Source organism: Pseudomonas sp. H3(2019), assembly GCF_007713465.1.
Lineage (GTDB): Bacteria > Pseudomonadota > Gammaproteobacteria > Pseudomonadales > Pseudomonadaceae > Aquipseudomonas.
On the sequence record NZ_VMSG01000037.1, the window covers coordinates 1 to 49,334 of the forward strand.

39 protein-coding genes and 1 pseudogene are annotated in these 49,334 nt (G+C 58.5%); 19 read left to right on the forward strand and 21 right to left on the reverse strand.

Features of this window, described 5'->3' with window-relative positions; genetic code table 11:
- The coding region (locus tag FPT12_RS27775; protein WP_178098911.1) for a hypothetical protein at positions 1 to 983 on the forward strand (983 nt) is incomplete at its 5' end.
- A gap of 213 nt (positions 984 to 1,196) precedes the next feature.
- Here the strand turns inward: FPT12_RS27775 and cysZ are convergent.
- Positions 1,197 to 1,952, reverse strand: a complete 756-nt coding sequence (cysZ, locus tag FPT12_RS26330; RefSeq protein WP_145022181.1) for a sulfate transporter CysZ — start codon at positions 1,950 to 1,952, stop codon at positions 1,197 to 1,199.
- Positions 1,953 to 2,267: 315 nt separating this feature from the next.
- Here cysZ and trxB point away from each other — a divergent pair, with 315 nt between their 5' ends.
- Positions 2,268 to 3,230, forward strand: coding sequence for a thioredoxin-disulfide reductase (gene trxB, locus FPT12_RS26335; protein ID WP_145022184.1), 963 nt, complete (start codon positions 2,268 to 2,270; stop codon positions 3,228 to 3,230).
- Between the two features lie 164 nt (positions 3,231 to 3,394).
- On the opposite strand, the gene FPT12_RS26340 is transcribed toward trxB, so the two are convergent.
- The 6 genes from FPT12_RS26340 to FPT12_RS26365 form a co-directional block, all read right to left on the reverse strand.
- Entirely contained in the window at positions 3,395 to 3,733 is a 339-nt protein-coding gene (locus FPT12_RS26340; protein WP_145022187.1) for a HopJ type III effector protein, read from the reverse strand.
- Positions 3,726 to 4,022, reverse strand: coding sequence for a DUF1244 domain-containing protein (locus FPT12_RS26345; RefSeq protein WP_145022190.1), 297 nt, complete (start codon positions 4,020 to 4,022; stop codon positions 3,726 to 3,728). The genes FPT12_RS26340 and FPT12_RS26345 overlap by 8 nt, the downstream gene beginning before the upstream one ends.
- Before the next feature lie 68 nt (positions 4,023 to 4,090).
- Positions 4,091 to 4,462 carry a dihydroneopterin triphosphate 2'-epimerase gene (folX, locus tag FPT12_RS26350; RefSeq protein ID WP_054593958.1) on the reverse strand — a complete coding sequence of 124 codons (372 nt, stop codon included), beginning with the start codon at positions 4,460 to 4,462 and terminating at the stop codon, positions 4,091 to 4,093.
- Between the two features lie 2 nt (positions 4,463 to 4,464).
- Positions 4,465 to 5,025 (reverse strand): GTP cyclohydrolase I FolE, encoded by a 561-nt coding sequence (gene folE / locus FPT12_RS26355; protein ID WP_145022192.1) that lies wholly within the window; start codon positions 5,023 to 5,025, stop codon positions 4,465 to 4,467.
- A 23-nt stretch (positions 5,026 to 5,048) separates the two neighbouring features.
- A complete protein-coding gene (gene folM / locus FPT12_RS26360) occupies positions 5,049 to 5,759 on the reverse strand; it encodes a dihydromonapterin reductase (protein ID WP_145022195.1) in 711 nt (236 codons plus the stop codon).
- Positions 5,760 to 5,843: 84 nt separating this feature from the next.
- On the reverse strand, positions 5,844 to 6,413 hold the full coding sequence (locus FPT12_RS26365) for an antibiotic biosynthesis monooxygenase (protein WP_145022198.1): 570 nt from the start codon (positions 6,411 to 6,413) through the stop codon (positions 5,844 to 5,846).
- Positions 6,414 to 6,624: 211 nt separating this feature from the next.
- On the opposite strand from FPT12_RS26365, the gene FPT12_RS26370 reads away from it, so the two are divergent.
- Positions 6,625 to 7,584 (forward strand): MerR family transcriptional regulator, encoded by a 960-nt coding sequence (locus tag FPT12_RS26370; RefSeq protein WP_145022201.1) that lies wholly within the window; start codon positions 6,625 to 6,627, stop codon positions 7,582 to 7,584.
- A gap of 3 nt (positions 7,585 to 7,587) precedes the next feature.
- Here the strand turns inward: FPT12_RS26370 and FPT12_RS26375 are convergent, their stop codons facing one another.
- Together FPT12_RS26375 and FPT12_RS26380 are read right to left on the reverse strand one after the other, a co-directional pair.
- Positions 7,588 to 8,193, reverse strand: a complete 606-nt coding sequence (locus FPT12_RS26375) for a hypothetical protein (protein ID WP_145022204.1) — start codon at positions 8,191 to 8,193, stop codon at positions 7,588 to 7,590.
- Between the two features lie 54 nt (positions 8,194 to 8,247).
- Positions 8,248 to 8,721 carry a PAS domain-containing protein gene (locus FPT12_RS26380; RefSeq protein WP_145022280.1) on the reverse strand — a complete coding sequence of 158 codons (474 nt, stop codon included), beginning with the start codon at positions 8,719 to 8,721 and terminating at the stop codon, positions 8,248 to 8,250.
- A gap of 153 nt (positions 8,722 to 8,874) precedes the next feature.
- Here FPT12_RS26380 and FPT12_RS26385 point away from each other — a divergent pair, with 153 nt between their 5' ends.
- The 8 genes and pseudogenes from FPT12_RS26385 to FPT12_RS26415 all read left to right on the forward strand — a co-directional run bounded on the left by FPT12_RS26385 (position 8,875) and on the right by FPT12_RS26415 (position 16,879).
- Positions 8,875 to 9,330 (forward strand): flavodoxin, encoded by a 456-nt coding sequence (locus FPT12_RS26385; RefSeq protein WP_123582653.1) that lies wholly within the window; start codon positions 8,875 to 8,877, stop codon positions 9,328 to 9,330.
- A gap of 191 nt (positions 9,331 to 9,521) precedes the next feature.
- Positions 9,522 to 9,668: pseudogene (locus FPT12_RS26390) on the forward strand (class II aldolase); the annotation flags it as partial.
- A gap of 80 nt (positions 9,669 to 9,748) precedes the next feature.
- Entirely contained in the window at positions 9,749 to 10,651 is a 903-nt protein-coding gene (locus tag FPT12_RS26395; protein ID WP_145022208.1) for an alpha/beta fold hydrolase, read from the forward strand.
- A gap of 199 nt (positions 10,652 to 10,850) precedes the next feature.
- The gene (locus tag FPT12_RS26400) at positions 10,851 to 11,426 is read left to right on the forward strand and encodes an RNA polymerase sigma factor (RefSeq protein ID WP_178098913.1); all 576 of its coding nucleotides are present in this window, start codon (positions 10,851 to 10,853) and stop codon (positions 11,424 to 11,426) included.
- Positions 11,423 to 12,412, forward strand: coding sequence for a FecR family protein (locus tag FPT12_RS26405; protein WP_145022214.1), 990 nt, complete (start codon positions 11,423 to 11,425; stop codon positions 12,410 to 12,412). The genes FPT12_RS26400 and FPT12_RS26405 overlap by 4 nt, the downstream gene beginning before the upstream one ends.
- 11 nt (positions 12,413 to 12,423) lie before the next feature.
- Positions 12,424 to 12,549 carry a hypothetical protein gene (locus FPT12_RS28165; protein ID WP_256676867.1) on the forward strand — a complete coding sequence of 42 codons (126 nt, stop codon included), beginning with the start codon at positions 12,424 to 12,426 and terminating at the stop codon, positions 12,547 to 12,549.
- 24 nt (positions 12,550 to 12,573) lie between these two features.
- Positions 12,574 to 14,274 carry a bifunctional UDP-sugar hydrolase/5'-nucleotidase gene (locus tag FPT12_RS26410; protein WP_145022217.1) on the forward strand — a complete coding sequence of 567 codons (1,701 nt, stop codon included), beginning with the start codon at positions 12,574 to 12,576 and terminating at the stop codon, positions 14,272 to 14,274.
- A gap of 163 nt (positions 14,275 to 14,437) precedes the next feature.
- A complete protein-coding gene (locus FPT12_RS26415; protein ID WP_145022220.1) occupies positions 14,438 to 16,879 on the forward strand; it encodes a TonB-dependent receptor in 2,442 nt (813 codons plus the stop codon).
- A 60-nt stretch (positions 16,880 to 16,939) separates the two neighbouring features.
- On the opposite strand, the gene FPT12_RS26420 is transcribed toward FPT12_RS26415, so the two are convergent.
- Positions 16,940 to 17,815 carry a helix-turn-helix domain-containing protein gene (locus FPT12_RS26420; RefSeq protein ID WP_145022225.1) on the reverse strand — a complete coding sequence of 292 codons (876 nt, stop codon included), beginning with the start codon at positions 17,813 to 17,815 and terminating at the stop codon, positions 16,940 to 16,942.
- A gap of 139 nt (positions 17,816 to 17,954) precedes the next feature.
- On the opposite strand from FPT12_RS26420, the gene FPT12_RS26425 reads away from it, so the two are divergent.
- On the forward strand, positions 17,955 to 18,857 hold the full coding sequence (locus FPT12_RS26425) for a DMT family transporter (protein ID WP_123582662.1): 903 nt from the start codon (positions 17,955 to 17,957) through the stop codon (positions 18,855 to 18,857).
- Positions 18,858 to 18,905: 48 nt separating this feature from the next.
- On the opposite strand, the gene FPT12_RS26430 is transcribed toward FPT12_RS26425, so the two are convergent.
- The gene (locus FPT12_RS26430; protein WP_145022228.1) at positions 18,906 to 19,415 is read right to left on the reverse strand and encodes a DUF2165 family protein; all 510 of its coding nucleotides are present in this window, start codon (positions 19,413 to 19,415) and stop codon (positions 18,906 to 18,908) included.
- Between the two features lie 246 nt (positions 19,416 to 19,661).
- On the opposite strand from FPT12_RS26430, the gene FPT12_RS26435 reads away from it, so the two are divergent.
- Complete coding sequence (locus tag FPT12_RS26435) at positions 19,662 to 20,063, forward strand: hypothetical protein (RefSeq protein WP_145022231.1); 402 nt, start codon at positions 19,662 to 19,664, stop codon at positions 20,061 to 20,063.
- Positions 20,064 to 20,111: 48 nt separating this feature from the next.
- Here FPT12_RS26435 and FPT12_RS26440 read toward each other — a convergent pair whose 3' ends face one another.
- Positions 20,112 to 21,086: a D-glycerate dehydrogenase gene (locus FPT12_RS26440; RefSeq protein ID WP_145022234.1), complete on the reverse strand. Its 975-nt coding sequence runs from the start codon at positions 21,084 to 21,086 to the stop codon at positions 20,112 to 20,114.
- A gap of 188 nt (positions 21,087 to 21,274) precedes the next feature.
- Positions 21,275 to 22,243 carry a LysR family transcriptional regulator gene (locus FPT12_RS26450; RefSeq protein WP_145022240.1) on the reverse strand — a complete coding sequence of 323 codons (969 nt, stop codon included), beginning with the start codon at positions 22,241 to 22,243 and terminating at the stop codon, positions 21,275 to 21,277.
- Between the two features lie 200 nt (positions 22,244 to 22,443).
- Here FPT12_RS26450 and FPT12_RS26455 point away from each other — a divergent pair, with 200 nt between their 5' ends.
- From FPT12_RS26455 to FPT12_RS26470, 4 genes are read left to right on the forward strand one after another with little or no spacing between them, the layout of a single operon-like run.
- Positions 22,444 to 23,955, forward strand: coding sequence for an efflux transporter outer membrane subunit (locus FPT12_RS26455; RefSeq protein WP_145022243.1), 1,512 nt, complete (start codon positions 22,444 to 22,446; stop codon positions 23,953 to 23,955).
- Between the two features lie 10 nt (positions 23,956 to 23,965).
- A complete protein-coding gene (locus FPT12_RS26460; RefSeq protein WP_145022247.1) occupies positions 23,966 to 26,152 on the forward strand; it encodes an FUSC family protein in 2,187 nt (728 codons plus the stop codon).
- Entirely contained in the window at positions 26,142 to 26,342 is a 201-nt protein-coding gene (locus FPT12_RS26465) for a DUF1656 domain-containing protein (protein WP_019691945.1), read from the forward strand. Before FPT12_RS26460 ends, FPT12_RS26465 begins: the two co-directional genes overlap by 11 nt.
- 10 nt (positions 26,343 to 26,352) lie before the next feature.
- Positions 26,353 to 27,216, forward strand: a complete 864-nt coding sequence (locus FPT12_RS26470) for an HlyD family secretion protein (RefSeq protein WP_145022250.1) — start codon at positions 26,353 to 26,355, stop codon at positions 27,214 to 27,216.
- A gap of 124 nt (positions 27,217 to 27,340) precedes the next feature.
- On the opposite strand, the gene FPT12_RS26475 is transcribed toward FPT12_RS26470, so the two are convergent.
- The 8 genes from FPT12_RS26475 to FPT12_RS26510 all read right to left on the reverse strand — a co-directional run bounded on the left by FPT12_RS26475 (position 27,341) and on the right by FPT12_RS26510 (position 42,053).
- Entirely contained in the window at positions 27,341 to 27,715 is a 375-nt protein-coding gene (locus FPT12_RS26475; RefSeq protein ID WP_145022253.1) for a DUF6124 family protein, read from the reverse strand.
- Positions 27,716 to 28,087: 372 nt separating this feature from the next.
- Positions 28,088 to 28,486 (reverse strand): DUF4440 domain-containing protein, encoded by a 399-nt coding sequence (locus tag FPT12_RS26480; protein WP_145022256.1) that lies wholly within the window; start codon positions 28,484 to 28,486, stop codon positions 28,088 to 28,090.
- Between the two features lie 50 nt (positions 28,487 to 28,536).
- Positions 28,537 to 29,361 carry an SDR family oxidoreductase gene (locus FPT12_RS26485; RefSeq protein ID WP_145022259.1) on the reverse strand — a complete coding sequence of 275 codons (825 nt, stop codon included), beginning with the start codon at positions 29,359 to 29,361 and terminating at the stop codon, positions 28,537 to 28,539.
- A gap of 38 nt (positions 29,362 to 29,399) precedes the next feature.
- The gene (locus FPT12_RS26490; protein ID WP_145022262.1) at positions 29,400 to 29,864 is read right to left on the reverse strand and encodes a multidrug transporter; all 465 of its coding nucleotides are present in this window, start codon (positions 29,862 to 29,864) and stop codon (positions 29,400 to 29,402) included.
- 279 nt (positions 29,865 to 30,143) lie between these two features.
- The gene (locus FPT12_RS26495; protein ID WP_145022265.1) at positions 30,144 to 31,418 is read right to left on the reverse strand and encodes a hypothetical protein; all 1,275 of its coding nucleotides are present in this window, start codon (positions 31,416 to 31,418) and stop codon (positions 30,144 to 30,146) included.
- Between the two features lie 51 nt (positions 31,419 to 31,469).
- A complete protein-coding gene (locus FPT12_RS26500) occupies positions 31,470 to 32,006 on the reverse strand; it encodes a hypothetical protein (RefSeq protein ID WP_145022268.1) in 537 nt (178 codons plus the stop codon).
- Positions 32,007 to 32,106: 100 nt separating this feature from the next.
- Complete coding sequence (locus FPT12_RS26505) at positions 32,107 to 36,723, reverse strand: neuraminidase-like domain-containing protein (protein ID WP_145022271.1); 4,617 nt, start codon at positions 36,721 to 36,723, stop codon at positions 32,107 to 32,109.
- Positions 36,724 to 36,878: 155 nt separating this feature from the next.
- Positions 36,879 to 42,053, reverse strand: a complete 5,175-nt coding sequence (locus tag FPT12_RS26510) for a Tc toxin subunit A (RefSeq protein ID WP_145022274.1) — start codon at positions 42,051 to 42,053, stop codon at positions 36,879 to 36,881.
- Positions 42,054 to 42,363: 310 nt separating this feature from the next.
- Here FPT12_RS26510 and FPT12_RS26515 point away from each other — a divergent pair, with 310 nt between their 5' ends.
- Positions 42,364 to 46,980: a SpvB/TcaC N-terminal domain-containing protein gene (locus FPT12_RS26515; RefSeq protein ID WP_145022277.1), complete on the forward strand. Its 4,617-nt coding sequence runs from the start codon at positions 42,364 to 42,366 to the stop codon at positions 46,978 to 46,980.
- The gene (locus tag FPT12_RS26520; protein ID WP_256676869.1) at positions 46,977 to 49,328 is read left to right on the forward strand and encodes an RHS repeat-associated core domain-containing protein; all 2,352 of its coding nucleotides are present in this window, start codon (positions 46,977 to 46,979) and stop codon (positions 49,326 to 49,328) included. The genes FPT12_RS26515 and FPT12_RS26520 overlap by 4 nt, the downstream gene beginning before the upstream one ends.
- Positions 49,329 to 49,334: the final 6 nt, after the last annotated feature.

Here is a 49,334-nt window from a genome sequence, read left to right on the forward strand (position 1 = left end):
AGTCGACGGGGGCCACCACGTGGGAGTTCGATACGGCGACGTTGCCGCCCGCAGAATATGCGTTCAAGGTCATCGGGCAGCATGACGACTTGCCGGAGTCCGACACCTGGAAAGTTACCGTGGAGGCGGTGGTGAAGCCGACAATTGGCGAAGTGAAGGACTCCGCAGGCGTGCTGGTCGGCAATCCCGGCACGACCACCAAAACCCCGTTGAAACTCACAGGTACGGTGGCGGCGGGGGAAGCGGTCAAGATTTATAACGGCTCGACTCCGCTGGGCGATGGCCAGTCGACGGGGGCCACCACGTGGGAGTTCGATACGGCGACGTTGCCGCCCGCAGAATATGCGTTCAAGGTTATCGGGCAGCATGACGACTTGCCGGAGTCCGACACCTGGAAAGTTACCGTGGAGGCGGTGGTGAAGCCGACAATTGGCGAAGTGAAGGACTCCGCAGGCGTGCTGGTCGGCAATCCCGGCACGACCACCAAAACCCCGTTGAAACTCACAGGTACGGTGGCTGCGGGGGAAAAGGTCAAGATTTACAACGGCGCGACTCTGCTGGGCGATGGCAAGTCGACGGGGGCCACCACGTGGGAGTTCGATACGGCGACGTTGCTTCCCGCAGAATATTTGCTCAAGGTCATAGGTCAGCATGACGACTTGCCGGAGTCCGGTACCTGGAAGGTTACCGTACAGGCAAGCAATGTAATTCCGCAAATCACCAAAATGGCCTACACCAATGGAGGAGGCCCTATCTACGATGGCGACATCATCACGGATGGCCGTGTGAACGTGACCGTGAAGATTACACCTGGAAAACAGGGCAGGATTGCTAGCGCTGTAGTCTCGAACGGTCCCTTCCCTGTGAATGGAGCGGGCGAAGCTACTGTGTCCATGACCTTTGGCAAGGGAGACCATTACATCCGCGTTTACGAAGTCCCTGCCGGGAAAGACTCTCCCGTTTTTACCCTCCATGTGAGATAGATACAGTCGTCCTGAGCGGCGGTTTCCAGCCCGTACTTGACCCGTCATCGGGCTCTTGCTGCAGATGAAGACAGGCAAGTCACCCGCCACCGATCAATGGCGTCGAGCAGAACCTGCTCAAACAAAAGCCCACGCAAGATCCTTGCGTGGGCTTCTTTTTGAGTGCTGCGTCGCCAGTTACGTAACCGTCCGCGGCTCGGCTGCGGCTCTTGCTCAGACGGAGCTTTTCTTCAGTGCCTGGTCTCCACGCTCACGCACCCAAAACAACGTCGCACCCGCAACCGCCGCCGGCATCATCAGAATGTTAACCACCGGAATCAGCAGTGCCAGATAGACAATCCCACCGAAGCTCATGCAGTGCCAGCGCTTCTCGCGCAGCCACGCGAGCATCTCGTTCCAGCCGAGTTTGTGGTTGTCCGCCGGGTAGTCGATGTACTGGATTGCCATCATCCACACGCCGAACACCAGCCACAGCGGTGCAGCGATCAGGTTGACCACCGGGATGAACGAAAGGATCAGCAGTGCAAGGGCTCTGGGCAGGAAGTAGCCGAGTTTGCGCATCTCCCGGGCGAAGGTGCGCGGGATCATCGCGATCAGCTCGCCCCAACTGAAAGTCGGGAAGTCGTCAGTGCCGCGCACCACCACTTCGACTTTCTCCGCGAGAAAACCATTGAATGGCGCGGCGATCACGTTGGCGATCAGGGTGAAGGTGAAGAACACCATCAGTGCCACCAGCACCACGAACAGAGGCCACAGCACGTAACTGAGAAAACTTAACCAGTTCGGCAGTGACGGCATCAGGGTGTCGACCCACAGGCTGAACTGATGGCCGGCGAAATAGATTAATCCGACGAACAGCACCAGGTTGATGGCCAGTGGCAACAGCACGAACAATCGCAGGCCGGGACTCAAGACCAGCTTCAGGCCTTCGCGCAGGTATTGCGGGCCGGACAGAACGGGGGCGGGCATAGCGTGCTCCGAGCAATGAGAAAACGCGCCGACCTTACCGGCTTTGCCACACAGGCGAAAGTGCGGTAATGACATCGACATTAACTGTAACAAAGGCGTCTTTAAATCAGCCTCCAGGGGATAGAGACCGCCTATGAGCTGGATTGTTATTCCGTATTTCCTTAATCTTCGCCTCCTCGATACGCTGTACCCACTATTTTTCAGGGCTGTCCAACTACGGCGCTTCCCCAAGTGCTTGCACAGTCCTTTTTTAATTCCAGCCGGTCATCCGGCATTCCGCGCCAGGTAGTACCGGCCGGTCGATAGGAGTGAGTCATGTCTGATGTACGTCATTCGCGAGTGATTATTCTCGGTTCCGGCCCTGCCGGTTACAGCGCTGCGGTCTATGCTGCCCGCGCTAACCTCAAGCCGTTGCTGATCACCGGCATGCAGGCTGGCGGTCAACTGACCACCACCACCGAAGTCGACAACTGGCCCGGTGACGTCCACGGTCTGACCGGCCCGGCGCTGATGGAGCGGATGAAAGAGCACGCCGAGCGCTTTGAGACCGAAATCGTTTTCGACCACATCAATGCCGTCGATTTCGCCGCCAAGCCGTACACCCTGACCGGCGACAGTGCCACGTACACCTGCGACGCGCTGATCATCGCGACCGGCGCCAGCGCTCGCTACCTGGGCCTGCCGTCGGAAGAAACCTTCATGGGCAAAGGCGTATCGGCCTGCGCAACCTGCGACGGTTTCTTCTACCGCAACCGTGAAGTGGCCGTGGTCGGCGGCGGCAACACCGCTGTTGAAGAGGCGCTGTACCTGGCCAACATCGCCAGCAAAGTGACCCTGATTCACCGTCGCGAAACCTTCCGCGCCGAGAAAATCCTGATCGACAAGCTGCATGCACGGGTTGCCGAAGGCAAGATCGTCCTCAAGCTGAACTCGACTCTGGACGAAGTGCTGGGCGACAACATGGGCGTGACCGGCGCTCGTTTGAAGAACAACGACGGCAGCTTCGACGAGCTGAAAGTCGACGGCGTGTTCATCGCCATTGGCCACACCCCGAACACTTCGCTGTTCGAAGGCCAGCTGACTTTGAAAGACGGTTATCTGGTGGTGCAGGGCGGTCGTGAAGGCAACGCGACGGCGACCAGCCTTGAAGGCATCTTTGCTGCCGGCGACGTGGCTGATCACGTTTACCGTCAGGCGATCACCTCGGCCGGCGCTGGTTGCATGGCGGCCCTGGACGCAGAACGTTACCTGGACGACCTGCAGAACGCCAAGTTCTGAAATCGTTGAAATGAAAAAACCGGCCTCGGCCGGTTTTTTGTTGATCGTTCCCACGCTCTGCGTGGGAATGCCTCACTGGACGCTCCGCGTCCGCTTCGGCAGGTGACGCAGAGCGTCACGGGCTGCATTCCCACGCAGAGCGTTGGGAACGATCGCTGTCACAGTCAGCGGCGGGTCAGTGGTTGCTGCGAGAACTTCACCCCAGCCAAACCCTGCGCAATCAGCGCGCGGATGTTGCCATGGTCGCTGCCATCCGGCGTAGCAACCACCGAGCGGTAATGCTCACCAAACGCCAGCAGCGCTTCTTCATCGCTCAAGCCTTCCAGCAGCGCCAGGCCGAGGGTTTTGCACGAGCCTTCGTTCTGTCCGGCGGCGTTTTCCACGCCACCATTGTTGAAGGCTTGTGGCTGGTAATCATAGCCAGCAGCGATGAACGCCAGGGTATCGGCGAAGGCGTGTTCGCCGCTCTTGAGGCTGGCGCGCAGGGTGTTCAGATCAGTCATGGGTTTTTCCTTTGGCGAACGCCGCTTGCTGGTCGGCGCTGGCTTCTTGCTGGTATTGGGCTTTCCACTCGGCGTACGGCATGCCGTAAACCACTTCGCGGGCGTCATCGAGGCTGACCTCGATCTGGCGTTCGTCGGCGGCGGCCTTGTACCACTTGGACAGGCAGTTGCGGCAGAAACCCGCGAGGTTCATCAGGTCGATGTTTTGCACATCCTTGCGACTGTCCAGGTGCGCGACCAGTCTGCGGAAAGCAGCAGCTTCAAGTTCCAGGCGTTGTTGTTCGGTCATGATGGGCTCGGTGCTATCAAATCGTGGCGCGGATAATAAAAGCCTGGCGGTTTATGCGCCAGACACGGTCAGCGACTCGCGGCGAGGGTAATCGATACCGACTCGGCGAAACGCAGGGCGTGGGGTTTGTCGACTTCGACTTCGGCGTAAAGCACGCTTTGGTTGGCCATAATCAGATCGAGTATCTCCTGGGTCAGGCGTTCGAGCAGGGCGAACCGGTTGCCTTCCACATGGGCGATGATCGCCTTGGTAATGGTGCGGTAATTGAGCGCATGATCAATATCGTTGTCGCGCACGGCGTCTTGCGCGGCATAGAGGATGGTCAGGTTGATCAGCACATCCTGCTTGTTGAGGATTTCGTCCTCGTTGATTCCGATGAAGGTCCGCAGACACAGGTCCTTGACCCGAATGCGGGCCATTCCTGGTTGAAGTTGTGGCATTGCTACTTGCTCCGTCCAATCAATTGCAGGAACTCCTGACGGGTGTTGCTCGACTCGCGGAAGGCGCCGAGCATCACCGAGGTGTTCATGGTCGAATTCTGTTTCTCGACGCCGCGCATCATCATGCACATGTGCTGGGCCTCGATCACCACCGCAACACCGGCGGCCTGGGTGACGCGCTGCACCGCCTCGGCGATTTCACGGGTGAGGTTTTCCTGGATCTGCAAACGCCGGGCGAACATGTCGACGATGCGCGCGATCTTCGACAGGCCCAGGACCTTGCCGGTAGGAATATAAGCTACATGGGCCTTGCCGATGAAGGGCAGGATGTGATGTTCACAGAGCGAGTAAAGCTCGATGTTATCGACGATCACCATTTCATCGTTGTCTGAGTCGAACAGCGCGCCGTTGACGATCTCGTCGACACTCTGCTCGTAACCATGACACAGGTACTGCATGGCCTTGGCCGCTCGGGCCGGAGTGTCCAGCAAACCTTCGCGTTCAGGGTCTTCGCCCAAGCCTATTAAGATTTCACGATAATTCTGGGGCAGCGATAGCGTCATGGAACATCCTCGCGGGGGGCGGCCTATTTGACGTGCCGTCCGCCGTTGACGGTCAGGGTCGTGCCGGTGACATATGGGTTTTCCAGCAAGTAGCGCAGGCTCTGGTAGACAACCTCACTGCCGGGTTCGATACCCAGCGCGGACTTGGCCAGGGCCTTGGCGCGGTACGCCGCGTCGTCGTAGGGGTTAAACAGTAGCAGGGCCGGCGCGATACCGTTGACCTTGATTTTCGGTGCGTATTTCGCGGCGAAAGAAAGGGTCAGGCTGTCGAGCCCGGCTTTAGTGGCGCAATAAGCGATGTGCTTGCTGCTGCCCTTGCGCGTGACATCGTCGCTGATATGCACGATGTCTGCGGGGCTGGAGCGCTCCAGCAAGTCGGCACAATGCAGGTTGATCAGGTAGGGCGCAAGCATGTGCACGCTGAACATCTGGGTGAACGCGGCCACTTCGGTGTCAGAGGTTTCAGCCAGCCAGGCGGAAGCGTTATGCACAATCGCCCGCAAGCTCCGGGTATGGGTTTTCAGCTCCGTGATGAACGCCAGGATCCCGGCCTCGCTGGAGAAGTCGGCGAACAGGGCAATCGCACCAAGGTCGCGCAGTGTTTGCACGCCCGGGCGTTCGCTGCGGTAGCTGATGATCACGTGGTGACCTTCTTCCAGCAGCCGCTGCGCGCAGTGCAGGCCGACACGTTGGCTGGCGCCGGTAATGAGGATCGGAGCTGAGGAAGAGGTCATGGATGGCTCGCATCGCGGGTATGGCAAAACTATACCAGCGACGAGTGCTGCATACCTACGTCAAGCGCTACCCCTGTAGGAGGACTAGCGATTCTGGGTGGACGGTGCCGCGGGCAATGGCCGCCCCTGTGTGTTGTTCAACCAGCCGGCCAGCAGGTGGGTCGACAGCGGAATGAAGAAGTAGACCATCAACGGCGTCAGGGCCAGGGTGCTGACGAATATACGAGCCAGCAGGCCCATGTCGCTCAGCAGCGGGCCGAGTACGAAGTTGAACAGCAGCGAAACCGGGAAAAATGCCAACCAGATTGCTATGGCCTGTTTCCAGCGAGGTGGACGTTGCCCGGCGGCGCCGAACCAACCGTCGATGCCACTGACCCGATGCTCGGAAGGGTGGGCAAACAACTCGCTGCCGCGTCCCAGCCACGCCGTGCGCGAGGCGGAATGCTCCCAGGCATGCAGGGTCTGCTCATCGGCGAAGCGGAAAATAATCTGGAATTCGTCATCACCGGGCGGCGGTGCGAGTACGCCAGAGCCGAGATAGCCGGGAAAGTCGGTGGCCAGTTGTTCGCCTTCGCGCAGCCAGGCGATCAGGTCCTGATAACGTCCGCTGGCAACGCGACGCGCAACCATCAGGGTGACGGGTGAGGTAGACATTATGTATCTCCATAGGGCAAGCACGCGGTTCCGGGTAGGAGGCGTACAAAACGCAGCACCGGGGTAAAGGGCTGCGTTAAAAAAGCAGGCAAGAATTATTCCTGATTTCACCCAATACACCAGAGACGTTGGTCGAAAAGGCCCCCTCTTGAATGTAGGAGAGTGATCAGGGTTAAATAGGATCCAATCTGACACGGACGTCCCAAAGCTCATGGTGGCTACCACTGAACCGCCCCACACCTTGCAATCCTCTCGCCTGGAGAAGCAGGAGCGATTGTTCCCGATACGTGAAGTGGCACGCCTGACGGGCGTCAATCCGGTGACCTTGCGCGCGTGGGAGCGGCGCTATGGGTTGATTCAGCCGGCACGCACCGAAAGTGGGCATCGACTGTATTCCATGCACGATATTGAGCGGGTTCAGAGCATTCTTGGCTGGATCGGACGGGGCGTGGCAGTCAGCAAGGTGGGCAAGATTCTGGCGAAGACCAGTGTGGTTCCGGTGTTGTCGAGCATTATCCCGGATGAGCTGGCTCAGGCCGACTATGTCCAATGGCAAACTCAGATCAAAGCAGCGCTCTGCAATTTTGACGATGTAGAGCTGGGACGGATTTACGGCCAGGTATTTTCTACCTATTCACTGACCGTGACGTTCCAGGACATTTTAATGCCGCTGTGGACGCAGTTGCTTCAGCAGCGTGGCACGTACGGAGAAACCAGCGAGTGGATGATGCTGGACGGGTTTCTACGTACCAGAGTTCTTCAGCGGCTGTTTTTGTTGCGAGGTACGCAGTCGTTGCGGGTAGTCGTTTCTGCGATTGATGGACAGTGCCGCAAGCTTGAGTTGCTATTGGCGGCTTTGTATATGGGCAGTGCGCAGGTGGGAATCAGGCTGTTGGCACTGGGGCAGCCCTTTGATGAACTGACGCTGGTCTGTGAAAAGATCAAGCCGCACGCGCTGGTGCTGTTCTCCAATCAAGCGCCTACATCTGACTTTATCCGTCGTGTGAATCGCTTGGCCATGGCCCTGAATTGCCGGCTGATGCTGGCCGGAGACTCGGCGGATCTGGCACAGGAGAGCCTGGCGGGATCGTCGATTGGCTGTATTGGAAGTGAAGGAGTACTGATGCAGCAGCGTCTGCAGCAGTTCCTCGCGGGAACGCTCGATACCTGATGCTCAGATGTGCAACGCAGGGTGTGTCAGGCGATGTTGCTGAAGAATGTACTGACGCAGGCGTTCGGTTTCATCCTTGTCACTTTGGTTGAGCCGATAGGCGTAATAGCCCTGTTCGGTTTCTCGCTCGAAGGTCCCGCGCAACGCAATGCGTTCGTAACCTGAAGGGCTGAACCATAACGCGAAACTTTTTGGCGGCTTGGTGCGGTTGCGTACTTCCAGCAAAACACCTTTGAACGACACTTCGTGCACCCACAGCGTGCCGGGTTGGCCTTTGGCGTTCTCCAGGGCTACGGGCTCTTCAAGCGCCAGGCGCCAGGGGCGAACCATCGGTCCGTCCTCGTAGATGCTCGGTACGCCCAGTCGCAAATGCAGTGCATGAAATTCATCCTCCACCAGATGCAGCGGAAAGGTCATTTGCTGATTTTCGAAGTGGGCCTGAATGGTGACCTGCTCATTGGCCGCCAGACGTGTCAATAAATCGCGAATTTGCGAGCCCCCATTAACCAGCAGGCTCGATGTCGCATCGCGAACGTTAAGCTGCGGGTTGTGCTGCATGGTCTGGATGAAATCCAGTTCATCCTGAGTCAGGAGGGCATCGCGATGCATGGTTTGCTCGAAAGAAATAATTACAAAGTTATTGGTGATTGTAGTTAATGACCATTAATTCGACAGCTTGTTTTGACCGTTTGTCGCTTTGAGTGCCTGTAGTTCCGCTTGAACTTCGGCCAGTTGGGCTTCCAGTTGGTTAACCCGTTGCTGCGTCTTGACCTGAAGGGTGACGTCTTTCTGCACGCCGATAAAGTAAGTCTGCTTGTCATTTTCGTTGTAGACGGTTGAAAGCGACAGCTCATTCCAGAAGTGTGTGCCGTCCTTGCGATAGTTGCGCAGTATTTCCCGGCAGGATTTTCCATCCTTCAACGTTTCGCGGATCAGGTTGAGTGCAGCCTGGTCGCGGTCCCCGGACTGGAGAAAGCGACAGTCCTGATACAGGATTTCTTCAGCGCTATAGCCGGTCAGTTTTTCGAAGGCGGGGTTAACGTAAATCAGGATGTTGTCTTCGCCTTCCCTTTCCGCGATGACGATTCCATCGTTTGAAGCGTTGATTGCCAGTTGCATCAGCTGGGCATTGATCATCAGAGAGTCCTTTCTGCATCGAATGATGAACTGCATTCTATGACATGGCTGTGAACTGTCCACTGGCCACCAGACCTAATTGCGAGGCAATCGCAGCTTTTTTGCCTCAGCTGTTAATATCCGGGTCTTTTACTCTGCTTCAGGATCAGATTGATGAAAGTCGCCATTCTTTCCGGCTCGGTGTACGGCACGGCTGAAGAAGTCGCCCGGCATGCGGCCAACCTTCTCAAGGCTGCAGGTTTTGAAACCTGGCACAACCCGCGTGCAACCCTGGCCGATGTCCAGGCGTTCGCTCCCGAAGCCTTCCTGGTCGTCACCTCGACCACGGGCATGGGCGAGTTGCCGGACAACCTGCAACCGCTGTATTCGATGATTCGCGATCAACTGCCCGCTGCATGGCGCGGTTTGCCGGGAGCGGTGATTGGCCTGGGGGATGCCAGCTACGGCGATACTTTCTGTGGTGGCGGTGAACAAATGCGTGAGCTGTTCGGTGAATTGGGCGTGCGCGAAGTACTGCCCATGCTGCGCCTGGACGCCAGCGAAAGCGTGACCCCGGAAACTGACGCCGAACCTTGGTTGGCGGAACTGATCAGCGCGCTGCGCGGCTGACCGGACACATGCACCTGTTTGCGACGCCGCTAATGATCCGGGTGTTGTGACATCGCTCACGTCTTTTAGCGGCCGAAGGCTTGCTGACTCGTTGGGTCAGTAAGCTGGCTGCGAATGCAACTACACGAACCCCGACAGCTGACTAGACTGCGTTTACCCCCACAAAATAAAAAGAACCAGAGGTCCTTGCCGTGAGCGTAAACCCCGTTCAATCGACATCCGATGTGAAAAACCAGGTTAGCGCCGCCGAGTGGCAAACCCGTGTCGATCTGGCGGCCTGCTATCGGCTGGTGGCGCTGCAGGGGTGGGACGATCTGATCTTCACCCAGATCAAAAGTACTCAAGGGAAGGGCGGCGCGCTGGCCTGGCCGGCGTTGCTGCGCAAACTTGATCAACAAGCCCCGGGTTACAGACTCTGATGGCGCTCGCCGAGATCCCTCTGTGCGTCTGGCGTAAACGCGGCCAGAGCTTTGTGTTCCGTGGCCAGACCATTCGCTATTGGGTGGCCGGGCAGGGTGAACCCTTGTTGCTGATCCACGGATTCCCCACCGCCAGTTGGGACTGGCATTACCTTTGGCAACCCTTGACCCAGCGCTATCGAGTGATCGCCTGCGACATGCTCGGTTTTGGCGACTCGGACAAGCCACTGGACCATGAATATTGCCTGTTGGAGCAGGCCGATTTGCAGCAGGCACTGCTGGAATATCTGGGGGTCCGGCAGCCTGTGCACCTGCTGGCGCATGATTACGGTGACAGCGTGGCTCAGGAGTTGTTGGCCCGACATACTGAGGCGCGTGTCGAGATTGGTAGTTGTGTATTCCTCAATGGCGGCCTGTTTCCTGAAACCCATCAGCCGGTGTTGATGCAAAAACTGTTGCTCAGTCCGTTGGGCTGGATGATCGGACGGGCGTTCAGTCGGGATGGGCTGGTCAAGAGTTTCCGGAAGATCTTTGGCCCCCGGACCCGTCCAAGTGAAAGCGAGCTGGACGATTTCTGGAGCCTGATCGACAACAACCGTGGCACTCGGATCATGCACAAGCTGATCAACTATATCCCGCAACGCCGCATACAGCGGGACAGGTGGGTCAAGGCCATGCAAGCGGGCACCGTAGCGATGCGGGTGATCGATGGTGAAGTCGACCCGGTGTCGGGTGCCCATATGGTCGAACGCTACCGCCAACTGATCCCCAATCCGGACACGGTATTGCTACACGGAATTGGTCATTACCCGCAAATCGAGGCGCCGATCCAGGTGCTCAAGCACTACCTGGCGTTTCGTGACCAGCTGGATCCTCCCGCGTTGAAAACCGCCTGTTCCTGACCCCGCGTATCGACCCTTGTTGTCACCCATCACACGGGAGCAGCCTGGTTCCCGCGTCGCTAATCACCGCATTCGCCAATCAGCTCAGAGCGACTGAGCAGCGGGCTCTGATCAGAGTCTTTTGCACATGAGAATATTTATCATTAATATTGGCGCACCGTTGATCCTGCGTAGGGCATGGACCACGTTGAGTCGACTTTTGATGATCAATACTCCACCCGAATCCCAGAACATCGACGGCTCCGACAGCCCGGACAGTCGCGCGTATTTTCTGCAGGTATTCTTGTCCCAGCGGCCGCAAATGGAAGCGTTGGTCAGTCGACGCGTGGGCTGTCGGGCGACTGCCGCCGATCTGGTGCAGGACCTGTTTCTACGTTTCTGGCGCCGACCGCTGGTGCACGTCGAAGAGCTCAGCACTTACCTGCTGCGTTGCGCCGGCAACATTGCTATCGATCATCTGCGCAGCGAAGGTTCGCGAATCAGGCTCAACGAAGGCTGGTTGCCGGAGCAACAGCATAACCTCAGCGTCGAGCCACAAGCCGCGCTGGAAGCTGGCAATGACCTGCGCCATGTCGAGGCGGCGTTGCGCGGCTTGCCCGAACGTACCCGGCAGATTTTTTTGCTCAACCGCATTCATGGGCGCAAGTACGCCGAAATCGCCAAGGCCATGGGGCTTTCCCAAAGTGCCGTGGAAAAACATATGATGCGCGCCCTCGAAGCCTGCAAGGCCAGTCTGCGAGAACCTGAATCACGCACGCCAGGGACAGCCCCGTGAATCACACCGTCAACGTTACTCCGACGCCGGCTCAGGAGCAGGTCGCGCTGGCCTGGCTGAGCCTGTTGCACGACCAACCGAGCAGCGGCGATCACGCCACGTTCAGCCGCTGGTTGCGGGCCGATCCGGCGCATGCCGAAGCCTACGCCCGGGCGCAAGTGGTCTGGGAAATGAGCGAAGCACCGGCTCGTACCCTGGCCGACGAAGATGCCGTTGCCTTGCAGGGTTATCTCAATGCGATGCACCGCTCCAGGCGTTCCAGCGTGCGGCGCTGGTCTGGCGGTTTGGCCTTGGCCGCCTGCTTGTTGTTGATAGTTTCAATAGGCGCCGGCTGGCAACCGTCGCGTTGGTTCGATGATTTAGCGGCGGACTATGTCTCGGCGCCGGGTGAAGTGCGCAACCTGACCCTGGCCGATCAATCCCGAGTCACCCTTGATGCCGACAGCGCCATTGCCGTGGATTTCAGCCACGGTGAACGGCATGTTCGGCTGCGTCGCGGTGCGGCCTTTTTCAACGTGAGCCATACCGGCGAGCCCTTTGTGGTCGACGCTGAACAGGGCGAGGCGCGGGTGCTCGGGACGCAGTTCGAAGTTCGATTGCAACCGGCAGGCGCGCAGGTGACGGTGCTCTCTGGACGCGTCGCTGTCACGCCGGTCAAGGGTGCCGGGCAGCAAGTGCTGACGGCTGGCCAGCAAGTGGCTTATGGCGCCGGCACCGCGGCAAAACTCCACGCGGTCGACAGCGAAGCGCAACTGGCCTGGCGTCAGGGCTGGCTCAATTACTACAAGTCACCCTTGGCCGATGTGGTGAAAGACCTCGACCGCTATTACCCGGGGCGGATCGTGGTGCTCAACGACGACCTGGCCGCACGACGGATCAGTGGCAGCTTTCCAAGCAAAGACCCGCAAGCGGTGCTCGATTCCCTGCAAGGGGTGTTGGGGTTCGAGCAGCACAACCTGTTGGGACGGGTGATTATTCTGCGCTGATGGGCGAGCGCATGACCGATCACCTGAAAATCCTCCTGCTGCGTGCAGGGATGGGTACTACGCTGAAGCAGGTTGAAGTGCTGCAAGCGATTCACGGCCAACTGCAATCGGCCTGCTCGCCACACTTCTACAGATAACGACTAGCGAACAAGGATGAACCCATGACACGCCATTCCCTGCCAAGGCTGCTCAGTGCAGTCGCCCTGGCTGTCGCCGCGCTGGGCGGTTGCACTCATGTTCAGCCGCCAGCGCCCCCGGTTGCCGTGAGCATCGTGGCGATCAACGACCTGCACGGTTACTTGCAGGCCAACCCCTATTCGTTTCGTGACAGCACGGCCGCCGACGGTGTGCGCATGCTCAAGGCCGGGGGCATCGCGACCCTCGGCGGGATGCTGACGCAACTGCGCAAGGAAGATCCGCAACTGTTGTTCATCGGTGCCGGTGACCTGGTGGGCGGCAGTCCGCCGCTGTCGGCGATGTGGGCCGACGAGCCGACGCTCGAAGCGTTGCGGCACATGGACATGAAACTCAGTGCCATCGGCAATCATGAGCTGGACAACGGCAAGGCGGAGTTTCTGCGCCAGCTCAATGGCGGCTGCGAATCGACTCGTCCGACCAAGGCCTGCCAGTTTCGCGCCCACTATCCCGGCAGCGGTTTCCCCTATCTGGCGGCGAACCTGATCGACACCGATACCGGTAAAACCCTGTTGCCGCCGTACCGGATCGAGGAGGTCAAAGGCCAGAAGATCGCCTTTGTCGGCGCGGTCCTGCGCGATGTTGCCTCCGTGGTCAGTGCCAAGGGCCTGCAGGGTTTGCGTACCGAGGACGAAGCCGAGTCGATCAATCGGCTGATCCCCGAACTCAACCGCCAGGGCGTCAATGCGATTGTCGCGGTAGTGCACCAGGGCGGCTCAACCCCCGAACCCTACGACAAACAGGACTGCAGCCAACTGAGCGGCGATATCGTTGATGTGGCCAAGCGACTCGATCCGGCGGTCGATGTGTTGATCTCCGGGCATTCCCATCAAGGTTATCTGTGCAAGGTCGGTCCTCTACTCGTGACTCAGGGCAGTTCGTATGGGCATCTGATGACCCGCCTGACACTCGACGTGACCCCCGGTCAGCATCGGGTCACGGGCATTCACGCAACTAACCTGCTGGCCGATCCGGCGCAGTATCCAGCCGATCCACAGATGCTCGCCTTGCAGCGGGAAGTAGAAGCACGCAGCAATAACGTGTTGCTCAAACCTGTCGGCGCCATCGCGGCTTCACCGATCACTCGACGTGCCAATGTGGCGGGGGAGGCGCCGTTGGGTGACTTGATCGCCGACGCTCAACTGGCGGCTGGCGCGGCGCATGGCGCACAGATCGCCTTTATGAACAGGGGGGGCATTCGTGGCGACCTGGCCCTGGAGCCAGGTCTCAAACGCCTGAATTATGGGCAGGTGGCGACGGTGCAGCCGTTCAACAACACCCTGATCGCCTTCGACCTGAAGGGGCGGCAACTCGAACAATTGCTCAATCAGCAATGGAAGGCCGAAGGCAATTTTGATGCGCTGCAGGTTTCCAGGGGCTTCAGTTATCGCTGGGATTCCACGCGCCCGCTGGACAGTCGGGTGATCCCCGGCAGTATTCGTCTTAACGGTAAGCCGGTGCAGCCCGAACGCAATTATCGCCTGGTGCTGAACAGCTTCCTGGCCGACGGAGGCGATCGCTTCAGTCTTTTCAAACAGGGCATCAACCGTCGCGATTTGGAAGTGACGGACCTGGATAGCCTGATCGACTACCTGCACCGCATGGATCAACAAGGCAAACCCGTTGGTTCTGCGAAGAGTGCAGGGCGCATCGTGAAGGTGAAATAGCGCTGTTACTGGTCATGATCGTTCCCACGCAGAGCATGGGAACGATCAGCAGCAGGCGAAAATAAATTCAAAAAAGTGTGAGGTAAACCCGAGTGACATCCGTGTAGTGGTGAAAGTGCGATTCATTCGCATCCGTAGCTTTTCTACACACAGGTCACGAGCAATGAAGTCCAGGGCGAAATCGGCAGCAGGCAGTTCGGTTAAACAGTGGTTTGGTGCTTCTGCGCTGGCCGTTTCGGCGTTGGCCTTGTTGCCGTTGAGCGTGGCGTGCGCTGCGCAGTCCAGTGAGCAACACAGCGCGCTGTTCAGCTTCAGCATCGCCACCAAACCCTTGCCCCAGGCTTTGAGCGACTTCAGCCGAATCACCGGCATCAGTGTGGTTTACACCGATGAAGCGCCCTACGGTCTCAGCGCACCGGCCATCAAGGGCGAGATGAGCGCCGAGCAAGCCATGCAGCGCTTGTTGAGCAAGTCCGGTTTTACCTTTCGCCAGACCGACGCCCATACCTTGGCCCTTGAACCACAGCCCACCGAAGGCGCGCTGAATCTCGGTGCCACCACCATCACCTCAGCGGTTGAGCAACCGATGAGCTATCAGCCGCCGTCCACCACCTCAGTGGCACGTTCCTCGGCTTCGCTCCAGGAAATCCCCCAGACCATCAACGTGGTCCCGGCCCAGGTGCTGCGTGACCAAATGCCGCGCAATCTGGACGATGCGCTGGCCAATGTCAGTGGCATTACCCAGGGCAACACGCTGGGCAGCACCCAGGATTCGGTGATGACTCGCGGGTTCGGTGACAACCGCAACGGCTCGATCATGCGCGATGGCATGCCGCTGGTGCAGGGGCGTGGCCTGAACGCCTCGGTGGATCGGGTTGAAGTCTTGAAGGGGCCGGCCTCGTTGCTCTACGGCATCCAGGACCCGGGCGGGGTGGTGAACATGGTCAGCAAGAAGCCCGAACTGACGCAATACAACGCCTTGACCGTACGCGGCTCGAGCTATGGCAACGGCAAGAACGGCAGCGGCGGCAGCCTCGACAGCACCGGGCCACTGGGCGACTCCGGTCTGGCCTACCGAATGGTGCTGGACCACGAAGACGAAGACTACTGGCGCAACTTCGGCACGCACCGCGAGACCTTGATCGCGCCGTCCCTGGCCTGGTTCGGCGAGAGCACCAAGCTGTTGTTCGCCTACGAGCACCGCGAGTTCTTCGCACCGTTCGACCGTGGCACGGCCATTGACCCGCGTACCAATCATCCATTGGACATCCCGCGTGGTCGCCGCCTCGACGAGCCGTTCAACAATATGGACGGCCGTTCGGACCTGTACCATTTCGAAGCCGACCACGAGCTCAATGACAACTGGAAAGCCCACTTCGGCTACAGCTGGAACCGCGAAACCTACGACGCCAGCCAGGTTCGCATCACCGCCATCGACCCGAAAAAAGGCACGCTGACCCGTAGCATGGACGGCACCCAAGGCGCCCTGACCACCGACCGTTTCACCACCGCCAGCCTCGAAGGCAAGGTCGATGTGGCCGGCATGCAACACGATCTGGTGTTCGGTGTGGATGACGAATACCGCAAGATCTACCGCGCCGACCTGATCCGGCAGAAGAGCCTGTTCCCGTCTTTCAGCTATCTGGACCCGGTCTACGGTCGTGAAGTGGCAGGCACCACGGTCAGCGCTGCGGACAGCAATCAGACTGATCTGCTGCGCAGCGATTCGGTTTTTCTACAGGACTCGATCCACCTGAACGACCAGTGGATTCTGGTGGCCGGCGGACGCTTCCAGGAATACGACCAGTACGCCGGCAAGGGCCGCCCGTTCAAGGCCAACACCGACAGCAACGGCCAGAAGTGGGTGCCGCGCGCCGGCCTGGTGTATCGCTATACCGATGAGCTGTCGTTTTACGGCAGCTACACCGAATCCTTCAAACCGAACTCGACTATCGCGCCATTAAGCGGCAGCACGGTCGTGCTCGATGGCAGCTTCGCACCGGAAGAAGCCAAGTCCTGGGAGCTGGGGGCCAAGCTCGACATGCCGGGTCGCGTGACCGGCAATATCGCGCTGTTCGACATCAAGAAACGCAACGTGCTGGTGGCCAACTCCGAGAACCCACTGGTCACCACTTACAGTGCGGCCGGCGAAGTGCGTTCCCGTGGCCTGGAAGCAGACCTGACCGGTCAGTTGAGCGAGCGCTGGAGCATGATCGGCAGCTACGCCTACACCAACGCCGAGGTCACCGAGGACCCGACCTACAAAGGCAAACGACTGCAAAACGTGGCGAAAAACACCGGCTCGCTGTCGGCGGTCTATGACTTCGGCACCATCGTCGGTGGCGACCAGTTGCGGGTGGGCGCAGGCGCGCGGTATGTCGGCGAGCGGGCCGGTAACGCGGTGAACGACTTCGACTTGCCGAGCTACACCGTGGCTGACGCCTTTGCCACCTACGACACCAAGCTCGACGGGCAGAAGGTCAAGTTCCAGCTCAACGTGAAAAACCTCTTCGACCGCACTTACTACACCTCGGCCGTCAACCGGTTCTTTGTATCGATGGGCGACTCGCGCCAGATCTCGCTATCCAGCACCCTGGAGTTCTGATGTGCGCTTGGCCATTTCCATACAGAGCATGGGAGTGAATGCCCGGTCATGGTGGCTGCGCTAACGCAAAAACGCCTGGCGATACTCGCCGGGCGTGCCCTTCATGGCCTGACGAAAGCGGTTGGTGAAATGGCTGGCGCTGGCAAAGCCGCAGGCCAGCGCAATCTCACCGAGCGGCTGTGAGGTGCTGCGCAGCAAATGCCGGGCGTGGGTCAGGCGGCGGGCCAGCAGGTATTGATGCGGCGGCAGGCCGAAGCTTTCGCGAAACATCCGTGCGAAGTGGTACTCCGACAAGGCGCACAAGCCGGCCAACCGACCGAGGCTGATCGGTTCAGCCAATTGCTGGTCGATGTACTCGATCAGCTGTCGACGCTGATGTGCCGCCAGCCCACCCTTGAGGCGCAAACCCTGGCGCAGGCCAACCCGGCTGAGCAGGCTGTGGCTGAGCATTTCATGCGCGAGGCTGCTGGTCAGCAGGCGTTCGCCAGGCTCGTCCCAGTTCAGTTCAATCAACTGACGGAAACGTCGAGCCTGCACCGGGTCTTCGAGAAAGGTGCTTTCCTGCAATTGCAGTTCACGCGGTTCACGGTCGAGCAGGGTGACGCAGCCGAGGGCAAATTGCTCGGGGCTGAAATACAGGTGAGCCAGGCGGATTTCACCGTTGATTACCCAGGCCGACTGGTGCTCGGCGGGCAGGATGCAGAGTTTGTCCGGGCCGCCCTTGGTGCCGGGCTGTTCGCGGCGAAAGGTCCCGGTGCCACCGGCGATGTAGCAGGAGAGGGTGTGATGCCCCGGCGCTTCATAGTCCTGGGCGTCGTGATGGTTGCTCCACAGGGCTGCAGCCATGCCGTCACCGAGCTCGGCGCTGTGCTCAAGGCGAGCATTCGGCGAGCGGTTGAGGGCTTGAAAGACTTGCAGGGTTTCCAGTGCGGGCATGATCGGCTCTCTCCAACGCCTTGCATCCTACTCCGTCGCCTCGACGCTGCCAGCCCGTCGCCTGACAAAAGCGCAAGTTTATGCAAGCGCACGGCCTGCCTCGGGAACAGACTGAAGGCCATCTTCAGGAGTTGCCGACATGAACCTCTCGCTATACCTGCTAACAGTGCTGATCTGGGGCACCACCTGGATCGCCTTGAAACTGCAACTGGGGGTGGTGGCGATTCCGGTGTCGATCGTTTATCGCTTCGGCCTGGCATCGTTGGTGCTGTTCGTGATGTTACTGCTCAGCCGACGCCTGCAAGTGATGAACCGGCGCGGTCATCTGATCTGCCTGGCCCAGGGGTTGTGCTTGTTCTGCATCAATTTCATGTGCTTCCTCACCGCCAGCCAGTGGATCCCCAGCGGTCTGGTCGCTGTGGTGTTTTCCACCGCCACGCTGTGGAATGCGCTGAATGCGCGAGTGTTCTTCGGTCAGAAAGTGGCGCGCAATGTGCTGATGGGCGGCGCGCTGGGGTTGATCGGGCTGGGCTTGTTGTTCTGGCCGGAACTGGTCGGCCATACCGCCAGCCCGCAAACCTTGCTTGGCCTGGGCCTGGCGTTGCTGGGCACGCTGTGTTTCTCGGCCGGCAACATGCTCTCGAGCCTGCAGCAAAAAGCCGGCCTCAAGCCGTTGACCACCAACGCCTGGGGCATGGCCTATGGCGCCGCGATGCTGTCGATGTACTGCCTGGTCAAAGGTATTCCCTTCGACATTGAATGGAACACGCGTTACATCGGCTCGTTGTTGTACCTGGTGATTCCGGGCTCGGTGATCGGCTTTACCGCGTACCTGACCCTGGTCGGGCGCATGGGCCCTGAACGTGCGGCGTATTGCACCGTGCTGTTCCCGGTGGTGGCGTTGAACGTGTCGGCCTTCGCCGAAGGCTATCAATGGACCACACCGGCTTTGGCCGGGTTGGTACTGGTCATGTTGGGTAACGTGTTGGTGTTTCGCAAACCCAAGGCACGGGTGGCGGTGGGCAGTGGCAAGTTGGCGTGATCGATCAAGTTACACTTTGCCTTATCGGGTTGATCCGTACGGCGTTGGTTAATTGTCGGTTTTCAGTGACAGATAAATAAGTGCGGTCATCATGTAACCGATAATGCTTCGGGTCCATGCCATGGCATTCCACTCTGCGGAACTGTCCATGTCGAACCATTCATTGGCGATAACCTGTATGCAGAAGTAATACACGAAAATACCGATCATCAAGCCGACTATTCCGTATTTCTTTGCCTCGTGGAATTCCTTGCGTGGCGCATTGAGTTTTGTATAAAGCTGATAGGCCCCCAATAAACAACAGGCGGTGTAGGTTGTCTCCAGAGTGATGATCATCCAGTAGATTCTATGGTGCAGCATGGGGGAGGTGATGGCGCGATAGCGCAGGGCGTCATTGGGGCGGGTCGTGTCCATGCTGAGGATATGTCCAACAAATTCGTAGTTGGAGGCGTAGTCAGTCACATTGCTGAATACAACAAGAAAGCCAAATACTCCCGCCATTAAAATCAGGGCAAATTTACTGCGCCTGATCAGGCAGGCCGTCGTGAAATTTATCATAGTGCGTACTCTCCCATTCCATTTCCTGCAATGCGCAGGTTATAGGGGGAGTTTATAACGCATGAAAAGTGTAGCGCGGAGGACTGAATTGCAAGTTGTGTCCTGCGGTTTGAATCTGTTGAGCGATTCTCCTGTTTTATCGGTTGTCAACTGTCAGGACTGACAGTTGTTTTCCAGAGAGGCTGGTTTCATTGTTGGCAGGGAGTTAAATCTTGTATTGACGCTGATACCAGGGAGTAAGCGAACGTGAGCATAAACGAAGAAATTCAACGTATCAGGGATCTGATTGCTAACGGTGCAGAGCATACGATTGTGCAAAATGCTGATTTGCCGCCTAAACCTGATATTTCATTGGTGGAAGGTGGAAAACTGAAATTTTCGGAGGTGCCAGATAGCGGGCTGGTTGTGATGCTCAGGTATTCGGGGTTCCAGGCTTTCGACAAGGTGGTTTTCAACCTGGCGGGAGAGAGCCCTGATGATACGTTTGCTAAAAGTTGGGACCTGATAGGCGAAGGGACAATCGAGTTCATCGTTCCCAAAGCTGAACTGGAAAAATTTCTTGGTAGTTACGCACTGGCGCTTTATTTCATTTACCGGGTCAATGACAACCAGACCTCTAACTGGACCTACTTTGATGTGATCCCCTAGGGGCGTGCACTGACCCAAGCACGCCTTTAAGGCGTGCTTTGATGTTTGTCAGCCCTTCCACACCTGCGGATTAACCAGATCCTGCGGCCGCTCGCCCAACAGCGCGCTGCGCAAGTTGGCCAAGGCGCGGTTGGCCATGGCTTCGCGGGTTTCATGGGTGGCCGAACCGATATGCGGCAAGGTCACGGCATTCTTCAGCTGGAACAGCGGCGACTCGGCCAGGGGTTCCTTCTCGTAGACATCCAGCCCCGCCCCGCGAATCCGGTTTGTCTGCAAGGCTTCGATCAGCGCTGGTTCATCGACCACCGGGCCACGGGAAATATTCACCAGAATCGCGCTCGGCTTCATCAGCGCCAGTTCACGGTGGCTGATCAGGTGCCGGGTCTTGTCGCTGAGCGGCACCACCAGGCAGACGAAATCGGCTTCGGCCAGCAACTGATCAAGGCTGCGAAACTGCGCGCTGAGTTCCTGTTCAAGGTTGGGCTTGCGGCTGTTGCCGCTGTACAGAATCGGCATGTTGAAGCCCAGGCGACCGCGTCGGGCGATGGCCGCGCCGATGTTGCCCATGCCGACGATGCCCAGGGTCTTGCCATGCACATCGCAACCAAACAGCGGCGCGCCGACCGTGGCCTGCCATTGCCCGGCCTTGGTCCAGGCGTCCAGCTCAGCGACACGTCGGGCGCTGCTCATCAACAAGGCAAAGGCCAGGTCGGCGGTGCTTTCGGTCAGCACGTCCGGGGTGTTGGTGAGCATGATCCCGCGTTCGTTGAAGTAGTCCAGGTCGTAGTTGTCGTAGCCGACCGAGACGCTGGATACCACTTCGAGTTTGCTGGCGTTTTCCAATTGCGCCCGCCCGAGCTTGCGACCGACGCCGATCAAACCGTGTGCGTGGGGCAGGGCTTCGTTGAACTGTGCAGTGATGTCGCCCAGCTTGGGGTTGGGCACGATCACATCGAAGTCGTGTCGCAAGGACTCGACCATTTCGGGCGAGACACGGCTGAAGGCAAGTACGGTCTTTTTCATCGCAGGAAGGCTCGTCAGGCGGAGGAGAGTGCCAGGCACGCTAACATTCTCGGTCAGGTTTGTGCAGGTCTGATCGTTCCCACGCTCCGCGTGGTAACGCCTCCCTGGACGCTCTGCGTCCGCCTTTGTGACGCAGAGCGTCACGGGCTGCATTCCCACGCGGAGCATGGGAACGAGTGGGGAATGGATCAGTTCGCCACCCGAACCCCACCCATACTCCCACTCAACTCATACGCCGCCAATTCCGCCTGATGCGCCGCCAGAATCTCCGGCAGCGAGCCGCGCAGGTACTCGACCCAGGTCTTGATCTTCGCATCCAGGTACTGGCGCGACGGGTAGATGGCGTACAGGTTCAGCTCTTGCGAGCGGTAGTTGGGCATGACCCGCACCAGGCTACCGTTGCGCAGGCCTTCGATGGCCGCGTAGACCGGCAGCACACCGACGCCCATGCCGCTGATGATCGCGGTTTTCATCGCGTCGGCGGAGTTCACCAGAAACGGCGAGCTGTTGATGGTGACCATTTCCTGGCCTTCCGGGCCGTCGAACAGCCATTTCTCCAGCGGAATCACCGGGCTGACCAGGCGCAGGCAGGCGTGGTTCAGCAGGTCGCTGGGCTTCTGCGCGCAGCCGTTGGCCTTCACGTAGGCCGGCGATGCGCAGACGATGCTGTAAGTGATGCCCAGCCGTTGCGAGACGAACCCCGAGTCCGGCAGTTCGCTGGCCAGCACGATCGATACGTCGTAGCCCTCGTCCAGCAAGTCCGGTACGCGGTTGGCCATGGTCAGGTCGAAGGTCACGTCCGGGTGGGACTTGCGATAGCGGGCGATGGCATCGATCACGAAGTGCTGACCGATCCCGGTCATGGTGTGCACCTTGAGCTGCCCGGCCGGGCGCGCATGGGCGTCGCTGGCCTCGGCTTCGGCTTCCTCGACATAGGCGAGGATCTGCCCGCAGCGCAGCAAATAACGTTTACCGGCCTCGGTCAGGGCGATGCGGCGGGTGGTGCGGTTGAGCAAACGGGTTTGCAGGTGGGCTTCCAGGTTGGAGACCGCGCGCGAGACGTTGGCCGTCGTGGTATCGAGCTGCACGGCAGCGGCAGTGAAGCTGCCGGCTTCGGCGACACAGCTGAAGGCGCGCATGTTTTGCAAAGTGTCCATGGGGTGCTCTCGGGTGCGATGACAAATTGTGACACGAAGTTGCTGCTTTTTTACAGGCGACCAATGGATGCGACCAAGGGATTATCTCGTGAACGGTAACAAAGATTCACAGGAATCCCGGCTTATCGCTGCTCAGGCCCACCCCTAGAATTGCGCCCATCTCTTACGGGACGTCCTCCCCACCTCAGGAAATTGCAGCAGTGCCGCGTCGCATCAGCAGAGAGCTGAAGACTCTCAGTGTTTGGGCTTTATCGTTAGCCATCAGCGGCTGCATCGGAACCGGAGGTATTGCCCCACAGGGCAAGGCATTCGATGCCAATACACTGGCCACCGACCAGGCAATCCAGAGCGCCGCCAAGGACGCTCACTGGCCGACCGCGCAGTGGTGGCAGGCCTATGGTGACCCGCAACTCAATCACTGGGTCGACCTCGCCGTGCAAGGCAGCCCGAGCATGGCCATGGCTGCAGCCCGTGTGCGGCAGGCCAAGTCCATGGCCGGTGTTGCCGAGTCGGCCGAGTCGTTGCAGGTCAATGGCCAGTCCACGCTCAAACGCCATAACTGGCCGACCGACCAGTTCTACGGTCCGGGCGAACTGGCCAACACCACCACCTGGGACAACAACGCTGCCCTCGGTTTCAGCTACGCCCTCGACCTGTGGGGCCGCGAAAGCAATGCCACCGAACGCGCCGTCGACATGGCCCACATGAGCGCCGCCGAGGCGCGCATGGCTCAGCTTGAATTGCAGAACAACGTGGTCCGCGCCTACATCCAGCTATCGTTGCATTACGCGCAGCGGGACATCGTGGCCGCGACCCTCAAGCAGCAACAGCAAATTCTCGACCTCGCGCAAAAGCGTCTGGACGGCGGCATCGGCACCCATTTCGAAGTCAGCCAGGCACAAACCCCGTTGCCGGAAACCCATCGGCAACTGGATGCACTGGACGAAGAAATCGCCCTGAGCCGCAATCAACTCGCCGCCCTGGCGGGCAAAGGCCCAGGGGAGGGCGCACCGTTGCAGCGTCCGACGCTCTCCCTTGGCACTGCACTGAGACTGCCCTCGGCATTGCCCGCGCAATTGCTCGGCCAACGCCCGGACGTGGTTGCCAGTCGCTGGCAAGTCGCGGCCCAGGCGCGCGGTATCGACGTGGCGCACGCGGGCTTCTACCCCAACGTCGATCTGGTCGGCAGCCTTGGTTACATGGCCACCGGTGGCGGGGCGCTGGAGTTCCTGACCGGCAAGAAGCTCAACTACAACGTCGGGCCGGCAATCTCCCTGCCGATCTTCGACGGTGGGCGTTTGCGCTCGGAACTGGGTGAAGCCTCGGCCGGCTATGACATCGCCGTGGCCAAGTACAACCAGACTCTGGTCAATGCGCTCAAGAGCATCTCCGACCAGTTGATCCGCCGCGAGTCCATGGACAAACAACAAACCTTCGCTGCCGAGTCGGTGGCCGCTGCACAGAAAACCTACGACATCGCGATGATCGCCTACCAGCGCGGGCTCACTGATTATCTCAATGTGCTGAATGCCCAGAGCCTGCTGTTCAAGCAGCAGCAAGTGCAACAACAGGTTCAGGCCGCGCGTTTGAGTGCCCATGCCGAATTGGTCACCGCCCTCGGCGGCGGGCTTGGTGCCGGTAACGATGTGCCGCCCGACAGCCAAGTCCAGGTGCCGAAAACCCCGGCCATTCTCTCTGCCCTCGACCACTGAACAGGACGCCATGACTCCCTTGCCTGCACCGTTGCGCTGGCTGTATTCCCTTGAATGGCGCCGGGGTTTTTTCGATTGGGCACGCAGTGACGGCGTGACCTGGGTCTACATCTTCAAGGTGCTGATTGCAGCGTTCCTGACCCTCTGGCTGGCCATGCGCCTGGAACTGCCGCAACCGCGCACGGCGATGATCACCGTGTTCATCGTCATGCAGCCGCAGAGCGGTCAGGTGTTCGCCAAGAGCTTCTATCGCTTCCTCGGCACGTTGGCCGGCTCGGCGGTGATGGTCGCGCTGATTGCCTTGTTCGCGCAGAACACCGAACTGTTCCTCGGCTCGCTGGCGATCTGGGTCGGCATCTGCACGGCCGGTGCCGCGCGCTATCGCAACTTCCGCGCCTATGGTTTTGTGCTCGCCGGCTACACCGCGGCGATGGTCGGCTTGCCGGCGCTGGCGCACCCGGACGGCGCGTTCATGGCGGCGGTCTGGCGGGTGCTGGAAATCTCCCTGGGGATTCTCTGCTCGACCCTGGTCAGCGCCGCGATTCTCCCGCAAACCGCCAGCGCCGCGATGCGCAACGCCTTGTATCAGCGCTTCGGAGTGTTTGCGCTGTTCGTCACCGATGGCTTGCGCGGGCGCAGCCAACGCGAGGCTTTTGAAGCCGGCAACGTGCGCTTTATCGCCGAAGCCGTGGGCCTGGAAGGCTTGCGCAGCGTTACCGTGTTCGAAGACCCGCACATGCGGCGGCGCAATGGTCGGCTCAGTCGACTGAACAGTGAATTCATGGGCATCACCACCCGGTTCAACGCCTTGCACCAATTGCTTGAACGCTTGCGCAGCAGTGGCACCGAACAGGTGGTGGCAGCGATCAAACCCGGGTTGCAGGACCTGGCCGAAGTGCTCGATGGCTTCTCGGGGCGTGCGCTGACGCATGCCGACGCAGCACGTTTGGCGGCGCAATTGGCGGCCTACAAAGAGGACTTGCCGGCGCGGGTGCGCAGCTTGCGCGCGAGCTTTCAGCAGAACGAGCCGAGCGACGCCGAGCAGCTAGATTTTCACACCGCGTACGAGTTGCTCTACCGCTTCGTCGACGAAGTGCACAGTTATGCACAGACCCACGCCTCGCTGGCCGAGCACCGTCACGAACGCGAGCAATGGGATGAGCCCTACACCCCGAAAACCAACTGGCTGGCGTCGGCTGCGGCGGGCATTCGGGCGTCGTTCATTCTGATTGTGCTCGGCAGCTATTGGGTTGCTACGGCGTGGCCAAGCGGCGCGACCATGACCTTGATCGCTGCCGCCACAGTCGGTCTGTCGGCGGCCACGCCAAACCCCAAACGCATGGCATTCCAGATGGCTTGCGGGACGTTGCTCGGTGCGCTGATCGGCTTCGTCGAGATGTTTTTCATCTTCCCGTGGATCGACGGCTTCCCACTGTTGTGCGTGATGTTGGCACCGGTGATCGTGCTCGGCTCGTTCCTCACCTCACGGCCGCAGTACGCCGGTGTCGGCCTGGGTTTGCTGATCTTTTTCAGCACCGGTTCGGTGCCGGATAACCTGACCGTCTACAACCCTTACACCTTCATCAACGACTACATCGCCATGGTCCTGGGCATGTTGGTGTGCGCGGCGGCCGGGGCGATCATCTTGCCGCCCAACAGTCGCTGGTTGTGGCGGCGACTGGAGCAAGACTTGCGCGGGCAAGTGGTGTTCGCCATCAGCGGCAAACTCAAGGGGCTGGCATCGGGTTTTGAAAGCAGCACCCGCGATCTGCTGCACCAGGCGTATGGCCTGGCCACCGGACAGCCGCAGGTGCAACGCGATCTGCTGCGCTGGATGTTCGTGGTGCTGGAAGTTGGCCACGCGATCATCGAGTTGCGCAAGGAACAGGCGATCCTCCCGGTGCACCCGGCGTATGCCGAAACCCAGCCGTGGCGTCAGGCGATCCGCGTAATGGGCCGCTCGCTGGTGCGACTGTTTCTGCAACCGAGCCAAAGCAATCTGGAACGCAGCCTCGTTGCCGTCGACCACGCCATCAGCCGTGTCCAGGCCACCGACGAACCCTTCGCCCCGCACTTCGACACCTCGGCGCTGCGCCGGGTGAAGAGCTACCTGCATTTCATCCGCACTTCGTTGCTCGACCCGCAATCGCCGCTGGCCGCACTCGCTGCCCCGCAAGGACCTGACCATGCCTCGTGAAATCGCCTTCCACGGCGTGTACATGCCGACCATGACCCTGATGTTTTTCATCGCTGCGGCAGTGGCCTGGGCGCTCGACCGGTTTCTGTCCGGGTTCGATCTGTACCGCTTCTTCTGGCACCCGGCGCTGCTGCGCCTGAGCCTCTTCACCTGTTTGTTCGGCGCCCTCGCGCTGACTGTTTACCCTTGAGACCGATTCGATGAAAAAGCTCTTCAGTCTGCTCGCGACCTTATTGGTACTGGCCCTCGCGCTGTGGATCGGCCGGACCCTCTGGGTGCATTACATGGACACCCCGTGGACCCGCGATGGTCGGGTGCGCGCCGACATCATCAACGTCGCCGCCGACGTCACTGGCGAAGTGATCGACGTGCCGGTGCGCGACAACCAACAGGTCAAAAAGGGCGACCTGCTGATGCAGATCGACCCTGAGCATTACCAGATCGCGGTGAAGCAGGCGCAGTCGCTGGTGGCGTCACGCAAGGCTACGTGGGAGATGCGCAAGGTCAACGCGCACCGCCGCGCCGACCTCGACAACCTGGTGATCTCCAAGGAAAACCGCGACGACGCCAGCAACATTGCCGACTCGGCGCTGGCCGATTACCAACAGGCCCAGGCACAGCTTGAGGCGGCAGAGTTGAACCTCAAGCGCACCAAAGTGCTGGCGGCGGTGGACGGTTATGTCACCAACCTCAACGTCCATCGCGGCGACTATGCACGCATCGGCGAAGCGAAAATGGCCGTGGTCGACCTGAACTCGTTCTGGGTCTACGGCTTCTTTGAAGAAACCAAACTGCCGCATGTGAAGGTCGGCGATAAGGCCGATATGCAACTGATGAGCGGCGAAGTGCTCAAGGGCCATGTCGAAAGCATTTCGCGCGGCATCTACGACCGCGATAACCCGGAAAGCCGCGAGCTGATTGCTGACGTGAACCCAACCTTTAACTGGGTACGTTTGGCACAACGGGTGCCAGTGCGGATTCACATTGATGAAGTACCGGATGGGGTGCTGTTGGCAGCGGGGATTACGTGCACGGTGGTGGTGAAGCAGGACGGCGTGGAGTAACGCTGATGATCGTTCCCACGCTCCCGCGTGGGAATGCCTCTAGGGACGCTCCGCGTCCAGTGACGCGGAGCGTCACGGGCTGCATTCCCACGCAGAGCGTGGGAACGATCAGCGCTCTGGTCCGCTACTGTGGCGAGTCCGGCGGATCAAGGTGATCCAGCGCCCGATTCACCGCCAACTCGGCCAGCGAAATCATCTGCTGAATCGCCAATGCGGTATTGCGCTTGGGACCTTCAAGTTCAAACGCCAGATCGCTGGCCATGACATTCACCGAGGCGAGCGTCTCGCAGGCATGGGCCAGTAGGGTTTCAGAGTCGACATCGGGGGCAATCACGAAAATGCAGCCGGGACGTCGGTCGGCCAACAATTGCTTGGTCTCGGGCAACACCAGGTAATGATCGAGTGCACGGTGCGCGGCGGCGTGAAGTTCTTTTGAGTCGAGGGAGGCGTAAGGGGAAACGGGGTCGGTTTCGGGAGGGTTTGGAGTAGCTTTGAACATGGTAATGCTCCTATGGGTGAAGTCCCTCCACATCAGCTACCACGCAGATAAGGAGGCGACTGTACACAGGGTGGTAGACCGGTCATAGGAACCCGGCAGGCCGAAGCCTCCCATGCACAGCCGCCATAAAGCAGCCAGCATAAAAAAACGCCCTGAGGCGTTCTGGGTCTATGAGAAATCCGGGCTACCACACCCGATCGCTGAATGGGCAGCGACCCGAAAAGGTTATCCGTCCCCCATCACCCAACGCAACCGTCAAAACGTGTCGGAACCGTCCTCAGAAGCGCGGGCCATTGTCCTTCAAAAACCTACGCGACATAAACACCCTTGTTGATCGTTCCCACGCAGAGCGTGGGAGCGATCATGTCTTGCTCAACCCTGGCAATACGTCTCATGCAAATGCCGCCACAGCAACGCGCCTGAAGGCAGTTTTTCAATCACCGCCGTCGCGCGCCGATCGTTCAGCACGCCGCTCGCATCGGATTGCAGTTCGCGGTAGCTGACGGTAGCGCCACCTGCATGTTGGTCAATCCCGTGCATTTCGCTCAGGCCGATTCGCAAGCCCGGACGAGTGCCGCCGAGTTTATCGAACAGCTCACTCAAGCCCGGGTAATCCAGCGCATTGCCATTGGGCACGATCATCGAAAACTGCGGCGAGAAACGCGCCAGCAACTGCGTCAGTACGCCTTTATCGGCCGTGCCGGAAAACCATTGCTCGATGTCGACGAGGGTCTGGGTCACTTCGTTGAAGTAAGGGGTGTAGTCGGTCATGTTCTTTCCTTGAAATGAGCGCAGGGTAGGAGCACCGTGGTCTTGAATGTTTAAAGGTGGCCCGTCAGGCCAAATCGCTTCATCAACCCGCTTTCCAGCAACCCTTTAGGCAACAACCCCGCCAGCAGTGGCAGCGCCCGACTGCCATTGCCCAGACGCAGCAAACGCGGCGGTTTTGGTTGCTGTACGGCCTTGAGCAGGTCGTCGGCAAACGTGCTCGCCGGGGTCGGGTTGTCTTGAGAAGCCTTGGCCCGTGCGCGGATACCTTCGCGCAACGGCCACCAGGGCGATTGTTCGGTGATCAGCAGTTCGGCTTCAACGCCTGCGTTTTTGGCGAAGCTGGATTCGATGGCGCCGGGCTGGACTTCCATCACCCGAATGCCGAATGGCGCCAGTTCCATGCGCAGCGCATCGCTCAAGGCATGCACAGCGGCTTTCGATGCGCAGTAGGCGCCGGCGAACGGCGTGACCAAAACGCCGGAGACGCTGCCGATATTCACCACTAACCCCTTGGCGCGACGCAGCACCGGGAACAACGCACGGGTTACGCCGACCACGGCGAACACATTGGTTTCGAACTGGCGCTGTATCGCCGCCACGCCACCATCGAGCAGCGGCCCCATGGCACCGTAACCGGCGTTGTTGATCAGCACATCGAGGCCGCCGTGCTGCTGGTTGATCCGCTCACTCAGTTGTTCGAGTGCCGCGCCGTCATTGACGTCCAGTTGCACGGCGGTAAAACCGGCGTCAGCCAGAACCGCCACGTCTTCAGGCTTGCGAGCGCTGGCCCAGACTTCATAGCCGGCACCTTTGAAGGCGTCGGCCAAAGCGCGGCCGATACCGCTGGAACAACCGGTGATTAACGCGATGGGCATGCCGCGGTCCTTGTGCAAAAAGAGGGGGAGGTGAAGGATCAGTCAGAGAAACTACCCTGCAAATGCTCGGCGCGAAACTCCAGGGTTTGCGGGCGATAGCCGGGACGCAGCGGCGGCATCGGCAAGCAGTCTTCCCAATCGGCGCCGGCCTGCAATTCGCCGGGGCCACGGTAACGGGGGGCGGCGTATTGATTGTCCGCCAGATTGACCGTATCGCCCGGCGCATAGGCGGCGATCCGCCAGCGCAATTCGGTCAGCGGCACGTCGTTGCCGTTATTCATCTTCAGTTGCAGCGGACGGTCCGCAGGACAGTGTTGCGGCGCGTAGGTGATGCGCAACTCCAGCCGCGCCAGTTGCTTGACCTCGCGGTTGTCCATCCACACCACCCAGACGGCCACCAACGCCAACCCGATGGCCGCCGCCAAGGAGACCGGCAAGGCCTTGGTCGGGTATCGCAGCAACAGGATCAGCCAGGTAATGACCAGCAGGACGCCGATGAACATGAAGTGAAATCTCGGGGAGGGGAGAGCCATCCTACCTAAGGGTAGCCGGGATTGACCATGGTCGGTTTGGCTGGTCATCGTCCAAGGTGCAAAGGTAAATGCTCGGCAGTTTTGCGCTACGTTGCCCGGTCAAAGGCAACGGCCAGCTCAATGTGCTGCGCGCAGTATCTGGGATGGAAAAGGACAGGGGGGTGTAGAAACAGATTTGATTGATTAGCAACAAAACCGACGGAGTGCCGGTATTTCACAAATAACACTCACCCCCCCCAAAAAAAAAATCTAGGGCAATATGTCACAACCAAAGGTTTCGCGAATATTAGGAGACACACATTCTACAGAAATTAATAAATGACCGGTTCTAGCACCCCTTCCGTCAATTGACCACTCTACCCCCTGTTCGGTCAAACGTATGGGTTTCTCCACGTCAGGTGTAAAAACAAGCCCTAAAGTGTCATTTCTTGGAAGCCTTAATGTGAACTCAAGACCTATCAATGAACTGCCCGGTTTTGGAATAAAACGCATGATTTGTGTTCTGTCTTTATGCAGCTCAACATATTTTTCCGTTGTCATCACTTTGCCATCAATTGTTATGGGTCCTGCATGTGATAAATGACGACCGAAAACCGTTAGCGGAATATTTCTGCGTTGACCGATTTTTGAACAACTCCAATCCAGGTTTCCTGTGCTGAAAACGCCGTCTTGAATGGTTATAAACCACTCGATCCCTGAGCCTCCTAAAACTTTAGGGTTCTTCAAAAGTGGCACTGAACTCAGCCAGCCCATATCGGGATTGTTCGCGTAAATCCTACTGTCGAGGAGGTTTGAGTTCTTGGCGTTAATCCTTAGTTTTTGATTTCCGGCAGGGCGCGCCTGGATGCCCTCTCCAATGGCGAATGGCACTCCATTCCACAAAAACTCTAAGTCTGACCCCCAAGGTGAGGTAGCGAGTACTTGAACGTTAAATGAGTGTTGGACGTAATCATTATCATAGGGAGACCACATTTTTATGTGTATCTCATGATCGCCAGTATTTTTCGGTGTGAAAATATGTTCGCACCAGCCATCTACCTTGGTATGTTTTTTAAATGACTCACCCCCCACAGACCATTCAATTTCAACGCCCTCCAGCACTTTGCCAGTGTAGAAGGACGCTACCTCCACTGCCAATACAGCGACATCCTCATTCAAAATAATCGGAAAGGTTGGCGCAGTTACTTTACTGAACTTGATTCGGTGGTCCCCCAGCGAAACAGGAATTTTATAGGGCTGTGCAGTGAACTCACTCTGGAGCCACAGCATAAACTCGGTATCGACACCCTCGGCCGGACACGTGAGCTTCCAGGATGCGCCATCTTCTCCAAACATTTGGTATTTGCCGATATTCGGTTCGACAGTCACAGGCAGAGATGCTTGCTCTGGGTCCCCATTAAGACTGACGTGCTGATTAAACCATGGACTGTCAGCTTGGGCGAAAACCGTCTGTGTATGCGTGCCGCCGTGGCAAAAGTACAAGAGGGGTGTCGCCATTGATTGTTGTTCTCTATTGTCTTTCATTGCAGGTCTCTCCTGGATTGTGTTGGGCAACGAATAGTGACGGATCAACTATCAGGTTGGGATCTCATACGTTCTTTCGTCGACCTGAATTTTTCTCAGCGTCAAAGGCGCGAGATGCAGTTGAATATCGAGGTCAGTCATACGTAAACCACTCGACCCTCCCAAATCAGAACCATGAAGTTCGACGGTAATATCCTTGTCGTCCTGTACCACCGTGAGCGTATAAGGCTCATAGAAGTTCCAGTCGGCCAGCGGCTTATCCGGAAGTTTGCCACTCAGATCGATGGGGTCTTCTTTCCCGGTGCCGGACCTTAGCAGCACCTTGGAATTGGCACCGTCGCCATAATTTTCATATTGAAAGCTCAGCCGGTACCAGGCTTTCGTCAGTTGAGCCGTGGTGAGGGGCGCCGTGTCGAATGTTTGAGTCACGGCCGCTTCACCATTCATCATCAAGTAATAACCATAGGCAGGGTCTGCGAATGTTCTCGCAATTCCGTTTCCATTAAAGTGTGTCCAGTATTCCTTCCAGTTCGAGGAGAACCTGCCATCGGTAATCAGATTGCGACCCCGGATTTCGTCTTCGCTCATGATGTTTTCACCTTTATAGAATGACTGTTTCTAAATCGACATGACGCCACTCAGGCACACTTCCAAATAACACCTCACTACTTATCAGAGGCAACCACTATCAATCACCCAACTTATCCAGCACCGCTTCGGTGTAAGTCGTACCCCCGGACTTCGCCAGATAACGCACCTGCACAATGATGTCCGTCAGGCCTTTGATCAGTTTTACTTGTTCATCCGACTTATTGGAGCGCGGCAAGTGAAGCCGCCAACTCGACACCGCGCCTGTCCCTTCAAACGGCAGGTAGCGTTCATCGCCGAAGGTCAGTTGGTGCAGGCCGGCATCATCCTGGCCGTGGCTGATCCCCACTTCCTGGTGGCTGCGCAGGTTGAGCAAAATATCGGGCGGTGGCATCTGGTTTCGCTCGCCATACAGGTATTCGAGCGAGTCGACGTTGGCTTTGAGCACCGTGGTGCTGCCGGTTTGTATCAACGTCGCGCGTACATCCTGATAGGGGCCCAGTACCACCGGCAGGGACAGTGCGACGGTGGTGATTTGCCGGCAGTAATGACCGGGGTAATCGCTGTCGAACAGCTTTTGAGAAAACTCGAAATCGAGCTTGCCTTTCTCGAGGTCGGAGATCACGGAACCCCAGGTTTTTTCCGGCGTGTACTGACCTTGCTCGAACAGGTTGCGCAGGGAGATGGTTTTGGTCAGCTCCAGCCGACGCTCGTTACGCTCGAGGAACAGGCGTTCCAGGCGCAGCAGGTCAAGCAGCATCGACTCGCCCGCGCTCAGGCCGTGGCGGTTGTCCATCCAGACGTTGGGGCGAATCACCTGCGTGTCGAAATCGCCCACCTCATATTGCCAGCTGGCTTCGGCGCTCAGGCACAAGCCGACCACGGCGTCATAGGTCTGGAAGTACAACGTGGCCATCTGGCTCAACAACCAGCGGTAGAGTTCAACGTTGGTGGCGCGGGTTTTGTAGAATGAATAAAGCTCCTGGGCCTGCTCGTTGGCTTTTTGGGTTTGTGCCAGGCTGGCTCTGGCGGCCTTGAGGGTGTGCTGATGGGCTTTGAGCTGTTCAGCGACCACCTGTAGTTCGCTGTTGGCCTGGGCTTCGGCGAAGCTCCATTCCTGACCTCGACGCAGGTAGAAGGCGGTTCGCTGCGCAGCTTCACCACCTGCGTACGCTAAGCCGCCCGCCCGCGCTAAAGCTGAACCTGACTTATTTACTGTGGCTCCATTCTGCTGACCGCCTACAACACTAAATGCAACGGGAGGTAGACTTGCTACAGCTACGGCCACGGTTAGGTTCGGAGCCGCGTCGGCAGCACCCCCGGCGGTCTCTGGCACTACAGCAGAAAAGCTTGAAAGTTTACCGGCAAGTGCTAAGGCGTCGCCCCCTATTTCCGGAAACAGCAACCAGTTCTCATTGAGCCCATCATAGTGATCGGCCCGGTCTTGAATCATCTTCTGGCTGTGTTTCAACGCAGCTTCTGACGCCTCCAGCTGCTTGATCGTCTCCTCCTGAATCGTTTTGGCATGCGCGCCCAATGCAATCACATGACTTTGCTGCAACTCCTCCAGTTGCCCGCGATCACGCAGCTCCATCAACTGCCGCACCTCCCGGCCAAAGCCGATAAGGGTCTGCACGGCGTTTTGCGCCGTCGCCAGCATGGTGCGGAAACGATAGTGCGGAATATTCAGCCAGCCACCGGCGTTACGCGAGGCCCCCGAAGATCCGCCGGCCTGGGCCCGCAGCAGATCGAGCGGGTTGGTGGGCGGGGCATACAGCGCCAGCGACATCGGTTTGCCATCGATGGTCAGGCTGTGCCGCATGTTCCACAGGCACTCCTCGATGTACTGCCAGATACCCAACAATTGATCATTGGTGGCTGGGCGAAAGACATCCAGTGCCAGTATCTCGAAGTCTGGCGTCCCTACTACCCGTGCCGGCAGGTTCGCGACATGGACATCAAGCGATTGGGCGAACGTCTTCAGCGCCAAGGTCGCGGGCTCGGCCTTGGGCTTGGGCTTGAGTATTTCTTCTGCCGACCGGGGGACCCAGTGGCTCATGGCTTTGGCCGTGGGGGCGGTCCCCATCAGCGACAAGGCACGCACGTACTGCAGTTTCGCCGCCGCCAGGCTGTCACGGGTCAGCCGGCGATAGAGTGAGTCGGCATGGGCAATGATGCAGCGCACATAGGCTACAAAAATGGTTTTTCGGTAATGAATACGGTTCGAAAAGGCAATGGCGTCGGGGTCCACCAGTCCCTGGGCTTCAAAACCGATATCACCTTTTTCCAGCAACGGGCGGCAAAGCCAATAGCGATCGCTCGAGGGTGTTTCTCCCGCGGGAGATGTTCGAATGTGCGGGTTGAAAATGTATTGGTACCAGCGCTGCGACTCGTGGTAATCGCGCGCCTCACACAGACGATGGGCAATCAGGAACGGCAAGTGGAAGAACAGTTCCCAATAAAAGGTGCCGTGAGCGCTGTTGAAGTCGATGGGGGCCATTGGCGGAGTAACGCCTGTTGGCTGAGGCTCAAGGGAGTTCTGAGTGGCCCGCGACAAGACCTCGTCGATGGAGATAGCCGCCTTGGCCACCAGTTCCGGGCCAAAACGCGAGTTAAGGCGGATCCACTTGAGCGTCGCAAGGTTCAGCGGTTGAATATTCAGAAATTGCGCACCGGACACCTGTTTGTCGAGTAACGGGACGCTGCTGGCATGGGGCACTTGTTTGGTCTGGATATCATAGCGGTCACGACCAAATCGACCGTCGGCACTCTCGCCCCATACGACACTCAGTTTTTTACCGACAGGCTCCCCGGTCCAGCGATACTCGATCCACGGGGTTTGAAGCCAACCGCTCAATGTTCTCAGTTCTTCCCACTTGCCCGGAAGGACAGTTGCACCTTCCAGAATTTTCAAGGCTAGCGTGGCGGTTCCCTGATCTTTCGAGACATAAAGTCTGTTGTTGTTGTTTGTGATGGGCGTGTACTTGCCGTCCTTAAAGACAGTAAAGCCAGCACCCTGTATGATCCCAGGCCTTCTGAATGACGCCAGTGTTTCCCGTTGCCGTGGTGAAAGGTGTAGATCTTTTCGCAGTTCCCAGATCTGGACATTGTATTTGAATTCGGACGCTTTGAAGTCAGAGACTACAATAGGCTTACCGTTTTCATCATCCAGGCAAAACGAAAGATCAGCCCGAGTACCAAGTCCGCAGTACAATTCGATGATGTTTGGGTTGTGGGTGTAGCTATATAAAACATAATGAAAATAGTCTTCGACCTCGCCGTATTCCGCTTTTAAGCTCATTGATAGTTCTTTTACGTTGAAGCTGAATTGATCGAAATCACAAACGCCTTGTATTTGTAATATGTTAGCGCTCTCGATTTTTCCTGCGGTTACACTTTGCCGGCTACTGAAGTTTATGTTCAGTGAAAGAAACTTGCTCAGCTCACCTTCTCGAGTTTGATCAACCGCCGCAACGCCAGAAGGCGGTACACGCTCTTGGCTAAGTACCGCACGCTCGCTGATCAGGAGTTTGTGCTGTAAACCATATTGATTGGCGAAACGTCCATTGGCCAATACCTTGAGGCTGGCGATGTTCGGTGGTTGCGGCTCAAACAAGGCATTGCGCGCAGCGAACATCCATCCGTGTTCCTGCTCATCTGTCGTGATTGCTTGCTGCCCAGTGGGCAAATCCGTGGTGGTAAAGCACACTGCCAGCAGGTCATCGACGTCTTTCCTTACGCCGGCGTAAGTGACGACTACCAATCGGGCAGATTCCTCGGAGGCTTTGGCAAATTCCTTTTTCCCCAGGCTCACGGGCGTCGACCAGATCCCGTTCACGGCAAGGTAGGAGAGCTTGGCCTCGATTTGCCATGTGCCCTCTACAGTGATTTCATTACCGTCGTTATCCTTGTCCTTGCGGTCCGGGGCCTTTTCCCCCTCGACCTGCACCACCATCAAACGACCGGCGAAAAATACCGGCCGTATCGCCAGTACGGTCGCTGAGGCCGGAATGCCGATGGGCTTCCACTCGGTCCAGGCGGCCGGGTTAAGAAACTCACTCGCGGTGTTTAGTTCGACATGCGCCTTGCGCCAGAAATAACCAAACGGTTGAACTCTTTGCCGGCCAATAAAGTAGTAGTCGGCATTCTTGAAGTCCTCGCCCTTTTTGCCTTGACTGCCCTCGATACTGTCGATATAGGCTGATATCACATCGAGGTTGCACACTTCTTCAAACTGCTTCAAGTGCTCTAAGAGTGCCACCTGAACCGAGGCGTCGTTGAGGCTCGCTTGTCCAAGGTTGTTTTCCAGTTCCTTGAACGAGTCAGACTTTTTCAGGCGCAATGTCGGGTCGATGTAATTTTCCGGATAATCAGCAAGCATCTGATAACCGGCCCAGTCACTGATGTTGCAATAGCGCTGATGCCAGGCCTCCAGTTCCTCTTTTGAAAATGCCTGCGTATGACCCGGTTCCATACCACCGTAAATGGCGCCGATGTACTGTTGCAGGCAAGCAATCGCCTCGGCCACTCGCGATGTTTCCAGTTCTTGACCGACCTGACTGTCCAGCAACAGGTATTGATACAAGTCATCCAGCGACGTCAGGTTCAACTTGTTTGGACGAGCTTCATCTTCCTTCGGTGCCACTTGCCCCAGATAGAAGTCTGCCAGGGCCATGCAACGACTTTCTTCCAATGTACCAATAATGGATTTGTCCATTGTTTTTCTCCTGTGGTGCGGTAGGCCGCACTGCAGTATCCGGGTGATGAAGCCCCTAACTGAATCAGGTACACATCAATAACTGATGGTCATTCAGTAGTATGGGGCCTACTTATTTGAACGTGATGTTCTGACGCGTCTGGAGCAAAAGCCGATTAACTTTTTTCGACAACTTCTATCGTGTAGAAGGGCGCAGGCAGCCACGCTGACTTCAGCTGTCCATCCACGTAAAATCCAGCATTTAGCGTGTGTTTGCCGACTGCCAGGGCCGGTCCGAACTGAATCCGCCAGCGGCCGTCCTTGCCCACTGTTCCCTGGGCGTAAATCGTCGTCGATCCAGGCTCTTTGACCACTCGAACCTCTACGCCAGGCAACCCCAATCCTTCAACCCAGGACTCGGGCCTGACTTTGATAAATACATCAGGAACAGGGGCAGGGCTCACGATCTGCACCTTGGCAACAAAATCCGTCACCGTAACCTCGACATCCGGTGCCCACGCCTCGGTGGTGTCGATATGCCGTTGCTTGACCGAGAACACATGCGGCCCCATCGATAATGGTTCGGCAAACCTCACGGACCATGTCCCGTCATCCCTTACACTGGTCCGTGCCAGCAGCACGCCCTCTCGGCCCTCGAACACATAGATCTGGGCCGACGGGCTGCCGGTGCCGATGAGCAACGGCTGAACCTCCACGATATTGCTATCGGTGGGATCGGGATACAGCAGTACCGGTGGCGGTGCATCCAGGCGCCCCGGCAACACCAATCGCTGATCGAGTCGGTTGCAGTAGAACGTCAAGTCGAAGGTGCCGTTGCGCAGGTCCTTGCAGTCAATGTTCCAGCTGAGCGTTTTTTCATCGCCGATCATGACGTAGGCGCCGGTGGGCGGGCTGAAGATCATCCCCAGCCCCTTCGCGGACATTTCACCGTTCCAGGCCAGCATCGCACGGGCGTCTTGAAGGTCGACCGATGGCGGCAGTTCGATCTCAAGTGTGTAGGTTCGACCTCGGATGAAGGCCAAGGGCTCTCTTGCGGACACCTGAGTGACTACCGCAGTCGTTGTGGTGTCGGTCAATTTGAACGTCCACTCAATCGGTGGGACGACCTTAAGATCGAACGTGCGTTCATCCCCACCCGTTGGGGTACCGCGGACTGCGGTCACCACGTAGTCCCCTGCTTTTTCGGCCTCGAAAGGATAAGTGGAGCGCCCCAGTGCATCGGTCGGATAGCAAACGGGTTCTGTTGCCTTCTTGCTGGTCGCATCGGTGACCGTCCACCAGACCGGGCAATTGGCAATCAGCCTCGCCTGGTTATCGGCCCGTTCCCTGACCGCGACCCACAATAGGGTCGGTGTGCCTGAGTCCGCCACTGGATACAGATAATCCGACGATTCGCCGTGAATCATCGCAGCGCTGGCCACGTCAACTTCAAGCCGCTGCTCGCCCATCGTGACCTTGGCGGTGTACGTCTGCTTTCCTGCTGCCGGTGCGGCCACGGTCCATTGCGCGATGCCTTCCGACGATGTTGTGTCAGATCCGATTGATGTACCTTCGGAGAAAAACTCGACGCTTATGTTGGGCGAAGGCTGTTTGCCCAGGCTGATGACATGACAGCGGAGCACCAGCGGCTGCCCGACGACGGCCATCGACGCCACCTCCAGGAGCTTGATAAAGGGTTTGTCGACAAAGGTGATGTTATTGATGACCAGCGAATCCTTGGTGCTGTAACTCGCCACCAGATTCGCTTTCTCCACAGGCTCGATGCTTTTGACTCGGGTTCTGGCGATGCCTTCCTCATCGGTCATTGCCACCAGTGGATCAGCAACGACACCCTGCCCGGCAAACGTCACGGTACGGCCCACCCCAGGGTTTCGATGCTGATCTACAAGCTTCACAAACACTGGGAAATACGCCTGCCCACCGGCCAAAAATGTTTCATCCGGTGCAGGGTCATCAGAGCTGTCAAGGCTGAAGTCTAGCGAGAGTTCCTCGCAATCAATCAGAATTTTCGGTGCGTAAACCACCTGAGACAGACCATAGGTGCCCTTGACTTGCACGGCGCCCATCCACGGTCCTTTCTCCGGTTTGAAGCGAACCACCGCACGCCCCTCATGATCGGTGATAGACACTGTCTCCATCAGCCCTGGGCGATCGCAGCTCCAGGTCACGGTGATGTTCGGTAATACCTGGTTGGTAAGATCACGCAGCGTCAACTCGATCAGTGCGACTTGATTATTCACATTGGCAATCAGGGTGTCGTTGATGCACCGAATGTCGTGAGTCACGCTTTGGCCGAGTTCGCCGAGTTCGCCGTGTGTCTGAGGCTGACCCTGCACGCTCGACTCGGACAAACTCCCCAGCACCTGTTCTGCTGCGTTGCGGCAAGCATACTTGTCGCTGTCCGGAGTGAGCGCGCCCAGGCCGATGATGGCTTTGGCATCCAGCCCGCTGCTGGTCGCCAGCCCACGGATGCGGATCAGCGTGTCCAGGGTGGGCAAGTCGCGGACCACCGGCATTGACGGACTCAGGTAGAGGATGCACTCGAGCACCTCCCGCACTCCCCACTTCACGACTTCTGCCAGCTTGCTCGCCGCCGAATCACGGATCAGGCGCAAGTCTTCGGGCGTCAGGTAGGTCGGCAAACCATTGACCAGTTCCAGGTAATTGAGCAGCTGTTCAGCGGGCTGCCCGGTGTGGGTCACCATTCGCTGGAACAGCGTCAGGTAATACAAGGAACTGAGGGTGAGCGTTTCCGGGTGCTTGAGACCGAGCCACTGCCAGTTCTGTCGAGTGGTCAGGGCTACCAGCATTGCTGAACTGAGCCCCAGCTGCTGAACAACGTCTGCGCGCCGTAGCAGATGCGCCAGCAGATTCAGCACCTCATCACCGACATTGATCTTGTCTGTGCCTGACGTGACCGCCTCCAGCGCCCGTGTAGTCTCCAGGAGCAATAGATAAACGCCGCCCTTGTTGACCCATTTTAGTAACGGCAGTACCAGGTCCTGGGACAGGTTCAAATACACGGACAGACTTTCCTGGATCACTGCATTTTGAGCATCCCTTGCTTGCAACAGCAGCGCCAGAATCCCCGCACAGGCCTGTTCAACGTCTGCTGGAGGGACCTTCGCCAAGGTGACCGCCGCTTGAATTTCGCCGCGTGCCAGCCGCTCGTAATCATCCGCCTCGTTGGTCAGGCTCAGGACCAGACCGTCGTGGTCGACCACTTCTTCGAGCAGCTCCAGCCATCCCTCATATTCGTTATTATTATTTGTCGGTACGCCGGCCGCCCGAAGCGCCTCTTCAGAGAACCGCACTGGCAGCAGCCGCTTGTGGACCTCTTGCAGTAAGGTGATGTCTGCTTCGGTTGCCATGGGAGGGGCAATCACTGGCGCCACATGCTGTACCAGCCAAGACACGCTCAGGGCATTGTCCTGGCACCATTGAACGCACGATTGCACGGCATGCATCACACTCAATACATCACCGACACTGCTGGCTCCGCTGACCCGCAGACGGGGTTCGTCCAATACCCGCTGAAGCAATTCACTCCCGCCACGCTCACTCAATGCCTCCAGCAATGTCCCCAACTCAATGGCACTGATGCGCAGAAAAGAGGCCAGCAACACCACGCGATAAAAGCTCGAGAGTATTGGCAGGCTGCGTTGCAGTTCGCCCGTCAGGTTGTAGCTCTTGGCTACGAAGCGCGCCAAATAGCGCCAGGTCTCCTGATTGATCCCCAGGCTGCTGCAAATCTGATCGACGGTGCGCTTGTCGGCACGGGTTTGCGGTTCGATTGAGAAATGGCTGTCATCGAGCATTAAAGGCTTATCAAACAACGCCTGAGCATTGAAAATCCGGTCGAATTGCGAAGGCTCCTCCCCACGTCCGTAAGGGGAAATCTCATCAATCAGGGCCGCGAACTGCTCGGCAGAACACTTGAATCGCAGCCGAAACTCCTGGAACAAACCGATGGCCCGAAGGGTGTTGTGAGTGATCCTGAATGGCTGGGCCGCCGACGTGTGTGCCGGGTCCTGCGAATCGACGACAGTGTCGGCTCGTTGCTCCGCCCGGATCGCGGCCATGACCAACCGATCACACTGGTCAGGGGGCAATTTCAGCCAGCGGTTCAGACGCAACATCCGGTTCATCCGCTCAAAACGGTTGTCTGTAGCGTTGGTCAGCCTCCGTGTGGCGCTCGTGCCCGGAAGTGACAGGTCCATCGCAACGGCCGCGCCCTCGTTGATGAACACCGAGCCAAATACCTTGGGTGAAGCCGGCGGAGCCACGCTCTCGGTCACATTGTTTGAGCGCTGCGACAGGCAGTCTTCGATCGACAACAAGGACGTCAGCGTCTGCGCATCAATCGAGGTCTGGGCGCAGAAATGCACCGAGTCCAGCAAATTCGTGCCGGTGGAGCCAAAGTTGTCTTTGTAGAACTTTTCAAGTTTGGGAGAGGGAGTGGACGCGGGAAGAAAATTCTCGGTCAGCAGCCGTTGCCCTTGTGGGCCGATATTGCAGGACTGATGAAGTGCAATGTCCGACAAATTGCCGTGTGCCCCCGGCTGCTTGAAGTACGGGGCCGTCAGGTCGATGGTACGCACCACTTCCCCCAATGACAGCTTGTTCTGCGCCAAGACCAGTTTCCATTGTTCGGCATACCACTCGAACGGCATGGACCGATGTGGAAACCGTGTTTCCAGTAATCGGTCATCGACCACCTGATCCTTCAATACCTCAGGGCCGATGAAGGTTTTGATAATGCTTTCGAGCACCTCATTGACCAGCGTAACCGTCGGTTTGATCTGAAACATGCTCACCGAATCAATGATGAGTCGGGTGAGATCCGGTCGTCGATCAGCGAGGCAAATGAGCCCGGCTCCACCCGCTGCGCGCTTCTCCAGGTCCCATGCCAGCAGCACCAACCTCACGCAATAGGCTGCGGGCGAGATGCTTGAGTCCGGGCTTTGCGAAGGGCTGCAGTTCTCCCAGTCGAGACTGAATAAACCGTCTAAAGTGGGCGTCTCCACCTGCGCCCGGACCCCGGTACGATGCAACGGATTGGGCGGGGTCCGGGTCACCAAACGCTGCTCACGAAACGCGCGAGCGGTATGCACCGCCAGACTCGACGCTCTGTCCAGCAGCACCTGGGCATCACGGCTGTGTAGTCCGAATGTCTCCACTACACCCTGGGTCCCCATTTTCAGCAGGTCAAACACCGACCCTCCGTCTGTGACAAAGCGCTCGTAGCGACGCATGGTCGACAGCTCACCAGTGCCCGATGAGAGTTCGAAAAGCTGATTGAGAGGGGAGTCGGTGAAATCCTTGCTCATCGTATTTCTCCAGCAAACCAGGGACACGAAAGGGGGAGTGAATCGGCGATTTCCCTGTGGTGTTTTCTACGCGGAGTGCTGATTTGTGCCTACCTGTTAGATCTGACAGTCCTGACGAACGGTCATCACTTCCAGCATTTTCTTCACCGAGATTATTGGCGATTAAAACGCTGCCAATCCAACTGACTCAATCTAGGAAATGTCCATCAACCTGTCAGGTTTGACAGGTCACAGAGATCCCCCTCGTCTGTTACGTTGAGTCCATCCGGGCGGTCTGCCCGCTCTCAGCGTTGTCACGGTGGACACTTCGATGAGCATGGACAATCAAGGAAAACTCGAGATCAACGCCCCAACCCTCCCCAAAGGCGGCGGCGCCATCCAAAGCATCGGCAAAGGGTGGGGCGCGGTGGGCACCAGCGGTGCGGCATCGCTGGAATTGCCCTTGCCGATCTCCCGCGGGCGCGGCTATGCCCCGGCACTGGGGCTGAGCTGCAGCAGCGATGTGGGCAACAGCCCGTTCGGGATTGGCTGGCGGATGACGGTCAATGCCATCACCCTGCGCACCACCAAGGGCGTGCCGACCTACGACGGCAGCGACCAGGTGGTGGGGCCTGGCGGTGACGTGTGGATGCCCGAGCGCGCTGAAAGCGATGGCTCGCTGATTTCCAGAAAAGCAGATACCTACAATACAGTGCCACTGGGAAGCGAGCACAAGGTGGTGCGTCACTGGCCGCGGGTCGAGGGCGAGTTTTCGCTGATCGAGCATTGGTCCACCACAACTGACACAGCGGGGTTTTGGCTGATTCACGGGGCCGATGGCAGCCTGCATGTGTATGGCAAAACCGCGGACTCGCGCCGGGCCGATCCGGTCAATCCACAGCATGTCGGTGTCTGGATGATCGACGAAAGCCTCAACACCCGAGGCGAGCATATTGTCTACGAATACAAGGCCGAAGTGGATGCCCCCGTGCCACCGCAATTGCGCGACTACCGCGCGCAGCGCTACCTCAAACGCGTGTGCTATGGCAATGCAAAGGACCATCCGCACCTGTACGCCTGGGTTGCCGACAGCTGGAAAAAGGAGCAGTGGCACTTTCACCTGGTGTTTGATTATGGCGGGCGCAGTACGGATCTTGAGACCGCGCCCACCTTTGATGAACCGCCGACGTGGCCCGAGCGCTGCGACCCGTTCTGGAACTACAGCTACGGTTTCGAACTGGGCACTCGCCGTCTGTGCCGGCAAGTGCTGATGTTCCATCACTTCCCCAAAGAACTAGGGGATACACCCGTACTGGTTCAGCGCCTGTTGCTGGAGCACCGGCCCAGCCCACTGGGCTACAACCACCTGACGGCCGCTCACGTCCAGGCCTATGACAGCCTGGGCCAGGTCGAGAGCCGGCCGCCGATGGAGTTCCACTACAACGCGTTCGAGCTCGACCCGCAGCATCAGGGCTACACGCAGTTTCCGGACATGCCAGGGCTCAACGATGGTCAGCTTTACCAGATGGTGGATCTGTATGGCGAAGGCATGCCGGGCGTGCTGTGTCGTTATGACAAGGCCTGGTACTACCGCGAGCCGTTACGTGGCGAAAACGGCGGCGACGAGATCCGCTACAGCGACTGGAAACGACTGGAGCACATTCCGGTGGCCGACAGCAGCAAGCCGTTCCATCAGTCGCTCACCGATCTGACCGGCGATGGCAAGCTGGACTGGGTGATTGCCCGACCGGGAATGAGCGGTTTTTTCACCCTCGACCCGGATCGCAACTGGTCCAGCTTCGTGACATTCGATGCTTTCCCCAGCGAGTTCTTCCACCCCCTGTCGCGCATGGCCGACCTGGTCGGTGACGGCCTGAGCGACATGGCGCTGATCGGCACCCGCAGCGTGCGCCTGTACGCCAACCGTCGCGCGGCAGGGTTCGCCGACGGTATCGATGTGCCTCGCCTGGATAAACCGGTGGGGGAGGCTGAAGATGACCTGCCGCTGCTGAGCAACACGCCGACCGAACTGGTGGCCTTCGCCGATGTGCTCGGCAGCGGGCAGCAGCATCTGGTGCGCATCCGTCACAACGAAGTCAAATGCTGGCCGAACCTGGGCCGTGGGCGTTTCGGCAGGGGCTTTGTACTGTGTACTTTGCCGTTTGATTACGCCGAGTTCAATGCCTCACAGGTGCTGCTGGCCGATCTCGACGGCTCGGGCGCAGCCGATCTGATTTATCTGGAGCCTGATCGCCTGCGGGTGTTCATGAACCATGCCGGTAATGGTTACGAGCAGAAATCCGTCTATCTGCCCTGGCCCGAAGGTGTGCGCTACGACCGGCTCTGCCAGGTCAGCACTGCCGACCTGCAAGGATTGGGTTGCTCCAGCCTGATTGTGACAGTGCCGCACATGGAACCACGGCATTGGCGCTACGATTTCGTCAAGGCCAAGCCCTACCTGGTGAGCGGAACCTGCAACAACATGGGCGCCAGCAGCAGCGTGAGCTACCGCAGCTCGGCGCAGGAGTGGCTGGATGAAAAGCAGGAGCAGCACAATGCCGGAGTGGAGAACCCTATCTCCCAACTACCGTTTGCCATGCACCTGGTGAGCCAGCAAACCCAGCTCGATGAGATCACCGGCAACCGACTGACCCAGGGTTTCAAATACCGAGGCGGTTATTACGATCGCTTTGAGCGAGAGTTCCGGGGCTTTCGCCTGCTGATGCAGAACGACACCGAAGCTACGCCTGCTGAACGCGCAGCTGCCGGTTTTACCGCGCCGATCCTGAGCAAGACCTGGTTTCATACGGGTGAGTCCATCGACCCGTCTACGGACGGTTATTACGCACTCGACGGGTCGGCTATTGCTCTGAAACTCACGCTGTTGCAGAACTACCACTTCAACGACCGCGCATCGCAACCCTTCACTGCGCCTGACGAAGACACCGCCCGCGAAATTGCCCGTAGCCTGAGTGGCCGGGTAATGCGCTCGGAGGTTTACGCGGCGGACGACGCCCCGGCCACCGCCGTGCCTTACGTCGTACAAGAGAACCGCTATCTGGTGCGGGTGCTGCACCCCAAAGGCGCGTATCAGCCCTACGCGGTGCTTCAGCCCATGGATCTGGAAGCGATCGGTTACCACTATGAGCCGCAAGTCGCTGATGACCCGTTGTGCCAGCACACTCTCAACCTTGAGTGGGATGAATATGGCAACGTTGTCCATGGGATCACCGTGCACTATGCCCGACGCAGCACGGTCAACGACACGCCGCCCTTCAGTGACGAATATCAGAAAACCTGGTGGAAGGACGCCCATGACGCTGCTCAGCAATGTTGGTACCTGACGCAGACCAAGGCGTTGCACATCCATTTGCCTGATCCCAAGGCTTGGCGCCTAGGCCTGCCTTACCAGCAGCGCAGCAATGCGCTGGTTCTGGACAAGACCGCACTGAGCCCCGGCACGATCAACCATGAACACTTCCTTGAACTGAGCAAGGACGATGGCGCGTGGGCGAAACAATCGATGCTGACCGGTTTGTCTATGCAGTGCTACATGAACCCTGAGAACGGTCAAACCCTGGCGCCAGGAAAAGCGACCTTTGAAGGGTTGCCCGCCCATGTGGAAACGGCTGAACTGGATGCAGTCGCCCTGAGCGCTTACGACAAGCTGAAGGACGAGCAGGGCACTATGCCGTTCAACCTGAAAGAGAAACTCGAATCGCCCAGCGTCGGTTACCACATCATGGAACTGTTCTTGCCCGAGGTGAAAAAGGAATCGGTTGCGGACCCGGAGGACGCGAAAAACTACTTGTGGTCGGTGCACCGGGGTTTCCCCACCTACCATAAACAGGCCGGATTTTATAACGTCGAAACGTACAAGGAGACCCAAAGCCACGGCGAAACCCGGCTGACCTACGACGAGTACTGGTGCCTGACCACCGCCGTCACCTTGCCGGACGGCTGCACCACCCGCAGTCTCGACATCGACTATCGGTCCTTCCTGCCGGCGACCATCGAGGACGCCAATCGTAATATTCAGGAAGGCCTTTACAGCGCGCTCGGTGAACTGCTGGTGACCAGTTTCTACGGCACAGAACTGGGAAAACCGGTCGGCTTCCACTCCTTGCGCCTCTACTTGCCACCGGACGACCGCGACCCCGCTATCGCCATCGCCGACCCGAAAACCGCCATCGGCAATTTCGCCAGCGCCAGTTTCTGGGACACCTTCAGTTGGATGGGCCGGATCTCCCGGGCATCACCGCCGTCCCCTGAATGGCTGGCCTGGGCCAGAACCGAAGGTTTTGTGCTGCCTAGCGGGCATATCTGCGAAAGGGCCCGGCAGCACCTTGAGGGGCTGGAAAACCTCGACTCGAACGAGCAGATCCTGAAGGTGCAAATCGATGCGGCACACCGCGAGCCGGTGTACGCCGTCACCCTGTTGGCCGACCGCTACCCCGGCGATGCAGAGATGCAAGTGCGGGTGAGCATCGCCTGCCTGGACGGTTTCGGTCGGACGCTGCAAACCAAGCAGGAGGTCGAGCCGGGCAAGGCCTGGCGGGTCGATGAAAACGGTGAGTTGGTTCTCAAGCCCGACGGTACGCCGGAAGAAGCCGAGGTACCGCGACGCTGGCGGGTCAGTGAACCGGTCGAGTACAACAACAAGGGCGAGAAAGTGCGGATCTACCGACCGTACTTCGCCGATCAGCCGCGTTATATCAACGATCGGTCGATGCGCCAACACGCTTATCACGACCAGCAGTTCTACGACGCGGCAGGCCGTCCGACCGAGACCGTCCTGGCGAAAAAAATGCGGCAAGGCAACCCGCCGCAGGAAAAACCGTTACGACGTGAGCAGCAGTACCGCACCTGGTACAACATCGCCTTCGATGAGAACGATCTGTTCGAGCCGCCATTTGAACCGCGACGAAATACCAGGACGCTCCATTGAATACTGACATTCATTCACAGACCCCACAGCTGGCGGTCATTGACAGCCGTGGCTTGCCAGTGCGCCAGATTGCGTACTGGCGGCAGGATGTCAGCGAGCTTATCGCTGAGGCGCGGATCACCACCCAGCAGCATGACGCCGCCGGGCGGGTGGTGACACAGCGCGATCCGCGGTTTCTGGCACCCACGGAGCGACCGAACCTGACCACGATTTACAGCCTGTCCGGCGCGGCGTTGTTCACTGACAGTATCGATGCCGGTTGGCGTCTGGGGTTGCCGGGCGAGGCCGGGCAGGTGCAGGAACATTGGGATAGCCGAGGCAGTCATTGGGAGAGCGAGTACGACGAACAGAGGCGGCTGAGCGCGATCCATGAGCACACTGAAGATTCGGACTGGCGAACCATCGAGCGCCTGACTTACGCCGACAATGCTGCTGAATTTGCCGAGCGCAACCAGTGCGGACGATTGATTCGTCATGATGATCCGGCGGGTGTCGTGTGGTTCGAACAGCAGGCCCTGAGCGGTGGCTTGATTCGCCAAACCCGGCGTTTTCTGCCTGATCAGGCGGACCAATTCGCCGACTGGCCCGCAGCGGAGAATGAGCGCGACCCTCTGCTGCAACCCGGCGCGGGGTACACCACCGAGAATCGCTACAATCCGTTGGGCGGGGTGCTCGTGCAGACCGACGCCGGTGGTCACGAGCAACACTTCAATCTCGACCGCGCCGGGCAACTGCAACGCATTGACCTGACCCTCAAAGGGCAGGCATTGCAACCGTTACTTAAAGCGACCGACTACAACGCCGAAGGCCAGTTACTGACCCAGATCACCGGCAACGACGTTACCAGCACCGCTACCTATGAGGCGTCGACTGGCCGGCTGGGACGTTTAACCGCCACTACGTCGAAACGCGAGCGGCTACAGGAGCTGAGTTATGAGTACGACCCAGTGGGCAACATTGTCCGGCTCGTGGACCACACTCAACCCGTCAGCTTTTTTGCCAACCAGCGGGTAGCACCAGAAACCACCTACACCTACGACAGCCTCTACCAACTCACCTGCGCCAAGGGCCGTGAAACGGCCGGTGCCGGACAGAGCGCGAGCTTGCCGGAGCTGATCATCCCCAGCCCCATCGATCCCCAGAGATTGCTCAACTACACCGAGTATTACGAGTACGATGCGGGTGGTAACCGAACCGAATTGCGCCATGAGAGCGACAAAAATCCATTCACCCGCACTATGCGTGTCGACCCGAAAAGCAACCGCGCCTTGCCATGGAACGAAGGTGAAGACGAGCCGGACTTCAAGGGCCAGTTCGACCCAAATGGCAACCTGCAACGCCTGGTTCCCGGTGCCCGGCCGATGATGTGGGATGCGCGCAATCAGTTGCAAAGCCTGACCACCGTTAGCCGATCGTCAGTCGCCAATGACGGTGAGTGCTATCGCTATAACGCTGCCGGTGAGCGGGTCGTCAAACTCAGTACCCAACAGGCTCGCACCGTCACCCACCAACGTGCCGTCCATTACTTGCCCGGACTTGAAGAGCGCACCATCGACGACGGTGAAAAACTTCAAGTCATTTGCATTTCACTGGCTCGTGGCAGCGTGCGCTGCCTGCATTGGGTCAAGGTCAAGCCGAATGGCGTCGAGGCTGATCAACTGCGTTACACCCTTGACGATCACCTGGGTTCCAGCAGCCTGGAAGTAGACAAATACGCCGCCATCATCAGTCACGAGGGCTACTACCCCTTTGGCGGCACCGCTTGGTGGGCTGCCCGCTCGCAGGTCGATGCCGATTACAAGACCATTCGCTATTCGGGCAAGGAACAGGATGCCAGTGGGCTTTATTACTATGGGTTCCGGTATTACGCGCCGTGGTGGGGGCGGTGGGTTAATCCGGATCCGGCCGGCGCCAGTGATGGTATGAATCTGTATGGATTCTGTGCAAACAACCCCATCAGCAGGATCGATCCTGATGGGCGTATGTGGCAGGAGCACTACGACCCTGTGCTGGATACCTTACTTAGGCAGTTTGTGAAGGATGAGCCGGACTTGAGAGCCGAATATGGTCTGGCACCGATTCCTCCTGCGCGCTCTGAGCACGACGATGAAAGCGAGTCGATGGACTATCAAGACTCACCCGCATCGTCACAAGGTAATGACTCGCCGGGTGAATCCAGTCCAGGTTCTGATGCCAGCCCCGCCAGTCCACCTTCCCCGACGTTGGATCAAAATACCGTTATCGAGATACTGAATGCGGACCCCTATCAACCCGTTCACTACTGGAAGGATGCGAACTTACTGAACGAGCCCCATGAAAGACAGGACACCGTTTCCCCCTTACGATAAGGGATA

Excerpts from the sequence above, each read along its gene's own strand:
- FPT12_RS26470 (WP_145022250.1), top strand. The coding sequence starts at position 26,353 with ATGAAAAAGCTCTTCAGTCTGCTCGCGACCTTATTGGTACTGGCCCTC.
- FPT12_RS28165 (WP_256676867.1), top strand. The coding sequence starts at position 12,424 with ATGACCGATCACCTGAAAATCCTCCTGCTGCGTGCAGGGATGGGTACT.
- FPT12_RS26510 (WP_145022274.1), bottom strand. The coding sequence starts at position 42,053 with ATGAGCAAGGATTTCACCGACTCCCCTCTCAATCAGCTTTTCGAACTC.
- FPT12_RS26475 (WP_145022253.1), bottom strand. The coding sequence starts at position 27,715 with ATGTTCAAAGCTACTCCAAACCCTCCCGAAACCGACCCCGTTTCCCCT.
- FPT12_RS26480 (WP_145022256.1), bottom strand. The coding sequence starts at position 28,486 with ATGACCGACTACACCCCTTACTTCAACGAAGTGACCCAGACCCTCGTC.
- FPT12_RS26420 (WP_145022225.1), bottom strand. The coding sequence starts at position 17,815 with ATGCCCGCACTGGAAACCCTGCAAGTCTTTCAAGCCCTCAACCGCTCG.
- cysZ (WP_145022181.1), bottom strand. The coding sequence starts at position 1,952 with ATGCCCGCCCCCGTTCTGTCCGGCCCGCAATACCTGCGCGAAGGCCTG.
- FPT12_RS26345 (WP_145022190.1), bottom strand. The coding sequence starts at position 4,022 with ATGACCGAACAACAACGCCTGGAACTTGAAGCTGCTGCTTTCCGCAGA.
- trxB (WP_145022184.1), top strand. The coding sequence starts at position 2,268 with ATGTCTGATGTACGTCATTCGCGAGTGATTATTCTCGGTTCCGGCCCT.
- FPT12_RS26430 (WP_145022228.1), bottom strand. The coding sequence starts at position 19,415 with ATGATAAATTTCACGACGGCCTGCCTGATCAGGCGCAGTAAATTTGCC.
- FPT12_RS26425 (WP_123582662.1), top strand. The coding sequence starts at position 17,955 with ATGAACCTCTCGCTATACCTGCTAACAGTGCTGATCTGGGGCACCACC.
- FPT12_RS26380 (WP_145022280.1), bottom strand. The coding sequence starts at position 8,721 with ATGATCAATGCCCAGCTGATGCAACTGGCAATCAACGCTTCAAACGAT.
- FPT12_RS26505 (WP_145022271.1), bottom strand. The coding sequence starts at position 36,723 with ATGGACAAATCCATTATTGGTACATTGGAAGAAAGTCGTTGCATGGCC.
- FPT12_RS26500 (WP_145022268.1), bottom strand. The coding sequence starts at position 32,006 with ATGAGCGAAGACGAAATCCGGGGTCGCAATCTGATTACCGATGGCAGG.
- FPT12_RS26515 (WP_145022277.1), top strand. The coding sequence starts at position 42,364 with ATGAGCATGGACAATCAAGGAAAACTCGAGATCAACGCCCCAACCCTC.
- FPT12_RS26410 (WP_145022217.1), top strand. The coding sequence starts at position 12,574 with ATGACACGCCATTCCCTGCCAAGGCTGCTCAGTGCAGTCGCCCTGGCT.
- folE (WP_145022192.1), bottom strand. The coding sequence starts at position 5,025 with ATGACGCTATCGCTGCCCCAGAATTATCGTGAAATCTTAATAGGCTTG.
- FPT12_RS26365 (WP_145022198.1), bottom strand. The coding sequence starts at position 6,413 with ATGTCTACCTCACCCGTCACCCTGATGGTTGCGCGTCGCGTTGCCAGC.
- FPT12_RS26490 (WP_145022262.1), bottom strand. The coding sequence starts at position 29,864 with ATGTTCATCGGCGTCCTGCTGGTCATTACCTGGCTGATCCTGTTGCTG.
- folM (WP_145022195.1), bottom strand. The coding sequence starts at position 5,759 with ATGACCTCTTCCTCAGCTCCGATCCTCATTACCGGCGCCAGCCAACGT.
- FPT12_RS26450 (WP_145022240.1), bottom strand. The coding sequence starts at position 22,243 with ATGGACACTTTGCAAAACATGCGCGCCTTCAGCTGTGTCGCCGAAGCC.
- FPT12_RS26485 (WP_145022259.1), bottom strand. The coding sequence starts at position 29,361 with ATGCCCATCGCGTTAATCACCGGTTGTTCCAGCGGTATCGGCCGCGCT.
- FPT12_RS26340 (WP_145022187.1), bottom strand. The coding sequence starts at position 3,733 with ATGACTGATCTGAACACCCTGCGCGCCAGCCTCAAGAGCGGCGAACAC.
- FPT12_RS26385 (WP_123582653.1), top strand. The coding sequence starts at position 8,875 with ATGAAAGTCGCCATTCTTTCCGGCTCGGTGTACGGCACGGCTGAAGAA.
- FPT12_RS26415 (WP_145022220.1), top strand. The coding sequence starts at position 14,438 with ATGAAGTCCAGGGCGAAATCGGCAGCAGGCAGTTCGGTTAAACAGTGG.
- FPT12_RS26460 (WP_145022247.1), top strand. The coding sequence starts at position 23,966 with ATGACTCCCTTGCCTGCACCGTTGCGCTGGCTGTATTCCCTTGAATGG.
- FPT12_RS26495 (WP_145022265.1), bottom strand. The coding sequence starts at position 31,418 with ATGAAAGACAATAGAGAACAACAATCAATGGCGACACCCCTCTTGTAC.
- FPT12_RS26465 (WP_019691945.1), top strand. The coding sequence starts at position 26,142 with ATGCCTCGTGAAATCGCCTTCCACGGCGTGTACATGCCGACCATGACC.
- FPT12_RS26395 (WP_145022208.1), top strand. The coding sequence starts at position 9,749 with ATGGCGCTCGCCGAGATCCCTCTGTGCGTCTGGCGTAAACGCGGCCAG.
- folX (WP_054593958.1), bottom strand. The coding sequence starts at position 4,462 with ATGCCACAACTTCAACCAGGAATGGCCCGCATTCGGGTCAAGGACCTG.
- FPT12_RS26370 (WP_145022201.1), top strand. The coding sequence starts at position 6,625 with ATGGTGGCTACCACTGAACCGCCCCACACCTTGCAATCCTCTCGCCTG.
- FPT12_RS26440 (WP_145022234.1), bottom strand. The coding sequence starts at position 21,086 with ATGAAAAAGACCGTACTTGCCTTCAGCCGTGTCTCGCCCGAAATGGTC.
- FPT12_RS26375 (WP_145022204.1), bottom strand. The coding sequence starts at position 8,193 with ATGCATCGCGATGCCCTCCTGACTCAGGATGAACTGGATTTCATCCAG.